Origin of the sequence: Cryobacterium inferilacus (assembly GCF_019599185.1) — a bacterium.
Taxonomy (GTDB): Bacteria; Actinomycetota; Actinomycetes; order Actinomycetales; family Microbacteriaceae; genus Cryobacterium; species Cryobacterium inferilacus.
Genome location: NZ_JAIEUL010000013.1, coordinates 1 through 53,650, shown reverse-complemented (window position 1 = coordinate 53,650; position 53,650 = coordinate 1). Strand labels below are relative to the sequence as shown.

Genomic DNA, 53,650 nt, shown 5'->3' with positions numbered 1-53,650 from the left:
TGCGCCGAACTACGCGCCCAACTCGCTCGGCGGCCCCGTCGCCGATGAGGCCCTCGCGGGCGACGGCACCTGGGAGAGCGACGGTGCGCTCGTGCGCAGCGCCGCCACCCTCCGCAGCGAGGACGACGACTTCGGCCAGGCCGGAACGCTCTACCGCGACGTCTTCGACGACGCGGCCAAGGCTCGCTTCCTGGAGACCATCACCGGCGCCGTCGGCGGCGTCACCCGCCCCGAGGTCAAGGAACGCGCCATCCAGTACTGGACGAACGTGGACGCCGCCCTCGGCGCGAGCCTCCGGCTGAACCTGGCCGACGGCACCGCGGAGGCCACCTCGGCCAACGTGTCCGCCGAGCCCGTCGGCGTCGGCGAGTAACACCGCACGACAGCACCACCAGCATCACCCGATCGCGCGGCCGGCCCGGCCGGCCGCGCGATCCACCCCAGCACCACCCCCAGCACGCGTCCAATGAAGCTCTGCGTCGACCGGAAGTACCCCCGACAGGAGCATCATGAACTCGTACATCAGCACCCCAGGAACCACCCGCGACCGCAGCGCGGAGCCCGCCGGCTACGTCAGCACCGGTCAGCCCGCCGCCAGCCCGGCCGGCTACATCAGCCCCGCCAGCCACCGCGGCGCCGGCAGCTACGTCGCCACCGAATGGGTCACCGCCGCCTGACGGCCGCCCCGCGCTGCGGCACTGCGGCACACATCGGGGACTCAGCCAATTCCCCGGGTGCAATGAAGGTTAGGCATGCCATACTAAGGACATGCTTACTTCGACAGTCGCTTCCGCGCCGGCCCCCGCACGTGTGCGGGCCCCGCGCCCCAGCTACCGCCCGTTCGCTGTCTCGGTCTCCCGGGTGCAACGACTGTCGACCAACTTCACCCGGGTCACCTTCACCGGACCCGACCTGAACGAGTTCGGCACCGCCGGCCTGGACCAGCGGATCAAGCTCGTTCTCCCGCTGCCCGGCGTCGGTGTCTCCTCCTTTCCGCAGAGCGATTCCTGGTACGAGACCTGGCGTGACCTGCCCGACGAGCGCCGCAACCCCCTGCGCACCTACACGGTGCGGCACGCCCGCCCGGAGCACCGCGAGGTGGACATCGACTTCGTCACCCACGGTGACGCCGGTCCGGCCTCCCGCTGGGTTCGCGCCGCGATCGTGGGCGACGAGGTCGCCATCGTGGGACCCGTCGCCGACGGCGACAACCCGGTGGTCGGCATCGAGTGGGCCCCAGGCAACGCCAACACCGTGCTGATCGCCGGTGACGAGACCGCCGCCCCGGCCATCTGCGCCATCCTCGCCGGCCTGCCCCGCACCGCCCGCGGCTGCGCGTACATCGAGGTGCCCGAGTCCGGTGACGCCCACGAGACCAACGCTCCCGACGGTGTCACCGTGACCTGGCTGCCCCGCAACGGCGCCGCCCACGGCTCAAGGCTCGAAGCCGCCGCGCGGAGCTGGACTGCCCGGTTCATCACCGCCCACCACAGCGACACCGTGCTGCCCGAGATCGACGTTGACGAGTCCATCCTCTGGGAAGTACCGGACGGATCCGCCCTGGACGGCGAGCTCTACGCCTGGCTGGCCGGTGAGGCCAGCGTGATCAAGCGACTGCGCCGGTTCCTCGTCACCGACGTCGGCATCGACCGCCGTCAGGTCGCGTTCATGGGGTACTGGCGCGACGGTCGCGCGGAGCACGCGTAACCGCACGCTTCTTCCGCAAGTAGCCGCCCTTCGCCAGGCCGGCCTCGATCTCGAACCGGTTCTGCAACGGGTCACGCCCTGCCCGGAAATACAGCAGCGGGAACAGCATGCCGTAGCGCTGCCACTGGTCCTTGTGCACGGCCTCGTGCTCGAGCACATCCGCCGTCACGTTCTGATTGGTGAGGTACACCGCGCCCACGCAGGAGCCGCCGCGGCCGAACGCCCAGGCCGGCAGGCCCCGGAACACGACCAGGCCGTTCCGGCGCTCGACGCGGCCGGTGCTCCAGATCGCGCCCCAGACCAGGCCCACCGCGGTGGCGTAGAGGTAGCCGGCCCGGCTGACGGGGGAGTCGATCAGGAGCCGGCGCATCAGAAGCCCCTGTCGGTCTCCGCCGCCGGGCGGCCATAGGCCTCGAGCAGGCGCAGCCAGACCTCGCTGAGGGTGGGGTAGCTCGGCACCGCGTGCCAGAGCCGGCTGATCGGCACCTCACCGACCACCGCGATGGTGGCCGCGTGCAGCAGCTCGCCCACACCCGCGCCCACGAAGGTCACCCCGAGCAGCACCTCGGCGTCGAGGTCCACGACGGCCCTGGCCTGGCCGGTATAGCCGTCGGCCAGCACGCTCGCCCCGGCGACTCCGGCGAGATCGTAGTCGAGCACCCGGATGCGGAAACCGGCCTTCTCCGCCGCCGCGGCGGTGAGGCCCACCGAGGCCACCTCGGGGTCGGTGAAGGTGACCTGCGGCACCGCGGCGTGGTCGGCCGTGGCCACGTGGGTGCCCCACGGGGCGTCGTCGATGACCGCGCCGGCGGCGCGCGCGGCGATGACATCGCCGGCGGCGCGGGCCTGGTACTTGCCCTGGTGGGTGAGCAGCGCGCGGTGGTTGATGTCGCCGGTGGCGTACAGCCAGTCTCCGGCCAGCGCGGCCGAGTCCCCGGTGACGAGCATGGTGTCGTCCACGTCCACCCAGTCACCCGGGGTGAGCCCGACGGTCTCCAGACCCAGGTCGGTGCTGCGCGGACTGCGCCCCGCGGCCACGAGCACCTCATCGGCCGTGACGGTGCGGCCGTCGGCGGTGAGCACCACGACCTGGCCGTCGTCGGTGCGGCGGGCCGCGGTGGGGCTGGCGTCGGTGAGTACGGTGACGCCGGACTCGGTGAGCGCGGCGCCCACCAGCTCGCCGGCGAACGGCTCCTGGTCGCGCAGTAGGGAACTGCGCACGAGCAGGGTGACCTCCGCGCCGAGCGACCGGTAGGCGGCGGCCATTTCCACCGCCACGACCCCGCCGCCGATGATGGCGAGGTGACCGGGCACGTGGGCGACCGAGGTGGCGTCCCTGCTGGTCCACGGCGACACGTCGGCCAGCCCGTCGATGTCGGGCAGCAGCGCGGCCGAGCCCGTGCTGAGCACCACGGCGTGGGTGGCGGTGACGACGACCGGGCCATCCGTCGTCTCAACGGTCACCTGCTTGACGCCGCTGAGCCTGGCGTGGCCGCGGAGCAGGTCGATGCCGGCGGAGGCCAACCAGTCCGCCTGGCTGTCGTCGTTCCAGTCGTGGGTGAACGAGGTGCGGCGCTTGAGCACCGCCGCCACGTCGAGCTGCCCGGTGACGGCCTCGGCGGCGCCGGCCACCCGCCGGGCCGCGGTGAGGGCGGCGCCGCTGCGCAGCAGCACCTTGGAGGGCATGCACGCCCAGTACGAGCACTCACCCCCGACGAGTTCGGCCTCGATGACGAGGGTGCTCAGGCCCCCCTGCACGGTGCGGTCGGCCACGTTCTCACCGACGGCGCCGGCGCCGATCACGATGACGTCGTAGGTGCGGGCGGATGCTGCTGATGCGTCGCTCATCGTCGCAGCCTACCCACCGTGCCCGGCACAAATCCACAGTGTCCGCGGGAAGCATAACTCCGGTAATTCCTGCCCCGGTCAGCGGCCCTGGAACTCGGCGGGAGTGCGGGAGAGGAAGGCTTCCATGCCGATGCGGGCATCCGTCGTGGCGGCCAGCCGGGCCAGGGCGGGCTGCAGCTCGGCCTCGGCCGCCGCCGGGCCCTCCCGCAGGGCGAGCCTGGCGTTGGCGAGGGTGGCCTGCACCGCAAGCGGAGCCTGCGCGGCAATGCGCTCGGCCAGTTCGATGGCGCGGTGCAACTCGCGGCCGTTGGGCACGATCTCCTGCACCAGGCCCATCCGGTGCGCCTCGCGGGCGTCGAACAGGTCGCCGGTGAGCAACCAGCGCATGGCGTTTCCCCAACCGGCCGCGCGGGGGAACCGCAGGGTGGCGCCGCCGAACGGCAGGATGCCCCGGCCCACCTCGATCTGGCCGAACCGGGTGGACTCCGCGGCGACGACGATGTCGCTGGCCAGCATCAGCTCGATGCCCAGGGTGAGGCAGGTGCCCTGCACCGCGATCACGACCGGTTTGCTCAGCGCGCTGCCGTCGACCTGCCAGGGGTTGATGCCGCCCTCCGGCACGATGTCGATGCCCTGGGGCCCCAGCCGCGGGCCAACATCGGCCAGGTCGAGGCCGGCGGTGAAGTGCTCACCGATCGCGTGCACCACGCCCACCCGCAGCTCGGGGTCACGCTCCAGCTCGCCGTAGGCCAGCGCCAGCTGCTGCAGCATGGCGAAGTCCGCCGCGTTGCGCTTCTCCGGCCGGTTGAGGCCGATCAGCAGCAGGTGCCCCCGGCGTTCGGTCACGATGCGCGGTTCATCCGTCATAGGGGTGATCTCCTTCGATCAGCAGGGGTTGGCCGGCGAGCGGACCGATCAGCGGGTGAGGGCGCCGATGATGCGCAGGATGCTGGGCAGGTCGTCGTTCGCGGCCTCGGGGGAGGACGGCGCGAAACCGGCGATGGTGGCTCCGGCCAGGTTGAACTCGGCCCGCAACGCGGTGATGGCGCCGGTCAGGGCCTCCACGGCCAGCCCGAACGGGTAGATGTTCGACAGCCCGACGATGGTGGCGGGGTCGAGCACGTCCAGGTCGATGTGCAGGTAGACGTGCCTGGCGCCGGTGCGGCGCACGGCGGCGACGAGGGCGTCCGGGCTGGTCAGGTTCTCCACCGGCACCAGAGGCATCGACTGCTCGGTGATGTAGACGTCCTCGGCCGGGTCGATGTCCCGCACCCCGGCCAGCACCACCCGGTCGGGCGCGATGCGGGCATCCGGGTCGAGGGCCAGCCCATCGACACCGTCACCGAGGATGGCGCGCAGCACCATGCCGCCGAAGCCGCCGGACTGCGAAGACTCGCTGGTGTGCAGGTCGGGGTGGGCGTCGAACCAGACCAGCGCGATGTCGCCGGGGTGCCGGCGGGAGGCGTGCTCGACGGCGCCGAAGCTCACCCCGCAGTCACCGCCGATGGTGAGCACGGGCTCCGTGCTGGTGCGCAGCACGGTCAGCTGCCGGTCGCGCACGGTCAGCAGCGACGAGAACCGGTGGATGCCGGTATCCAGCGCATCACCGGCCTCTGCGGGCACCTCGACGGGGAAGGTGACCGACGAGGGCAGGTCGCCCCGGATCGCCTCCGCCCCATCGACGAGGCGCATGGCGCGCGGGGAGACGGAACCTTGCCACTGCGGGACGACCACGTAGTTGGGGGACACCCCCTCAGTATGCTCCTGTGCCACCGCCCGGCGCATCCGCCAATTCGGGTTGAAACCCTCAGACGGCCTGCGGCATGTCCCGGTAGCGGATGGCCGCGCTGACGGCCTCGCGCAGCTCGAACGCGTCCATGCGCGGGCCGTAGCCCGGGGTGTCGCGCTGGATGCGCCAGCCCTCGTTCAGCGGGCCGAGGTCGACGGTGTCGAAGCCGAAGTCGTCCAGCAGGGCGGTGACCGTCTCGCGGGCGTCGGGGTCGTTTCCGGCGATGACCAGGGCGCGGCGGTTCTCGGCGCCGGCTGGCAGGCCATCGGTGCTGAGGTCGGCGGCGTAGATGTGGTTGAACGCCTTCACCACCCTCGACTCGGTCAGCAGGTCCTGCAGCAGCTCGGCGGTGGTGGTGGTCTCCTCGTCGAGGGCGGCGATCTCACCGTCACGCTCCGGGTAGTAGTTGTTGGTGTCGATCACGAGCTTGCCGGCCAGTTCGGGCAGCGGCAGGGCGTCGATGGCGTGCAGCGGGATGGTCACGATGACCAGGTCGCCTGCCGCGGCGGCCTCGGCCGGCAGGGCTGCCCTGGCGCGCGGGCCGAGCTCCTCGATGAGGGTGTCGAGGGTGGCCGGGCCGCGCGAATTGCTCAGCACGACGTCGTATCCGTTGGCCACGCCGAGGCGGGCGAGCTGGCTGCCGATCTGACCGGCACCGATGATTCCGAGAGTAGTCATGGGGGTGACAATACAGAACGGCCCCGGGGTATTCCCGTGGCCGTTCCGGATTCACGCTGCGTGACGCGGTGCGCTACTGCTCGATCGAGGAGGGCGAGCCGGCCTTGAGCGCGGCCAGGCGGGCATCCACCTCGGTCAGTTCACCGAGGTCGTCGAGGCTCTCGAACTGCGCGTCGAGGCTGGAGGCGGCGAGCTCGCTCGCACCGCGCACCTTGGCTTCTTCGCGGCGGATCTTGTCTTCGAACCGGCTGACCTCACTGGTCGGGTCCATCATGTCGATGCTCTTCACGGCGTCCATCACCTGCGACTGCGCGGCCGCGGTCTTGGAGCGGGCGATGAGCTCGCTGCGCTTGCTGGTGAGCTGGCCGAGCTTGGTCTTCATGGTGTTCAGGCCGGTCTTGAGCTGTTCCACCACGGCGGTCTGGCTCGCGATCTGCGGTTCGGCGTCCTTCGCCTCATTCTCGGACTGCAGCTGGCGGCCGAGGGCCACCTTGGCGAGGTTGTCGAACTTGTCGGCGTCGACGGCGTTGCCTGCCGTGCGCAGTTCGTCGGCCTTGCGGCTGGCGGCGAGGGCCTTGCGGCCCCACTCGCCGGCGGCCTGCACGTCTTCGCGGTGGTCGTCTTCGAGCATGCGCAGGTTGCCGATGGTCTCGGCAATGGCGCTTTCGGCGTCGGCGATGCTGTTGGTGAAGTCCCGCACCATCTGGTCGAGCATCTTCTCGGGGTCTTCGGCGGAGTCAAGGAGGGCGTTGATGTTCGCCCGGGTGAGCTGGGCAATGCGACCGAAGATCGACTGCTTGGTCATGTGAGTGTCCTTTCGAAGGGGTGTCAACGCTTATGAAACTAGCGCGTTCGGCTCCACATCCGCCCGATTCCTCGGCAGCCGGGCCGCAATGGATAGGGTGTTTGTCATGCCCACCACCCTGAGCCTGACCATCGTGCCTGGCATTGACGACTCCCTCGACAAGCACTGGCAGTCCCGCTGGCAGGCGACGCAGACGGATGCCGTGCGCATCCGCCCGGCCTCGTGGGACGAGCCCGACCTGGAGGACTGGATCGCCGCCGTGGACGCGGCCGTCACCGGCCCGGACACGATCATCGTGGCGCACAGCCTCGGCTGCATCGCCGCCGCGGCCTGGTTGGCCGAGAACCCCGGCCGGGTGCGCGGCGCCCTGCTGGTAGCGCCGCCCGACCGGTTCGGACCCGCTTTTCCGGCCGACGCGCCCACCTTCCGTGCCGTGGAACCCACCGTGCTCGGCACCCCGGCCCTGGTGATCGCCAGCTCCGACGACCCGTACTGCGCCCTTGGCACCGCGCGCACCCTGGCAAACGCGTGGGGCGCCGGGTTCGTCGAGGTGGGCGCTGCCGGGCATATCAACGCGGCCAGCAAGCTCGGCGCCTGGCCGGCCGGCCGGGCCATTCTGGATGAGTTCGCCCTGAGCCTGGGCGGGATGGTGCGCTGATGACCGACCCGGATGTGCTCACCCGCCAGACCGTCGACCTGCTGCGCGACCTCATCCGCAACGCCTGCGTGAACGACGGCACGGCAGACTCCGGCGGCGAGATCCGCAGTGTGCGCACGCTGGAGGGGTTCTTCGCCGGCTCCGGGCTCGACCTCGAGGTGGTCGAGCCGCACCCGGGCCGGGCGTCGCTGATCGCGCGCATCCGCGGCACCGATGCCACCGCGCCGTCGCTCGCGCTGGTGGGCCACATCGACGTGGTGCCCGTGGACCGGGACGGCTGGAGCCGCGACCCGTTCGGCGCCGAACTCATCGATGGCGAGATCTGGGGCCGCGGCGCCCTCGACATGCTCTACCTCACGGCCAGCTACGCCGTCGTGATCCGTGACCTCGCCACCGGGCCGTTCCGGCCGCGCGGCGACCTGATCTTCGCCGCCGTCGCCGACGAGGAGAGCGGCAGCCGGTTCGGGGTGGGCTGGATGACCGAGCACCGGCTCGACCTCATCGACGCCTCGTTCGTGCTCACCGAATCCGGCGGGGCGCCCGTGGGCGTGCGGCCGTCGATCACCACCACGGTGGGGGAGAAGGGCATCGCCGGCCGCCGCCTGGTGGTGCACGGCACACCCGGGCACGGCTCGGCCCCGTGGGGCGCCCGCAACGCCGCCGTGACCGCGGCGGTGGCGGTGAGTCGGCTGGCCCGGTTCGAGGCGCCCGTGCAGATCACCGACGACTGGCGGCACTACGTGTCCGTTCTTGGGCTGCCCGCCGAACTTGCGGCCCGGCTCACCGACCCGGCCCGCATTGACGGCGCCGTGCACGAGCTGGGCACCCTGGCCGGGTTCGCGCACGCCTCCAGCCACACCACCATCTCACCCAACATCGTGCGCGCCGGCGAGAAGGAGAACGTCATCCCGTCGCTGGCCACCGTCGACCTCGACATCCGGGTGCTGCCAGGCGTCGACGCCGGGCAGGTGGATGCCTACCTGCGGCACGCCCTCGGCGAACTGATGGTGGACATCGACATCGTCGGTGACCGGTTCGAGGCCGCCACCCGCTCGCCCGTGGACACCCCGCTGTTCGCCGCGCTCAGCAGCGCCGTCGCCCGCGCCTACCCCAACGCCGACCTGCTGCCGGTGCTCAGCGTCGGCGGGTCCGACGCCAGGTTCTACCGCCGCCGGGGAATCCCCGCCTACGGTTTCGGGCTGCTCAGCCCCCGCTGGGACTACGGCACCTTCCGGATGCTGTTCCACGGCAACGACGAACGCATCGACGTGGCCTCGATCGCGCTCACCGTCGCGGCCCTGGACTTCACCGTGCGCGAGGTGCTCGGATGACCACCCGCGTCGACACTCTCGTGCTCGGCGGCGGGGCGATGGGCTCCGCGGCCGCGTGGGAGCTCGCCCGCCGGGGCCGCGAGGTCACCCTGCTCGAGCGGTTCACCCCCGGGCACACCAACGGCGCCTCGCACGGGGAATCCCGCAACTTCAACCTCAGCTACTCCGACCCCACCTACGTGGCCATGCTCGTGGAGGCGCTGCGACTGTGGCGGGAGCTCGAGGACGAGACCGACACCCGGCTGCTCGAGCAGGTGGGCCTGGTCAACCACGGCCAGGGGCAACCGTTCGCGGCCGTGCGCGCGGCGCTGGGCGCGGTGGGGTTCGACCCCGAGGTGCTGGTGCCGGACGCCGCGCGGGAACGCTGGCCGGGCATCCGCTTCGACACCGAAGTGCTCTACACACCGGAGGCCGGCCGGCTGAACGCGAACGCCGCTGTGGCCGCGCTGCAGCGCGCAGCGGCGGCCCACGGTGCCCGCGTCGAGCACGGTATGCCCGCCACCGGCATCACCGTGCGGGGCGACGACAGTGTGCTGGTGCACACCGACACCGAACAGTTCGACGCGCGCCGGGTGATCGTCACCCTCGGTGCCTGGACCGACTCGCTGCTCGCCGGCCTGCTGCCGCTGCCGCGCCTGGTGGTCACCCAGGAGCAGCCGGCGCACTTCGCCGTGCTCGACACCGGTTTCACCTGGCCGGGCTTCAACCACGGCTACCTGCCCGGCACCCCCGGCTACGAGTACTGGCGCTCGCCGGTGTACGGCATGCACACCCCGGGCGAGGGCATCAAGGCCGGCTGGCACGGTGTGGGCCCGGTCGTCGACCCCGACCGGCGCGACTTCACCGCCGAGCCCGAGCAGCTGCTGGACCTGCGCCGGTACGCCCGCGAGTGGCTGCCCGGCGCCGACCCGGACAGCTTCAGCGCCATCAGCTGCACCTACACGACCACACCGGACTCGAACTTCGTGCTCGACCGGCGCGGCCCGCTCATCGTCGGCGCCGGTTTCTCCGGCCACGGCTTCAAGTTCACCCCCACCGTCGGCCGCATCCTCGCCGACCTCACGGTCGACGTCCCCGCCCCGCCGCTGTTCGCGATGGGCCGGTAGCCCGCGTCGCATTGAGGCAGCCCGCGAGAGGGCACTTTGAGGCCAGTGGATGCGTCTGCAACTGCCCGAAACTGCCCTCTCGCGGAGCGGGCGGACGGCGAGAGGGCAGTTGAGGCCAGTGCGGGCGTCACCAACTGGCCTCAACTGTCGTCTCGTGGAGCGACCTCGGTGGGCAGGCGGACGGGTCAGAACCGGCCGCCGCCGCTCCGCCGGCCGCGGGTGCCGCTGCCGCCGAAGCTTCCGGCCCTGCGGCCGCCCCCGCCGAAGCCGCCCCCGCTGCTTCGCCGGCTGCCGCCACTGCTGCGCCGACCGCCGCCGCGGCTCCCGCCGCTGCTGGTCTGCCAACCGCTGCTCTGCCAGCCACTGCTCTGCCAGCCGCCACCGCCGCCACCGCCGCCCAGCACCTGGCCGATCAGGATGCCGCCGAGCACCGCCCCGATCGACCCGTTGCCGCCGCCGCGCCTGCTGGTGCCACCGCCGCTGAACAAATCACCGAAGTCGTCATCGGTCGAGAAGCCGTCCACGTCGCGGCGGGCCATTGCCGTCGCTTCCCCGGCCAGGGCCGCCGCCCGCTGGGACACGGCCAGCGCCGCGGCCGGGTCGCTCGGCACCAGGGACTCGGCCTGGCCGGTCAACCGGGCGGCCTCGGCCAGTCGGGTACGCGCCTCGGCGCCGACCGCACCGCGCCGGGCGGTGATGAAGTCCTCCGCCGCGGAGACCTGACCGCGCGCGGCCTGCAGGCTCTGCGTCAGCGCGGTCTGCAGGCGTTGCGCCTGCACCTGGGCGTCCCGCACGCCCTGCAGCGCCGCATCCATCGTCGAGTTCGCGGCCTCGAGCATCTGCAGCAGCTCGATCGGGTTGATCGGCGGGGCGGCCAGCCGGGACCGCACCTCGACCAGCGTCTGCTCGGTAGCGCTGATCACGCCGGGCACCGCCGCGGAGGCATCACCAGCGGCGGGCAGCGCCCTGGCCGTGACGAGGTCGGTGTCCAGGTCGGCGAGCATGGCCGGGATGCCGGCCTCCGCCCGCTGCAGATCGGCCGCCAGCCGGTCGACGGCGTCGACGAGTAACTGGGCCTGGTCCACGGCTTCCTCTGCGGCCTGGATGTTCACGGCGGCGTCGCCGGATTCGCCGGCGGTCAGCCCGGCGCGGGCTTCGGCCAGCGCGTTGGTGGCGAAGGTGAGCCGGTCGGCGGCCTGGTCGGGATTGTCGTTGACGGTGGCGATCGCGGCGGCCGTGTACCGGCCCGCGAGCTCGGCCACCCGCAGCTCGGCCTGGTCGAGGCGGGCATCGGTCGCGGCCAGCTCGGCATCCAGGGCGGCGACCGCGGCGGGGGCGTTCGCCTCCAATTGCCGCAGCTCGTCAAAGCGCTCAGCCTGCTCGTCGAGGGCGTGGTTGGCCTCGGCGCACAGCGCGATGATCTGCCGGTACCAGGCGCGCACCTGCTCGTCGGTGTCGGGCTCGGCGTCGTCGAGTCGCTGCTGCAGGGTGAAGGCCTCGCTCAGCTTGCCGGCCGCGGTGCTCACCGCGTCCTGGAACGGTGCCGCCGCCGCGGCTCCGTACTGGGCGACGGCGAAGCCGACCTCCTGACCGCTGGTCTTGATCGCGTCGTCGGTTTCGATCAGCGCGCTGGATGCTTCGCGCTTCAGGTCCGCGGTGGGCACCTCCGGCGCGCCGGTCTTGGCCCCCGCCGCCGAGGACGTGCCGCGGCGACGCAGCAGCACCAGCACGACCACCACGACCGCGCCCAGCACCACCACCGCCAGCAGCACTCCCAGCCAGCCGGGCACGCCGCCTGAACCGGTGTCTGGGTCGCCGGGGGTGATTTGCGGGGCGGTGAGGGGTTCGCCGTCGATGCTCTGCTGCAGGGCGGTGGCCCCGTTGATCGCGGCGCCGGCCCAGTCGTTCTCCCGCAGCGCGGGTTCGATCGCCGTGCTCCGCACTTCGTCCAGCTGCGTCTCGTCGAGCACGAAGTCGCTCGCCACCGAGAGCTGGTACTGCCGGCCCTCCGTCGCCACGGCCAGCAGCACGTCATTGTCGCCGAACCCGTTGTCGATCGCGGTCTGGTCGGCCCAGGTCGAGAGGTCGTCGACGCCGTCGAAGGTCGATACGTAGGCGACGAACAGGTCCACCTGGGTGTCGGCGTAGAGGTCGTCCAATGCGTCGACGACCTCGTCCTCCCTGTCGCCCAGGGCGTCGACGTTGTCGACGATGTGGCTTTCGTCGAAGGTCACCGGGTCCTCCGCGCGCGCCGGCAGGGCGGTGTACAGGCCGGCGGCGACCAGCCCGGCGGTGGCCAGTGCGATGCCCGCCGCCAGCGGGCGGAGAGACAGTCGACGAGACAGGGGGCCTGGCTGCATGGGGTCCACTTCCTTGGGCTGCTGACACGTGCGGCAGATACCCATCGAGCATAGAACCCCCGGCCAGGACCGGCTAGGAAGCCGTACTGTTGCGCTCTGTTACCCCCGCAGGGGCGCCGGCAAGCGGGCTCCGGCACACTGGAACCCGCAGCATCCAGCGCACACCCCGATCCCGTCAGGAAAGGCGAGTCATGACAACCACACCGCTCGCCACCATGACCGCCCGGCCCACTCTCGCCGTGATCGAGGTCACCCGCAGTCGGCCAGACCGGCCCGAATACCACGCCAAGGTGCAGACCCTCAACGCCACCGTGGTGGATGCCGGCACCGCCGGCGGCTGGACCGTCGTGCGCCTGGCTGCCGCCGACCTCGAGCCCGCCGCCCTGCTGGACCTCACCGACTCGGCCGACGCCGTCGTGATCGTCGGTGGCGAAGACATCGACCCGAGCTTCTACGGCGCCGAGGCCGGCTACGAGGGTGAGACGCCGCACTTCCTCGACGCCGACGCCGGCCAGATCGCCCTGGTGCAGCGCGCCGCCGACCGCGGCACCCCGGTGCTGGGCATCTGCCGCGGCCTGCAGATCATCAACGTCGCCCTCGGCGGAGACCTGGTGCAACACATCGACGACGGCATCCACCGCAACATCGGCGTGCCCATCGACGAGATCCTCTCCACCCACGCCGTGGTCCTGCGCTCCACCAGCACCCTCGCCGCGGCGCTGGGCGACACCCGGATCTCGGTGCAGAGCGCCCACCACCAGAGCGTCGGCCGGCTCGGCGCCGGCCTCACCTCGGTGGCCACCGCACCAGACGGGCTCGTCGAGGCCGTCGAGCACCGCTCCCTGCCGATCACCGGTGTGCAGTGGCACCCTGAGGCCCCGGATTCTCCGGCCGCCCAGCTGCCCCTGCTCCTGGCCTCGCTGTACCGCGCGGTCGAAACCCCCGAGTTCACCCAGGCGGCCTAGGCGCCCGTCCCCGGGGAGAGGCGGGCGAGGAAGGCGGGGATGTCCAGCTCGTGCGCGAAGGGCTCACCGATGGTGGTGGCGTCGTAGTACAGGCCGTCGGTCAGGAGCATGGTCGCCCGGGCCAGGGCAGGGTCGTGCAGGTCGTCGTTGAGGATGTCGAAGTATGCCTGGCGGAGCTGAACGATCAGGGCGCGGGCGCGCGGGTTGTGCCTGGCGAGTGACCCGCCGGCCAGGGTGGCCCGGTCCAGCGGGCTGTTGAGGTACTCGGCCAGGCTCACGTAGTACGCGGCGGCACCGTTCGGTGCCGTGCGCATCCGGTCGAATTCGGGTGCGGCCAGGGCCTCGAGCCGCTCGATCAGCGCGGTCTCCAGGCCGTCGCGGGAACCGAAGTGATAGAGCAGGCCGCCCTTGGTGACGCCGGCGGCCCGCGCCACCGCGTCGAGGGAGGCGCCGGAGCCGCTCGTCTCGATGAGCAGTTCCTGAAACGCGGTGAGGATGCTCTCCCGCGCGCTGTCGCGATGTTGGGCCATACGCGGCAGTTTACTGTACTTGATGGTATAGTCGATTTCTGCTGTACCAAGTGGTGCAGTAAAACTCGCCGTTCCTTTCGGAACCCCGTTCGTCAGCCAGGTTGACATGAGCACGACAGACAGCATCCGCACCCACGTTTCAGCGACCCGGCCCGGCACCGATGTGCCCCGCGCCGGTCGCCGGGAATGGCTCGGCCTGGTGCTGCTCATGCTGCCGGTGCTGCTGATCTCGGTGGACAACACCGTGCTCAGTTTCGCCCTGCCGGCGATCAGTCTCGACCTGCGGCCGAGCAGCACGACCCTGCTTTGGATCGTCGACGTCTACCCGCTCGTGCTCGCCGGCCTGTTGGTGGCGATGGGTACCCTGGGCGACCGGGTCGGCCGCCGCCGCCTGCTGCTGGTCGGCGCCACCGGATTCGGGGTGGTCTCTGTGCTCGCGGCATTCGCGCCCACCGCCGAACTGCTCATCGCCGCCCGCGCCGTGATGGGGTTCTTCGGCGCCATGATCATGCCGTCCACCCTCTCGTTGCTGCGCAGCCTGTTCCAGGATGCCCGCCAGCGCACGCTGGCCATCGCGGTGTGGGCTGGCGCATTCGCGGCCGGTTCCAGCCTCGGTCCGATCGTCGGCGGGGTGGTGCTGCAGCACTTCAACTGGGGCGCGGTCTTCCTGATCGCGGTGCCGTTCCTGCTGCCGCTGCTGGTGTTCGCGCCTCTCCTCGTGCCCGAGTCCAAGGACCCGGCACCGCTCCGCATCGACCTGCCGAGTGTGGCCCTCTCGCTGGCCACCCTCACGCCGTTGGTGTTCGCCATCAAGACCCTCACCCACGACGGCGTCGGCGTGCTCGGCGTCGGAGCGCTCGTGGTCGGCCTCGCCGCCGGCGCCCTGTTCCTGCGTCGGCAGCTACGGATCGACAACCCGCTGCTCGACCTGAGCCTGTTCCGGAACGCCCCGTTCGCCGGGTCGGTGCTGGCCAACTTCCTCTCGGTGTTCAGCCTGGTCGGCTTCCTGTTCTTCGTTTCGCAGCACCTGCAGCTGGTGCTCGGCCTCGACCCGCTGCACGCCGGGCTGTTGCTGCTGCCCGGAGCGGTGCTCTCCGTCGCCGCCGGCCTGGCCGCCGCCTACGTGGTGCGCCGAGTGCCGCCGCGGCTGGTGATCGTGGCCGGCATCCTGCTCTCCGCCGCCGGCTTCGCCCTGATCGTGCTGCTGCGCGAGAACCTCACCGCCGGTGTGGTGGCGCTGGCGTTCGGCATCCTCTCAATCGGTGTCGGGTCGGCGGAGACCATCTCCAACGACACCATCCTCAGTTCGGTCCCGGCCGACAAGGCCGGGGCAGCTGCCGGTGTCTCCGAGACCGCCTACGAGCTCGGCGCGGTGCTCGGTACGGCGGTGCTCGGCGCGATCCTCGCCGCCTCCTACCGGGCCGCGGTGGTGCTGCCAGACGGACTCGGCGCCGCCGCGACGGGCCAGGCCGGCGAGACCCTGGGCGGGGCGCTCGGGGTGGCCGAGGGGCTGCCCGGTGCCCAGGCCGCCGCACTGGCCGAGTCGGCCAGGGCCGCCTTCGACAGCGGGGTGGGCGTGACCTCGCTGATCGCCGTGGTGCTCATGGTCGTGGCCGCCGCCGGCGTGCAGCTGAGCATGCGGCCCCGCCGCTAGCCAGCTGCCGCAAGCCGGCCGGCCGGGCCTCGCGCAATCGCCGGGTGCGGGCGATACTGGACGTAGGTCGTCCCCGCATCGACCGTCCATCCGCGCCCGGCCGAACACCGGCGCGAGCCGATGCGGGGAGGGCTCTATTCGGCGGTGGCGCGGAAGCCGCGCAGGCGCAGGCTGTTGCTCACCACGAACACCGACGACAGCGCCATCGCCGCGCCCGCGATCAGCGGGTTGAGCAGGCCGAGCGCCGCCAGCGGTATCGCGGCCACGTTGTAGGCGAAGGCCCAGAACAGGTTGGCCTTGATGGTGCCCAGGGTGCGACGCGACAACCGGATGGCGTCGACGGCGGCAAGCAGGTCCGCCCGCACCAGGGTGATGTCGCTGGCCTCGATCGCCACATCGGTGCCGGTGCCCATGGCGATGCCGAGGTCGGCGGCGGCCAGCGCTGCGGCGTCATTGACCCCGTCGCCCACCATCGCCACAACGTGCCCGGCGGCCTGCAGGGCACGTACCCGGTCGACCTTGTCGGCCGGCAGCACGCCAGCGAACACCTCGCGGATGCCGACCTGGTCGGCCACGGCGCCGGCGGCGGTGGGGTTGTCGCCGGTGAGCAACACCGGGGTGAGGCCGAGGTCGACGAGCTGCGCCACGGCGGTGGCGCTCGTGGGCTTGACCTCGTCGGCGACGGCCAGGATTCCCCTGGCCGACCCGTCCCAGGCCACCGCGACGGCGGTCTGACCCGTCGATTCGACGCCGGCGAGTGTCTCGGCCAGGTCGGCGGGCAGGTCAACCTGCCATTCGTCGGCCAGCCAGCGCGGCCGGCCCACCAGCACGAGGTGCCCGTCGACGACGGCCTGCACCCCGAACCCCTGTGCGGAGGCGAAGTCGGTGGCGGCCGGCAGCGTGCCGAGGCGAGCCGTCGCCCCGGTGACCACGGCCACACCGATCGGATGCTCAGAACCGGCCTCCGCCGCGCCCGCCAGCCACAGCAGCTCGGCCTCGTCCGAGCCGGGGCCGGGGTGCACGCCGAGCAGCGTCATCCGACCGGTCGTGACGGTGCCGGTCTTGTCGAGCACGATGGTGTCCACCTGCCGGGTGGACTCCAGGATCTGCGGGCCGCGAATGAGGATGCCGAGCTGAGCGCCGCGCCCGGTGCCGACCAGCAACGCGGTGGGGGTGGCCAGGCCCAGTGCGCACGGACAGGCGATGATCAGAGTGGCCACGGCGGCGGTGAACGCCTGCTCTGGGCCCGCGCCGAGGGCCAGCCAGGTGGCCAGGGTGCCGAGGGCGATCACGAAGACGATCGGCACGAACACCGCAGATACCCGGTCGGCGAGGCGCTGCACCGGCGCCTTGCCGGTCTGGGCCTGCTCAACCAACCGGCCGATGCGGGCCAGTTCGGTGTCTGCGCCCACCCGGCTGGCCCGCACACTGAGGCGCCCGCCGGCGTTGACGGTGGCGCCCACGACGGTGTCGCCAGGCCCCACCTCCACCGGCACGGCCTCGCCGGTGAGCAGGCTGGTGTCCACGGCAGAGGAACCGTCGACAACGACGCCGTCTGTGGCCACCTTCTCACCAGGCCGCACGACGAAGACCTCACCCACCAGCAACTCGCTGATCGGGATGCGTCGTTCGACACCATCGCGCAGCACCGCGACATCCTTGGCGCCCAGGTTCACCAGCGCGGTGAGGGCCGCACCGGAGCGGGACTTGGCGCGGGCCTCGAAGTAGCGCCCGGCGAGGATGAACACGGTGACTGCGGCGGCGACCTCGAGGTAGATCTCGGTGGACCCCCCGGCGGTCATGCTGAAGCTCAGCTCCATGGTCATGCCGGTCATGCCGGCGTCGCCGAGGAAGAGGGCGTAGAGGGACCAACCGAATGCGGCGAGCACTCCCACGCTGATCAGGGTGTCCATGCTGGCGGCGCCGTGCCTGGCGTTGACCCAGGCGGCGCGGTGGAACGGCCAGGCGCCCCAGACGGCCACGGGCGCGGCGAGCATGAGGGCGAGCCACTGCCAGTTGTCGAATTGCAGCGCCGGCACCATCGAGAGCAGCGTCACCGGAATCGCCAGGGCGGTGGAGACCAGCAGGCGTTGTCGAAGCGCCAGGGTGTCGGCATCCGACTCGGCGGCGGGCCCGGTTTCAACCGTCGGCGGGGGAGCCGGCAGCCTGGCGGTGTAGCCGGTGGCCACGATGGTGGCGATGGCATCGTCGATGCTCGTGCCCTGCGGCAGGCGCACGGTGGCCTTGTCGGTGGCGTAGTTCACGGTGGCCTCGACCCCGGGCAGGCGGTTGAGCTTCTTCTCGATGCGGGCGGCGCAGGAGGCGCAGGTCATACCGCCGACCACGAGGTCGACGGGCTCACTCACGCGGCGGCGCCCTGGAGTTCGTAGCCGGCTTCGTCGATGGCGGCACGGATGCCCGCGGCATCGGGAGCCGTGGCGCTCGTGACGTGCACGGTGCTGGCGGCGCCGACGACGAGGTCGACGGTCACCTCGCGCACGCCGGGCACCAGGGAAACCTCCTCGATGACGCTGGCGACGCAGTGCCCGCAGGTCATGCCGGTCACGAGGTAGTCGGTGCGGGTGTCTGTCTCTGCCATGGTGCAAACCTTCTCTGTCTCGGGATACCCCCAGAGGGTACTCTAGCGCATTGTCGTGATACCGTGAGGGGGTATAGGGTTCGCCGACAACCAGGAGCACACCATGACGACAGCCCCCGCCGAGCACGCCCCAGCCGATCACAGCCACGACGGCCCGCACGGTTACATCTCCAACAAGGACGACTACCTCAAGCGCCTGCGCCGCATCGAGGGTCAGGCCAGGGGCCTGCAGGGCATGGTCACCGACGACAAGTACTGCATCGACATCCTCACCCAGGTGTCTGCCATGACCAGCGCGCTGCAGTCGGTGGCCCTCGGCCTGCTCAACGACCACCTCAGCCACTGCGTCGTCGACGCCGTCGCCACCGGCGGCGACGAAGCGCAACTCAAGCTCAAGGAAGCCGGCGACGCGATCGCACGGTTGGTGCGCTCCTAGCGCCCACGCTGGCAATCGCCCCCGAAAGCAGGCGGGAAACACGGAGGTCGCCCAGTCAACCTCGGTAGCATCAGCCTGATGTCAACCGTTCACGCCACAGCCAGGATCGCCGGTCGGTCTTCCGTCGTCGTCGCCATGCTGGCGCTTGCCCTGAGCGGATGCTCCGCCGTCGGTGACGAGGACCGCGCCTCGGCGACGGCCCAGTTCGGCGACACGGGAGCCCCGGTCACCGACGCCCCCGCCGAGTCCACGGCGGAGCCAGCGGGCTGCCCGGCGACGACCGAGACCGCTCCGGCCGGCGCGGTCACCGCCGAAATCGCCGACGTCGACGGTGACGGCGAGAACGACATCCAGTGGTACTCAGAGGCCACTGTCCCGTTCACCTACGGCATCACCACGGCCTCCGGCGCCACCATCAGCCTCACCGACCGGCTGGCCGGCCCCAACACGCACAGCGGTTGGACCGCACAGCTACACAATGGCGTGGTCGTGACCGTGCTCGACGACGGCCGCGGCGCAGCCCTGCACGCGCTGGTCGACTGCGCGTTCGTCACCCCGATCGGCGTCGACGCCCGGCCGTACACCTTCGACATGCAGAACCTGCGCGGGTTCGGCACCGGAGTGGGCTGCCTCGAGGTCGAGGGTGGCCTCGAGCTCAACGGCCTCCAGGTCAGCGAGGACCGCGAGGACAGCTACTCCCTCCTCGCCACCGGCATCAGCGTCTCCGACGACGGCCTCACCGCCATGAACGGCTACACGGCGGTGGAGCACTCCCTCAAGGCCGACGACCGCCGGGTCGCCCAGGCCCAGGACTCCACCTGCGCCGACACGCCCGTGGTCAGCACCAGCGGGCGTTAGTCCGCGGCGGCAGAGCTCTCGGCCAGTGCCGCGTCCAGACCGTAGGCCCCGGTGTCGAACTCCGATCGGGTGTCGAAACGCATCGCCCCGTGCGGATGGGCCGCCGCCACAGGCCAGGCCGCATCACCGGCGCTGATGAACCGAACCCAAGCGGCGTGCATGGTGTCCGCCAGCCCCTGCGGCAGGCCGTCACCGACGGACGCGGACACACCGGGGGCGTGCAGGAGGTCCCACGCGAACGGCAGGTCGATGCAGTGCCCCGACAGTGTGGTGGCCGGTGCCCGGTAGGTGAAGTCGTACAGCCAGGTGTTCTCCCCGGCACCGCTGGCCACCCGTCGTTCGGCGGTGGCGAGCGTCGGCTGCCGGAACAGTGCCGTCGTGGTGAGCTGGCCGCGGCCGAACTCGGCACCGATGCTCGCCACCGCCGAGCGGAACCGGGCCACGGCCGCAGTGGGCACGCCGGCACGCTCCAGCGCGACCGTGACGTCATCGAGCCCCTCGGTTGACGGGAATGTGAACTCGTGCGCCGTGCTGCCGATCAACAGGGGCAGCTGTGCGTTCTGTCCGGCCTCGATCGCCGGCCCCAACGGCAGCACGACGTCGCCGTCCACCACCGGGGCGAACGGGATGCCGGTGATGTCGGCATCCGGATCATGGGCGGCGCGGATCAGGGCGTCGAGCGGCATGGTGGGATCGAGGGTCCCTGGTCCGCCGTGCGTGGCGGTCGCTTCGGTGTCGAGGATCGCATCCGCCGACACGGTCCGCCAAGCGGCGAGGTCCGGTGTGATGCCGTGCCGGGCCGCGAACCTGCGGCCGATGTCCTCGGCGGCCGCGACGGTGAGTCCGTAGGCGGGGGCGGATTGGGCGATCACACCGTGGAACAGACCGACCGCCCGCCGTGACGACAGCAGCGCCAGCGCGCTGCCCGCGCCGGCCGACTGACCGCCGACGGTCACCCGCTGCGGGTCGCCCCCGAACGCGCGGATGTTGTCCCGCACCCATTCCAGGGCGGCGATCTGGTCGAGAATGCCGCGGTTCAGCGGAGCGCCGTCGATCCAGCCGAACCCTTCGAAGCCCAGGCGGTAGGCGATCGTCACGACCACCACCCCGTCCCGGTTGAATGCCGCACCGTCGTACCAGGGGCTCGCCGGTGACCCGGCCCCGTAGCCGCCGCCGTGGATCCACACCAGCACCGGTAGGCCGGGCCCGACCGCTCGGGACGGCGCCGGAGTGAAGACGTTCAGGCAGAGGATGCCGTCGCCGGGCACCGAGGGCTCCGGGATCGTGGTCACGGTCGGGGACTCCCTCCGTTGCGGGGTGGGGCCGTAGCGGAGGGCGTCGCGCACCCCGGTCCAGGGGAGAACGGGCGTGGGTGCCAGGAACCTCAGCTCACCCACCGGGGGTTCAGCGAAGGGAACTCCGAGATACACCGCGGAGGTGCCGTGCCGGAATCCGCGCACGCGACCGGCGCCGGTCACAGCCACGGGGCCATCGAGGTCGGCGTCGGTGGGCTCGGTCAGGTCTCTCGCGTCGGTCATGGCTGCATCGTACCGAGCCGTATCGCACCGACCCGAACCGTCCGCCAAATTGCATTGCCGGCATTCACCTGAAATCGTAAGAGCGGGGGGCGTCGATGACGGGGTCCGACGGGCACTAGGGGAGCGAGCGATCATGCAGTACCAGCCGCCGTGGGGACGGGGCGATTTTGGGCCGGGCAACGGTCGGGTCGTGCGGCTATTCCCCGACTATGCCGGCTCGGTGCTCTGGTTCCCGCATCCGGTCGACTACACGGTCAGCTGCCTGGACGGCGGCCTGGTGACGGACCTGATCCGCTGGGAGATCGACTATTACGACGCGCTGGATGCCGACTTCCAGTGGCGCACCCCCGCCCACGCGGCCGATTTCACCGCCGCTGGCGTGGCCCTGGCGCTCAGGCTGGCCCTGCAACTGGGCTCCGGCTTCGACGTCGAGTTCGCCTCCTACGAGCCCGGGGTGACCACGCGCCGGTTCCGCAGCGAGTTGGCGCCGGACAACCCCCGCGCCGCCGCCGCGTTCACCGCCCTGGCCGAGTTGCCCGCCGCAGCCCACACCGCGCCGCTCGACCGTATCGAGCTGTGACGCCCGCCTGAGCTCAGGAACGCTCAGCTGACGGATCCTCCTGGGTGATCTGCCCGTCACCGCTCAGGGCCAGCCGGAGGGTGAGGCCGAGCCGGTCGAGGAAGGCATCGTCGTGACTGACGACGAGCAGGCCGCCACGATAGGAACCGAGAGCTTCGACCAACTGGTCCAGACTCTGCCGGTCGAGGTTGTTCGTCGGCTCGTCCAGCACCAGCAGCTGGGCGGGTGGGTCGGCAACGAGCAGACACGCCAACGACACCCGGAACCGCTCACCGCCGGACAGGCTCCGCACGGGCCGGTTGACCGCGTCACCGCGTAGTTGGAACCGGGCCAGAGCGCTGCGAAGAACGCCTGGCGCGATGGCAGGGGCGGCCAGTTGAAGGTTCTCGAGTGTGCTCGCCGCCTCGACGAGCCCGTTCAGGCGTTGGTCGAGGAAGCCGATCCGGGTGGTGAATGCGGTCGCGGTAGCCAGGCCGGGGCGTGCCGTCTGCGGCCGCACGAGGGCGTTGAGCAGGCTGGTCTTGCCCACGCCGTTGGGGCCGACCAGCGCCACCCGCGCCGGTCCGTGCAGCAAGAAACTACGGTTCACCCCGTGCAGCTCGGCCAGGCGCTTGCCGGCTGGCACGTTGGGGTCGGGCAGGTCGACGTGAATGCTCTCGTCCGATCGCACCCGGGCGGATGCCTCGGCGGCGGCCGCGCGGGCATCCTGCACCTTGCCGTCGACCTCGGTGCGCAGCTTGCCTGCCGACACCTGAGCGGCGGACTTGCGCAGTCCCATCACGATCTTGGGCACGCTCTTGTTCTCGTACTCCGTGCGGGCGAATCGGCCGCGGCGGGCGAGCTTCGTTTCGGCCTCGATCCGCTGCCGTTTCTCCTTCTTCACCGCCTGGTCGGCGGTGCGTTGCGCCTGCACCGCGGCGATCTGCTCTCGGTCCCTCTGTTCGAGGAACGCGCTGTACGGGCCGCCGAACACGGTGAGCGCCCCATCGTGCAACTCGGCGGTGTCGTCCATGAGCTCGAGCAGCTCGGGGTCATGACTGACCACGACCAGGGTGCCCGGCCAGGACCGCACCATCATCGACAGTCGTTGCCTGGCCGCTCGGTCGAGGTTGTTGGTGGGCTCGTCGAGCACCGAGATCGGGGCGGCACCCAGGCGCAACCCGGCGATAGCGACCAGGATCGCCTCTCCGCCGGACATCGCCCCGACGGGTCGATCAAGGTCGGCTTCGGTGAGGCCGGCCGAACGCAGCGCCACTCCGCATCTGCTGGTCAGATCCCAGTCGTCGCCGAGTACGTCGAAATGGACTTCGCTCACGGCGCCGGCCTCGATGGCCCGCAGCGCGTCGAGTTTCGCCGCGCAACCGAGCAGATCGGCCGCGGTCGCGCCCACGTCAAGGGTGAGGGTCTGCGGTAGGTAGGCCACGTCGGCCGACTCCACCACGCTGCCCGTCGTGGGGCGCAGCTCACCGGCGATCACGCGCAGCAGGGTGGACTTGCCCGATCCGTTGGCGCCGACCAGTCCGGTTCGCCCCCGGCCGAATGCGGCGGTGATGCCGGTCAGGGCTACGGTTCCGTCCGGCCAGGTGAGGCCGACATCCGTGAGCAGAATCGTTGCAGGGTGGGCAGATGAAGTTCGTGCAGTGGCCATGGAGGCTCCCCGTCGTCAGTGAATGCACTGACCCCGGCTGCCGTGGCGCGGCGAAGCTGCGGGTGTCAGCGCGTGAGCGCGAAAACGGCGAAGAACTTCACTGGCTGAGCCTGACTCTGAGGGACGGGAAGGATTTAGTCTGGCACAGTTCAGTCGACGATGAACAGGCGGGCGCCCGTCTCGGTGCTCGCTCGGTGCGCAGGATGCCCTCGAGCACGAGCAGCACATGGCCGCGGGAGCACCAGTGGTCGGCCAGGTAGCTCAAGGATAGGGACCCGGTGCCGACTGTAAGGCCTGCGCGCTAACCTGAGCGCCAACGGCGTCAAGAGAATGCGGGGCAGGGCTTGTTCGAATCGGTATGGGCGTGGATCGTTCTGGGTCTCGTTGCGTTCGTCTTCGCCGTCTCGGTCGGCTTTGCAACGCGGTCTCTGCTCGGCACCAACGTGGGCTGGTTGCGCACCGCCCTGGTCGCGGCACTGGTGTTCCTGGCCAGCTGGCCGTTCGCCTACTTCGTGGCCAGCCAGGCCAGGGTGATCGGCGAAGACGGCTCACCGCAGGCGCCCCTCCTGGTGGTGGTGCTGTTCATCGCGCTCGCGTTCGGCTGGGTGTTCGCCATCGCGATCGCCCTGTTGGTCGCCACAGAGGCCCTCTTCCCCACCACCGCCTCCAACCCGCTCGACGCGATCCGCGCCGCCCTGCACCGGCGGCGCCGCACCAAACGGTACCTGCAGATTCTCACCCTGCTCTCCCGCTATGGGATCGGCTGGATCCTGCACGAACGCCCGGGCTGGCCACAGCGCGGCCGCGGCGGCCGCGGCGGTACCCCCGCCGCGCTGGTGGCGGCGATCAACGAGGCCGGCGTCACCTTCGTCAAACTCGGCCAGCTGCTCTCCACCCGCCGTGACCTGCTGCCGCGCAGCTACACCGTGGCCCTCGCCTCGCTGCAATCCAGCGCCACCACGCTGCCGTGGCCGGCCATTCGCACCGTGATCGAGGCCGAGATCGGGGCCCCCTTGAACACCGTGTTCGCCAGCGTCGACGAGACGCCGCTGGCGGCGGCATCCGTGGCCCAGGTGCACACCGGCACGCTGCTGGACGGCACCCAGGTGGTGCTCAAGGTGCAGCGGCCCGGCGCCGGCGCGCAGGTGGCCGCCGACGTGGACATCATCGTGCGCCTCGCTCAGCGCATCGAGAACCAGACCAGTTGGGGGCGCGACTTCGGGGTGGTGAACCTGGCCGAGGGCTTCGCCAGGTCGTTGCGCGACGAGCTGGACTACCGCATCGAGTTCTCCAGCACCGAGCAGATCGGCAACGTGGTCGCCGCGTCGGGGTCGTCCGACATCCTGGTGGTGCCGCGGGTGTACGCGGAGGCGAGCTCACGCCGACTACTCACCATGGACCTCATCGACGGGGTGCCACTGAACGCCGCGGCCGAGCGGCTCGACCAGCTCTGGCCGGAGGAACGGGCGGCGCTCGCCGACGCGCTGCTGGACGCCGTGCTCGAACAGGTCATCGTCACCGGCATCTTCCACGGCGACCTGCACCCGGGCAACCTCATGCTGCGCCAGGACGGCCGGCTCGGCCTGATCGACTTCGGCAATGTCGGCGTGCTCGAGCGCAGCATGCGAGAGGGGCTGGTGACGCTGCTGCTGGCGGCGTCGGCCGACGACGACATCGCCACGACGGATGCGCTGCTGCTGGTGGTGAACGCGCCGACGGATGCCGACATCGCCGCGCTGCAACGCGACCTGGGCCGCATCCTCACCCTCACCCGCTACAGCAGGGCCGAGGGGTCGATCTTCTCGGCGATGCTCGACACCATTCGGGAACACCACCTCGCCATCCCGACGTCGCTGGGTATGGCGTTCCGCACCCTGGCCACGTTGGAGAGCAGCCTGGCGATCCTGGACCCCGACTTCGACATGGTGGAAAAGGCCCTGGACCGGGTGCCGCACTACCTGCGACGCCTGGTGACTCCGCGTTCGCTGCTCGGGTCGGTGCAGGCTCAGGGCGCCGTGCTGCGGGCCACCGCCCGGCGGATTCCCCGGCGCCTGGAGTCCATCAGTTCCGGGCTGGCGGACGGCACCTTCAGCGTGCGGATCCGCGCCTTCGCCGAACCGGACGACCGCTGGTGGCTGGGTTCAATCGTGATCGAGGCGGTGGGCGCGCTGATCGGCATCGCCGCGGCCACCCTGGGCATCGTGCTGGTGGTCTCCGACACCGGGCCTGAACTGGTCGACGGGGTGCGGTTGTTCGCCTTCCTCGGCGCGACGATCGGGCTGGTCGGGTTCGTGCTGCTCATTCGCTCGCTGCGGCAGGTGTTCCTGCGCCATACGGGCTGAGTTCGGCGGCCCGCTGCCGGAACGCGATCATGTTCATCCGGTTGCCGCAGCGGATGCTGCAGAATCGTTTGGAGCCGTTGCGGGAGAGGTCCACCAGGATGCCGGCGCAGTCATCCGCCGCGCAGGCGCGCAACCGGCCGTTCTCGTCGGTGCGGATCACGTCGACCAGGGCCAGGGCCACCTCCACCCGGATGCGTTCGGCCAGCGGCGCCTGGGGATCGGTGGCGTGCAGGTGCCAGTCCATCCCGTCGTGACGCATCAGCCGGGGCAGAGCCCTGGCGCTCTGCAGCAGGGCGTTCACCGCTACCGCCGCGTCGTCACGGTTCAGGGTCCAGATCCGCCGCAGGAGATCACGGGTGTCCCGCACCTCGGCGAGTTCGGCGTCGTCGCGATCGAGCCGCCCGGAGAACTGGTGCGTCTCGAACAGGGTGGTCAGGTCGGCGGGTGTCACCAGCTCGTCGAGGCCGCTTTTCGTCGCGCCGGCGACGGTATTGGCGAGGTCGACGGTGAAGGCCAGACTCGCCTCGGTGTCAGGGGCAAAATGCAAATTGACTCCTTACTCGGGATCACACTATCTTCGGGATGAATCACCCCACAACCCCGGCGCCACCTCTTTCCCCTGGAGCACGCATGAACCGCTCGACCACCACGCTCGGCCTTGTCATCGCGGTCATCGCCGCGGCCACGTTCGGCCTCTCTGGCGCCCTGGCCAAGCCGGTGCTCGAGAGCGGCTGGAGCCCGGCCGCCGCCGTCACCGTGCGGGTGCTGATCGGTGGCCTGGTTCTGGCGCCGGTGGCGATCCTCTCGCTGCGCGGCAACTGGGCGGCGCTCTGGCGCGCCCGCTGGCGGGTCTTCGCGATGGCCCTGATCGGTGTGGCCGGTACGCAGCTGGCCTATTTCGCGGCGATCGAGCGCATCCCGGTGGGCTCGGCCGTGCTCATCGAATACATGGCCCCGCTGTTGCTCGTGGCCATCGCGTGGGTGCGCACCCGCCGCAGCCCCAAGGCGGTGGTGTTGATCGGGTCCGTGGTGGCGCTGGGCGGGCTGGTGCTGGTGGTGTCTCCGGGCGGCTCGGCTGCGTTCGACCTGTTCGGGTATGCGCTCGCCATGGCCGCGATGGTGGGCTGTGCGATCTACTACCTCGTGGCCGCGCAGCCGAGCAACGGGCTCCCCGCCGTGGCGCTGGCCGGCTTCGGCCTGCTGCTCGGTGGTGTGCTGCTGGGCCTGGTCGGGTTGACCGGTCTGGTGCCCTTCGAGACCTCCACCGCCGACGTGCCGATGTTCGGCGCCGAGCTGCCCTGGTGGCTGCCGCTGCTGATCATCGGCGTGGTGGCCACCGCCATCGCCTATTCCACCAGCATCGCCGCCAGCGAGATGCTCGGCTCCCGGCTGGCCTCGTTCGTGGGCCTGCTCGAGGTGGTGGCCGCCACCTTCTACGCCTGGTTGCTGCTGGGCGAGCAGCTCACCGTTCCGCAGCTCCTCGGCGGGCTGCTGATCCTGATTGGCATCGCCTTCGTGCGCTCCGAGAGAACGGATGCCGCCATCGAGCCGGCGTCCCTGCCGCCGGTCGAGGCCGCTGCCCAGCTGTCCCGGCCGCCCCAGCCCGCCCAGCCGCCCGGCCCCGGTGCATAACTCCTGCAAGTGTTCCCGCCGGGCCCAGCGGATGCCGAAATCACGCGGGTGCGCACCTCTGCCGGGAAGGATCTGCAGGAGTTGTGCTCCGCCCGGCGCGGTAAGGTTGCGCCACCGGCCTCGTAGCCGGCGGAGTTCCATCTCGACGAAGAGAGCGTGTCATGTCCGGCAAGTATGAATTGACTGCAGACCGATCCGGTGGCTATGTCTTCAAGCTCAAGACCCACAGCGGCCAGGTGCTGATGACCTCGGAGAGCTACCAGACCAAGGCGGACGCCCTCAAGGGCATCGAGGTCGTCAAGGCTGATGCCAAGGGCCGCGTCGTCGATCTGACCGAACCCAAGTAGCCCCTCCGGGTAGAGGCCCCGCTAGAGTTCGGCGTCGGCCACGGCGAAGGTGTCGCAGGCCTCGGCACCGCCGGTGTACCCGGTCTGGAACCACTTCTGGCGCATCTCGCTCGAGCCGTGCGTCCAGCTCTCCGGGTTCACCTGCCCCTGGGTCTTCTCCTGGATGCGGTCGTCGCCGATGGCGGACGCCGCGTTGAGGGCATCCGCGATCTGCGCGTCGGTGATCGGGTCGAGAAGCGGCACGCCGTCGGCATCCGTCGTCTCGGTGGCGGAGCCGAGCCAGGCGCCGGCGAAGCAGTCGGCCTGCACCTCGAGGCGCACGGCGTCGGAGGTCGGGCCGGACTGGGTCAGGTCGGCATTGGCGAAGGTGCCCGCCCGGTTCTGGATGTGGTGGCCCCACTCGTGCCCCACCACGTACAGCTGCGCCAGCGGCCCCGCCGACGCGTCGAACTGGGTGCGCAGGGTGTCGTAGAACGCGGTGTCCAGGTAGATCTGCTGGTCGGCCGGGCAGTAGAACGGACCGACCGCGCTCGTGGCCGAGCCGCAGCCGGTGTCGACGCCGTCGACGAACAGGTTGACGGTGGTGGTGGCGTAGTCGATGCCCAGGGCGGGCGCCTGCTCGGCCCAGTAGGCCTCGAGAGAATCCCGGGTGAAGCCCACCCGGCACTCCACGTCGGTGTCGGCGTCGTCGCCGGTGTAACAGTTCTCCAGCGCGGTGCCCTCACTCTGGCTGCTGCCGCCGGTGCTGCCGCCGCCGAGCAGACCGCTCAGATCGACCCCGAGCAGCTGGGAGAGCAACACGATGGCGACGAGGCCGATGCCGCCGCCACCCACGGCGAGGCCGGTGCGGCGGCCCGATTTGCGCACGCCCTGGCCGGAGTACTTGGCGTCGTCGTTAAAAGTCATTCCTCGACAATAAGGGATCCTCGCTTTCGGTCTGGCACACTTCGTTCATGAGAACTCGAGTCCTGGTGATTCTGGCGGCCACGACCGCCGGCCTGCTGGCCCTGAGCGGATGCGCCAACGGCACGCCCGGCAGCGCGCCAGGCAGCGCCGCCGCTCCGGGGGAGTTTCCCCGCCCCGCCGCCACCGGTGAGGTGCTCGCCCAGGGCACCGTGCTGCAGAAAGACGGCGAAGACCCCCAGCTCTGCCTGGGCAGCGTGGCCGATTCGTACCCGCCCCAGTGCGGCGGACCGCCCATCCTCGGCTGGGACTGGACGAGCGTGGAGCAGGCCGAGAGCGCATCCGGCGTCACCTGGGGCAGCTACGCCATCACCGGCACCTGGGACGCCGCGGCGTTCACCGTGACCCAGCCGCCCGTCCCGCTGTCGCTCTACGACCCGATCGCCCAGATCGATCCCCGGCTCGACCCGGCCACCCCCGGCCCGAGCGAGGAGAGCGCCCTGCGCGCCCTGCAGGAGGAACTGCACGCCGCCGACTACTACCCGGCCCAGTACACCGACTGGTCCGAGGCGGCGATCCTGGGCGATGGACAGCAGAACGGCTACCTCGTGATCGATGTGATCTACGACGACGGCTCCATCCAGCAGTTCTTCGACGACCAATGGGGTGACGGTCTCGTGATCGTGCGCTCCGCGCTCCGGCCAACCGGCTGATCAGGCGACGCCCGTAGGATCGGAGGCATGGCCCTCCTCTACTCAGCCGAAATCACGCCCACGAAGATCGAGCTCCTCACCGAGTGGGCGCCCACCCAGCCCTGGTTCGTCGGCGACGCCGATCAGCCGGTCACCAACGTCGGCGCCTACCGGTTCGACGACCCCGAGGGGCAGGTCGGCATCGAAACGATCCTGATCACGGCCGGTTCCGGCCCGGTATTGCAGGTGCCCGTCACCTACCGGGATGCCCCGCTGGCCGGCGCTGAGGACTACCTCATCACCACCATGCAGCACTCGGTGCTGGGGGAGCGGTGGGTGTACGACGCCACCGGTGACCCCGCCTACCTCGCGGCCGTCGCGACCGCCGCACTGACGGGTGGCCGTCAGGCCGAACTGCAGGTTGAGATCGACGGCCAGATGACCGTGCGTGAGCCCACCGCCGTGGTGGCCGGCAGCGGCACTCCGGGTGGCGCCGCCGTCACCCCGCCCGCTGTTGCCGACATCGGCATCCAGCAGGAACCGGCCGTCACGGTCGTGACCGCGGGGTCGCTGCGGATCCTCGTGGCACGGGTGCTCGGTGACGACGAGGTGCTGGCGGCCCAGGCTGCCGACTCGGTCACCCATGAGGTGCTCGCCGGTACCTGGTCGGGCCAGCCGACCTTGGGCGCCCTGGTGCTGGTCGAGGTTCAGCAGTAACCGCACTGATGGACGACGATCACCTCGACGAGCCGGGCCCACCGTGCCCGGCCTGCGGCACCGAGATGACCCCCGACGGCATCGACACCGCGGAGGGGCTCGAGTCCTGCCATCGCTGCCCGCGCTGCAAACTCGCGATCGTCGTGCCCGGCTACTGACCAGCGTCGCCGAGCAGTTGGTGGGTCAGTGTGTTGCGGGAATCTAGCAGGGCAGCCACAGCGGCCCGCAGGTCGTCGTCCGTGACCGGGCGGGCCTGTTCGGCCGCGAGCAGAACAGTGCGCCGCATGAGCTCCTTGGCGAAGGCACCGGAGACACCGTCGGCCGCATCGGCCGCCTCGGCCACCGCACCCGCCGAGAGCGGTAGCCCCCGGGCGTACAACTCGAACAGGTGATGCCTGGCCGTGAGGTCGGGCAGGGGGATCTCGACGGCGAGGTCGATCCGGCCCGGTCGGTCGGCCAGGGCATGCTCAAGCACCTCGACCCGGTTCGTGGTGAGCACGAAAGCCACGTCGGCGTCGCCATCCAGACCGTCCAGGGCGTCGAGCATGGCGAACAGCAGCGGCTGCGGGCCGTGTGACAGATTGCGGTCTTCGGCAATCAGGTCAACATCTTCGAGCACCACGATCGCCGGCTGCATCGCCCGCGCGAGTTCGGCGGCCTCGGTGACAAAACGGATGCTGTTGCCCGCGAGCACCACAGCTGTCGTGTCGGGTGTCGAGCTCAACAGATGCCGCACCGTGAGGGTCTTGCCCGATCCGGGCGGGCCGTACAACAGCACGCCGCGCTTGAGGTGTCGACCGGCGGCACGCAGAGCATCACGGTGCAGGCCGATGCCCACGACGTGTCGCACGATGTCGCTCAGGACGCCGTCTGGCAGCACCACATCGGCAGCCGAGACCTGGGGGCGAGGCAGGAAGTCCACCCCGGCCGCGCCGGGCCCGTAGTCGTTGCCGCTGAAGGAAATCACTTGGCCCCGAAGCACACTGCGCTCGAGCATCAGGCGGCGCAGGGCGCTGAGCAGCGCCACGGCACCGGCGTCCTCCGCCGCGACTATCTCCAGTCGGGCGCTGTTGCGGCCGAATTCCGGGTGGGCGTTGCGTTGCAGAACCGCGACCCGGTGCCCGTCCACGGTGAGCAGTCGAACACCGACGGCGACGACCCGGCGTTCGGTCGTCGGCGAGGTGGCAACCGAGATGTAGTCCACCGGCCCGGGGGCGAAGCGCGCGAAGGCGTTGCTGAGCAGCTCCGGAAACGACGAATGGTCCCGCTGCTGGCCGCCGGTCACCCCGACGGCGGTGGGTTCGGCATCCAGTTCGGCCAGAGCCAGGTCTGCGTCGACGAGTCGGTGTGACGGGATGTCCTCCGTGACCAGCGGCAGCGCGGTGACGTCGGCCTGGAGAAAGTCCTGAACCAGTTCGCCCAACGGGGTGAGGGTCTCGGCCTGTGGCCGGGGAATCAAGATGAGCTCGTCCATGAACCGACGAACCGTCTCCAGGAATGCTGTCTGCTGATCGTCCACGTGTTCCGCCCCCGCATCGTCGATGGTGCTCAGGCTAGCGAATGCGAGGCTCCGATGGGGGCTACTCCTGGGAGGTGCCCTGACAGGGCCTCCCACGTGCATCCGCCCCGCCCTAGCGTCGAGGTGTCGCCGCAACAGCGACAGAAGGAGCGAGAGATGGAAATCCAGCCGAAGTCGAACACCGCCACGGGTCCAACCGAGTGGTTCACCGGAGACGTATTCTTCGACGTCTTAGCCGGTGCCCGACCCGAGCCGAGCCGGATGCGGGTCTACACGGTCAGGTTCACGCCCGGCGCCCGCACCGCCTGGCACAGCCACGCCGTGGGCCAGACCCTGCACGTGACCGAGGGCGTCGGTCTGATTCAGGTGCGCGGCGGAGAGATCATCGAGATCCACCCCGGCCAGACGATCTACACGCCGCCGGGGGAGTGGCACTGGCACGGCGCCACCCCCACCGACTTCATGGCGCACCTCGCCATGTGGGAGGCCGTCGCGGACGGCACAGAGACCACCTGGGGCGAGCACGTCACCGAGGAGGAATACGGCGCGCGGTAGGCCCGCGTCAGGTCACGCCTGAGCGGATGCCTCGGCGGCGGCTGCCTTCTGCTCGGCGACCTTGCGGTGCACGTCCTCCATGTCGAGGGCCTTCACCGCGGTGACGACCTGCTCCAGGGCGGCCGGCGGCAGTGCGCCGGGCTGCGAGAACACCAGCACGCCCTCGCGGAAGGCCATAAGGGTGGGGATGGATCGGATGCCGGCGGCCGCGGAGAGCTGCTGCTCGGCCTCGGTGTCCACCTTGGCGAAGGTGACGTCGGGGTGCTGCTCCGAGGAGGCCGCGTAGGTCGGTGCGAACTGCTTGCACGGGCCGCACCAGTCGGCCCAGAAGTCCACCAAGACAATGTCGTTGGACGCCAGGGTGTCAGCGAAGGTGGTGTCGGTCACGTCAATGGTGCTCATGCAGGTCTCCTTGCCTGATCGGTCGAACGGTTCATAGAGTCTGCCAGATACCCCTGGGAGTATGCTCCGAGCGCGCTCAGAGCGACTTTGTCGCCTGGATCGTGTACGACAGCGGCGCCACCCCGGCGAGGGTGCCGAGAGCGAATTCGCCGTCGGCACGTTCCACCATCTGGCCGGGAAGAGCCTCCCACGGAACACTGTCGTGCTCAACCAGCATCGTCAGGGTCAGCCCGGCGCCGAGTAAAGCGGTCACGATCTCGCCGAGTCCGTGGTTCCACTCGTAGGTCTTGGTCGCCGTCATCGGCCGGTCCGTTTTCACGTAGGTGGAGTCGTCGTCCCACGCCAGCGGTTTCTCCTGCTCGAAGTACGAAAAGCGCAGGTGCAGGTCGTCATCGAGGCGTTCGTCCATCGACCAGAGAATCGGATGCCCCTCCCGCAGGTGCAGGCGCCCGCCCGGCGCCAGCAGCCCGGCCACCACTCCCGCCCAGCGGTCGATGCTCGGCAGCCAGCAGAGCGCGCCGATGCCGGTGTAGACCAGGTCGAAGCTGCCCGGTTCGAGCACCGAGAGCGCGGAGTAGACATCCGACTCGACGAAGTCGACGGCGTCGCCGGTTTCGGTCACCAGCGTGCGCGCCTCGGCGACGGACACCGGGGAGAAGTCCAGCCCGGTGACTCGGGCGCCCAGCCGGGCCAGAGACAGGGTGTCGGTGCCGATGTGGCACTGCAGGTGCGCGGTGCGCAGCCCCGCGACGTCGCCCAGCCGGTCGCGGTCGAAGCGCACGACGTCCGACAATAGGGCGCGATCCTCGACGTAGCGTTGCACCTGGTAGCCCAGGCCGGTGCGCGCGGCGTGGGCCGCGGCCCGGTCATCCCAGTTGGCCCGGTTGGTGTCCAGATAGTCCTGCACGGTGTCGTCCTGCACGGTGTCGTTCTGCACGGTGATCCTCATTCTGCCCGGCGTTGGCGAGCCTGCCAGAATACCCGATCAGAGGCCCAGGAGGTAGCCGTCCGCGTGATTGACGCCGACGCCGTCCTCGTAACTGACCCCGCCCCAGACCAGGATGCTGTCCAACCCGGTGATCACCGTTGCCTCGATGCGCGGGGCCCAGGTCGGCTCGGGGAGTTCGGTGAAGGTCAGCGCCATCGGGTCGAGCAGTAGCCTCCCGCCGATCAGCACCTCGTGTCCGATGACCTGCGGCGGCCGACCGTGCGCGTACTCGTCGAGTTCGGTGCCCGCGGGCAGCTCCGGAAGGTCTTTCCAGGTGTTGTCGGCCGGATTGAAGATGCCGCCGTTGGCGTAGGGGCGGTCCCAGGTGTTCACTTCGCCGCCGTTTTGGGTGCCATAGAACGGGAACACCACCCGATCGCCGGCGGCCACAGCGCCGGTTCCGATGATGTCGCTGTCCGGTTGCGAGAACCAGCTGCTGAGGTTGCTGTCCAAGGTGGCTATGCGCACCACGGCGGGGCCGTCCGCGCCCGTGCTGGCCAGGGACTTCGCGCTGAGCTTCAGCGTGCCGTGCAGCCATACGCCCGTGCGGTCGTAGCTGGGGCCGAGCGGGTCGTCTGGCAGCGGCGCCCACACGCCGGAGTCGGGGAAGAACACCGAATCGACGACGGCACCGTTCTCATCGGACCCGGGGATGGCGAACACCCGGTCACCGGCCGCGACGAGAGTGCCGGCGTCGGGTGGGGACGGCAGGGTGCTCCAGGCATCCGTCGTGATGTTGTACTGCAGGAAGGTGGGGGTGCTGCTGCCGGCGAAGACGTCGCTGGTCAGGACATACAGGTTGTCCTGGAACACGGCGATATTGTTCCCGCTCACCGGCATGGGCGCCTCGGCGATCGGCGCCCACTCGCCGGAAACCGGATCGTAGCTGGCACCGGTGCGCTGGGCTGATTCGCCGACGGCACAGTCCGCGGTTGCGGGGCAGGGTTGGTCCGACCAGCCGCCCACAATCACGACCCGGTCGCGCACCCAGGCGCCGACGCTGTCCCGCCGGGCCGACAGGGGGCTCTCCGGCAGCTCACCCCAGGCCTCATCGGTCGGAAAGTCCGGTGGACCGATCGGATCCGGAATCTCCTCCTGAACACTGCCCACGAGAACGGGAGAGTTCTCGCCACAGAGCTCCCGCACCTCATCGGGGAGAACCACGTCGTGCAACTGACCGCCACCGGCCGCCATCTTGTCACCCACCTGGTACTCCAGGCCGTCCACCGTCAGGGTGGTGCCGTCCCAGCTGGTGAGATCGGCGGGAAAGAGATACGGATCACCGCCGACCAGCAGGCAGCCGTTCTCGAAGGTGAGGGTGCCCACGAAGAGGGCTGTGAACGAGAAGTAGCCGCCGCCGGGCTGCTCCACCCGTTCGTAGGTGAGCACCCCGTCGGTGAAGATCGGGAACTCCGCATCGGTCGGGCTCGGCGCGGCCGCCGGAGGGGCTGAGCACCCCGAGAGCAGCAGCGCCAGCAGCCCGACGATGCTGATTGTGCGGCTGATCCGTTTCATCGTGACCCCTCAGACACTCGGTAACCAGGAATGTCCGATGCGGCCCGACCGGTTCCCTCAGCCGCCCACGTATGCGGCGAGATGCTCACCGGTGAGGGTGGACCGGTCCGCGATGAGCGCCGCCGGGGTGCCCTCGAACACGATCAGCCCACCGTCGCGGCCCGCGCCGGGGCCGAGGTCGATGATCCAGTCGGCGTGCGCCATCACCGCCTGATGGTGTTCGACCACGATCACCGACTTGCCGGAGTCCACCAGCCGGTCGAGCAGGCCGAGCAGATTTTCCACGTCGGCCAGGTGTAGACCGGTGGTGGGCTCATCCAGCACGTAGATGTCGCCCTGCTCGGCCATCTGGTTGGCCAGTTTCAACCGCTGGCGCTCGCCGCCGGAGAGGGTCGTGAGCGGCTGGCCCAGGCTGAGGTAGCCCAGTCCCACGTCCACCATCCGGGTGAGGATCGCGTGCGCGGCCGGGGTGCGGGCCTCGCCGGTGCCGAAGTACTCGGCGGCGTCGGTCACCGACAGGCCGAGCACCTCGCTGATATCGCGGCCGCCGAGCTTGTATTCCAGCACGGATGCGTCGAATCGCTTGCCCTCACACACCTCGCAGGTGGTCGACACGGTTGCCATCGGGCCGAGGTCGGTGAAGATCACGCCGGCGCCGTTGCAGTTGGGGCAGGCGCCCTCGGAGTTCGAGCTGAACAGGGCCGGCTTCACCCCGTTGGCCTTGGCGAAGGCCTTGCGGATCGGTTCGAGCATGCCCGTATAGGTGGCCGGGTTGCTGCGCCGGGAGCCGCGGATGGCGCCCTGGTCGATGGACACCACCCCCGCGCCGGCGGGAATCGAACCGTGCACGAGGGAACTCTTGCCCGAGCCGGCGACACCGGTGATCACGGTCAGGACGCCGAGCGGGATGTCGACGTCGACATCCTGCAGGTTGTGCTCCGTGGCACCGCGGATCTCGAGCGCGCCGGTGGCCGTGCGCACGGTGTCTTTCACCCGGGCCCGGTAGTCGAGGTGCCGGCCGGTGAGGGTGTCGCTGGCGCGCAGGCCCGCCAGGGTGCCCTCGTAACAGACCGAGCCGCCGGCCGTTCCGGCGCCGGGGCCGAGGTCGATGACGTGATCGGCGATGGCGATCATCTCCGGCTTGTGCTCCACCACCAGCACGGTGTTGCCCTTGTCGCGCAGGCGCAGCAGCAGCTCGTTCATGCGCTGGATGTCGTGCGGGTGCAGGCCGATGGTGGGTTCGTCGAAGACATAGGTGACGTCGGTGAGGGAGGAGCCGAGGTGCCGGATCAGTTTGGTGCGCTGCGCCTCACCGCCGGAGAGGGTGCCGGCCGGGCGGTCGAGTGACAGGTAGCCCAGTCCGATCTCGGTGAACGAGTCGAACAGGTGCTGCAGGGCGGCCAGCAGCGGGGCCACGGACGGGTCGTCGATGCTGCGCACCCAGGCGGCGAGGTCGCTGATCTGCATGGCGCAGGCATCGCCGATGTTGACCCCGTCGATGCGGGAGGAGCGGGCGCCCTCGCTCAGCCGGGTGCCGCCGCAGTCGGGGCAGGTGGCGAAGGTGACGGCGCGGTCCACGAATGCGCGGATGTGCGGCTGCATCGCCTCACGGTCTTTGGAGAGCATCGACTTCTGCACCTTGGGCACCAGGCCCTCGTAGGTCATGTTGATGTCGCCGACCTTCACCTTGACCGGCTCCTTGTAGAGGAAGTCGTGCTGTTCCCGCTTGGTGTAGTCGCGGATCGGCTTGTCGGCGTCGAGGAAGCCGGAGCCGGTGAAGATCTTCACGCCCCAGCCATCCGCGGTGTAGCCGGGAATGGTGAGCGCGCCCTGGTTCAGCGACTTCGAGTCGTCGTACAGCTGACTGAGGTCGATGTCGTTGATCTTGCCCATGCCCTCGCAGCGGGGGCACATGCCGCCGGTGACGCTGAAGCTGCGGCGCTCCTTGGTGGTGACACCGCCCTTCTCCATGGTCACCGCGCCGGCGCCCGAGATCGAGGCGACGTTGAACGAGAACGCCTGCGGTCCGCCGAGATAGGGCTGGCCGAGCCGGCTGAACAGGATGCGCAGCAGCGCGTTGGCGTCGGTGGCCGTGCCCACCGTGGAGCGTGAATTGGCGCCCATCCGCTCCTGGTCCACGATGATCGCCGTGGTCAGGCCGCTGAGCAGGTCGACGTCCGGCCGGGCCAGCGACGGCATGAAGCCCTGCAGGAAGGCGCTGTAGGTCTCGTTGATCATCCGCTGTGATTCCGCGGCGATGGTGCTGAACACCAGCGAACTCTTGCCCGAACCGGAGACCCCGGTGAACACCGTCAGGCGGCGTTTGGGGATGTCGACGCTGATGTCCTTGAGATTGTTCTCCCTGGCGCCCTGCACCCGGATCAGGTCGTGGCTGTCGGCGACCTGCGGTGGCGCCTGTTGCGTGTCGGTGCTCGTGCTCGTGGCCATAGTCGTCCTTCGCTTGCGGGTGGAGCGGCCACGGTCACGTCAACCGGCGCGCGGCCTGGCTCGATCTAACCAGTTCCGAGCATACGTCGGGTTCGCCGGCCGTGCGTCAGCCCAAAAACGGATGCGTCGGGTCGGCGGCCACGGTCTAGTCTCGTTTCATCGGGGGAGGACGACAGATGGACGAGAACAAGAAGCAGACCGGCTGGGCCGCCTACGCTCCGCTGTCCGGGGCCGTGTTCTCCGGTAGCCACGAGCCCGTGCTGACCCGCGAACAGTTTGCGGCGCTGCACGGTGCGGCCGTGCCGGTGTTTGACCGGGCCGCGAGCAGTGCCCGCCCGGAGGGGACTCCCGACGAGGAGGCGCCACCGCCGGCCGGCACGCCGGTGTGGCTCACCGAGTGGCAGGTCGCCGAGGTGCGGCTCGACGTCGGTGTGGGTGACCGAGTCGACTGGCGACTCGTGGCCATGGATGCGCCGTGGCTGACCCGCCTCTTCGGCGACCGGCGTGCGGTGCAGCTGCAACTCGATCTCTATGCCGAAGCCCTCGAGCAGAACCCCGTGCTTGCAACGGTGGCCGGAACTGTCGTGGGCATCGAGGTGGTGCACTGCCCGCTGCAGCAGTCGACCGACCCCGAGGAGCGCGGCGGCTGGGTGCCGGCTTCAGGTCAGGCCTGGACCACCCGGATCGAGCGCACCGTCGATCTGCCGCCGATGGGCGAGGACAACGTCTCCGGCTTCATCGTGTACCTGCGCGAGGACTGATGAGTACGAACACTGGGACCGGTGAGAGCGCGGCTGATCCACTGTGGGACATCCCGAGCGCAACCCTCGCCCACCTGCGTGCAGCCGAAGATCAACTCCGCAGGTACGACCCGCTCGTCGATCCGCTCGCGGTGTCGGTACCGGCGTGGAACGCTCTGCAAACCCGGTGGAACCGGGCCGCGGATGCGGTCATCCACGATGCCGAGCTAATGGCGGAGCTGCGGCGGGCCCTCCCGCGGGTGGTGAACGCACGAGACCGGCGGATGCTCGCCCAGCTGCTCCTCGTGCCGCTCGACGAGCTTCCGCCCGAGGCAGAGGCAATCCTCTCTGACCCGCGCGTGTCGCTCACCGCAGACCAGGTCGAGGTTGTTCCCGCGATCTACCTCGTGGACCATGACGGAGATCCCGATAGTGTTTCGCTCTACGCCGCGGATGACACGCACCCCGACGAGTCGGAGCACGATCTGACGCGAATGGGCGGGCTGCCGACCGCAGGGCCGTGGGACCGGCCCGACACGGTGTTCCTTCTCCAGATCGACCTCAGCACGCTGTGCCAGGCCACCGCCGTGCACGCGTTCATTGCCACGACAGTCATGCCGACCGAGGGGCTGCTGCAGGTGTTCCACACCACCACCGGAGACTCCCGTACCGATTCTCATATCCCTGGCGGCGGGGCGACCGTTCTCTACGTTCCTGAAGCGCTTCTGGCCCAACGAAGTCGAGCTGACGGCGAGGCGCTGTTTCCGGTCAGGAGAATCTCGATGGAGGTCCTCCCGGCGTTCCGCTTCGGTCCTGCCGCGACGACTGATGAAGCCTTCGCTCAAGTCATCGCGTTGCAGACGCGGGCGGACACGATCGCACGCGAGGCCACCTGGTATCGAGAAGGCGACGCCAGGCCAGACCCCTTCGACGAAGCCCTACCCACCTCGAGCCGCATGCTGGGCAGCCAATGGTTCGACTTCGACGCCTCGGCGGAGACCCGGAACGTGCTGGACGCAGACTTGCCGCTGCGCTCGCCGAGGGACCGCCACATCCTCTTGTTCGATGTCAGCGGCGATACTGCCTTTGATGGGGTCTTCGGAGACGACGCACGGCTCGAAATCTGGATACGCGAGAGTGATCTGGCCGCTCGTGATTTCGGTCAGGTCGTGAGCTTCATCCGCGGCACCTGAGCTGCCCCGACAGCGGCGCAGCCACCCCAGCACCTCACCCGATTTACTTGGCGACCTCGCCGCTGGCATAGAAGATCTCGTCGGTCAGACACTCCTCGGGAACCTCTAGAGCCTTACTCTTGGCATCATCGGGCGAGCTGGATCCTCCGCCCAGCCCGACCTCGTCGCCCGCCCGGATGTGGAATCCGTTGGGCAGCACGATCTCGTCGTTGTCGTCGATTGTCGTGCCTTTCGGGAACACGATGAGGTGCGCTCCCAAGGTGGTGGTCATGCAGCCTGCATCACCCCAGGCCAGGGACCCCTCGAACAGAGCCTGTTGGCCGCCGCCGCTGCCGCCGTCCTCGGAGACCACGACGATGTGGCCGTCGGAGGATTCCAGAAATGGTGACGTCGCCGTGGAGCAGGACGAAAGGATGGCGGTGGCGGCGGCAGCGAATGCCACGCAGGTGAGGCGCGGGAGTATGGTCACGGCTACCATTATGCCGGGACTCCTCAGCGCAGCCGACGTGCGCGCACCACCATATCCGCGGTGTGGTGCGAGCCTGCGCCCGTGGCCACGTGCCGCGGGCGGGTCTCGTTCACCTCGAGAAGCCAGTTTTCGCCCAACAGCGCAGCGACTCCGGCCGGGCTCACGTAGTCGTCGGGATTGAACCCGTGTGCACTCGCCTCCGCGGTGGTGGGGGTGGGGTGATGCACGATCAGCAGCACGCCACCGACGGCGACGGCGTCGAGCAGCGCGTGCTCGGCCCTGTTCTCAGCCGTGCGTAGCAGCGCCGGGTACTGCGCCGAGACCAATTCGAAGGATGCCGGTGGCAGCGCCGCCTCGACGAGTCCGGCGTGCACCCAGCGCAGCTGCACGCCCCGCTGGTCGGCCTCGTGCGCGGCACGGTCCAGCGCCACCCGCGACACGTCCAGTGCGGTCACGTCCCAGCCCTGTTCGGCCAGCCAGAGTGCGTCGGCGCCCTCGCCGCAGCCCACGTCGAGAACCCGACCCGGGGTCAGCCCGCGGGTCTCAGCCAAGAGCACTCCGTTGGGCTGGCCGCTCCAGAGCTTCTCCATCTCGGAGTAGCGCTGGTCCCACTGCGCCTGATTCTCCCCGGGATTTCGGGGCGGGCGGTGGTCTGCGGCGTCGTGAGTGTGATCCATGACAGCAGCCTGTAGCGTTCCGGCGGTAGCGCCCAATCGGGTTGCCGAACCGGCAACCCGGGCCCTCGCCAATGCGTCAGCGGCCCGAGTCGCTCTTCGGGCGGTAGCGGATCAGCCGCTGCGAGCCGTCTTCGGCCAGCTCGGCCACGTCGCTGCGTGACGAGAGGAAGTCGGTGAACGAGCGGAAGCCGAGCGGCTTCTCGTTGAACGAGGGGTCCATCCGGCGCATCTGGTTCTTGACCGTGCCGGTGTTCAACCACTCGTCGTCGTCGCCCTTGGCGTGGCCGATCTGCAGCGCCCGCACCAGCAGCTCGGTCGCGACAGTCTGCGGGTCGATGTCGTCCGCCGGTTCCTGCTCGTCGAAGGAGGCGTCATCCGTGTGCGAAAACATCGGGATGGTGGTGAACTTGCGGGCAGCGCTCGCGGGCGGGGTGGGCTCCGCCTCGGCCTCCACCTCTAGGGGCTCAGCGGCGCGACGGCCGCCCTTGCGCTTGTCGGTGCGGGTCGACTCGGCCTCGGGAGAGGGGGCGACCTTTTCGATGCCGGGCAGCGAGTCGTAGTCTTCGAACTCGTCGCAGGCGGCGGCGAGCGACGTGCTGGTGGAGCCGGCGACGCCGATGCCCACGACAAAACGACCGAGGCGCTTGGACTTCTGGGCCAGGGCGATGTAGTCGGAGTCGCCGGCGATGATGATCACGTGGGTGAGGTCGGGCAGGCGAAAGAGGTCTTCGACCACGTCGACGGCCAGGCGGATGTCTGCACCGTTCTTGGTGCCGCGAGTAGTGGTGGTGAACAGCTGGGTAAGGTCCACCGCGCGGCTCATCAGCTGGCGCTGATAGCTCGCGTTCACGGGCACCGACCAGTCGGCGTAGGCGCGGTTGACCACGAGAGTGCCGAAGGAGGCGGCGAAGTCGATGATGGCGTTGAAGTCCACCGTCGCGGCGGAGAGGCGGGCGGCGACTTCGGGGTCGGCATCCCGGCTGGTCTTGTCGAAGTTGCGGATGCCGTCGCGCTGGAAGGCGTTGCGGCCGTGCAGCTGCTGATAGCGCGAGATGACGATGTTGTCGAAGTCGATGTAGAGGCCGACACGTGCGTCGTTCGGTTCAGTCATGGTGAGCTCCTTAGCCACAGGCGGAAGACTCAATAGCGATCCGTGCTTCCAGTCTGCCGCCCGCGGCGCGGCGAGGGCAACTTGACCTTCGCTTACTGAGGTCAGGCGCGCTCGGTACCATTGCGTCATGATCGAGCCCCGCATCCCCAGAGTTCTGTTCGTCTGCCAGAAGAACGGCGGCAAGTCACAGATGGCCGCAGCCTTGCTGAGAGCCACGGCGGGGGACACGGTCGAGGTGTTGTCGGCGGGTACGAAGCCCGGGGCGGCCCTGAATGCGCAGTCGGTGGAGTCCTTGACCGAGCTGGCGATCAGTATCGGTGACGAACACCCGAAGGCGATCACCGCCCAGATGGTGGCAGACGCCGACGTCGTCGTGATCCTCGGGTCGGAGGCGCAAGTCGACGAGGTGCCAGGAACGAGTTTCGAGACCTGGATCACCGACGAGCCGTCCGAGCGCGGCATTGAAGGCATGGAGCGGATGCGCCTGGTGCGCGATGACATTCGCACCCGGGTCGAGGAGCTCCGCACCCGACTGTAGAGCGCCCGTCGGTAGAGCACTGAGCGGAAACCGCACGCCACGTCGCCCCGATGTCACGACCGTCGAGCTTGGCCATCAAGACGCGAGCCAGGGCGGCCGGCTTGCGCTAACCCGAGCTCGAATGTGTCATTTGAGTGATACATGTGTGTATTGTTTGAGTGATACAAATGGGAGGGGGTTGTACCGATGGCGTGGTTGTATCTCATTGTTCTAGGTCCCGCTGCTGCGGGCCTTGTTCTCGCGACGGTGTGGTGGCTGGTTCGGGGGCGCCGAAACGGGCTGCCCCGCGGTCGCCTGGGCGCATTCTCGTTGGCCGCGGGCCTGACATTCGTGTTCGTGGGGCTGGCGGAGCGGCTGATATCGGGGCCGCTTGCTCTGCAGCTCGACCTCCCGGGTGACCTGTGGCGCTGGTACGCCGACCACCGGTTCGCGATTCCGCTCTGGCTCGGCATTGTCGGCCTGGTGCTGCTGGCATTCCCGATCCGCACCCGCAGCGGGCGCGGCGCCGCGGACCTCACGCCCCGCACGGCGGTGAGTTTCGCCCGCGGCTGGTGGTTCATCACCCCGGCGGCGGTCCTCGCGCTCATTCTCGCTCTCACCGTGGCGGCCGGCGCCGCCTCGGAACGAGACGAGGTGACCGGCCAGTACACCATGTATTCCGTTGACCTCGGTGGCGAACGAGGCATGGGCACCAGCATCTACGGCTGGTTCTACTCCGTACCCGCGCTCGTCTACCTGACGCTCATGATTGCGCTGGTCATCCTCGACCTGATCCTCATCTCCCGGCCCGCCCTCGACCGTGGCCGGGAGCAGGATGTGCGCATCCGTACCGTTCGCACCCGGAACGTGCTGCTGATCGCGACGGGTGCTCTGCTTGTGCACCTCGGACTCATCTTCGGGTCACTCGCCGGAACAGCCTCGGTCCGCTCCACGTTCTCCACCTCGGAGGGAGCGGTCGTGTTCTGGACCGACTTCGCCGCCCTGCAACCGGCGCTCAACTGGGCGTCCAGCGTCGCCGCGGCGCTCGGCTTCGCGCTGTGGGCGGCGGTCGCCCTGTCCGGGATTCCGTCGAGGCGGCCGGCGCCGATCCTTTCCAGATCATGATCATCACCCTGTCCGGTTCGGCTCCTCCCACGGAGCAGATCCGCGATCAAATCCGCGGGCTGATCGCATCCGGCCTGCTCGCCGCCGACGAACGGCTGCCCTCGGTTCGTCAGCTCGCGAAGGACCTCGACGTGGCTCCGGGCACGGTGGCGAAAGCGTACAAAGCGCTGGAAGCGGAGGGCTACCTCACGGCCCGCACCGGGGGAGGAACCCGGGTTAGCCGCAGCGCGGCGACGACACCGCGACCGGTACTGGACGCCGCCCGCCACCTCGCCGCGACCAGCACCCGCGCCGGTACCGGGCTGGACGACACCATCCGCATTATTCGGGCGATCTGGCCGGAGGACGACCCGCGCCGATAGTGCGTTGCTACGGTTGCGAGATGGCCCTCAGAGAACTCACCGACCATGACCGGCCGCTCCTTCGACAGGCCACCCTCGCCAATATGAATTGGAACGCGTCGCGGTTCACGTTCGACGACGTAGACGGCATGCCGGACATCGCGCACTACTACACGGCCTTTCCCGCCGAGCGGGACTTCGGCCTGGTGGACGACGACGCCGGCACCGTCCGGGCGGTCGCCTGGCTTGTCTTCCTGCCCGAGGACGAGCCCGGCTACGGGTTCGTCGACGCGGACACCCCGGAGCTGAGCATCACAACCTTCGAAGGATTCCGGGGGAGGGGGATCGGCGGGGCGCTGCTCGCGCAGCTGATCGCCCTGGCCCAGTCACGGGGCCTCGAGCGGCTCAGCCTCAGCGTCGAAGACGGCAACAACGCCCGGCACCTCTACGAACGCGCGGGTTTCCGCGTCGTGGGACGCAACGGCGGGTCGGATACGATGCTCCTCAAGCTCGGCTGACGCAGCCGTCCTTGACGGAGGGGGTGAGGTCATGGAGGCAGCAAGAGAGGCTGCGTCCGCAGCGATCTCCGATGTGATGGCGCTCTTTCCGGATGATTTCTCCTACTCCGATTACACGGAGCACGGCTTCATGGTTGCGTTCGCCGCTCAGGCGCCGCCTGACGCGCTTAGTCGCTTGAAGGCGCCGGGCCTCCCCGTGGAAGTTGTCGAGCACGTAGGGCATCCGCTCAACGAGGCGATGGCAGAGACTGCGGCGATGGCCAGGCAGGTGAAGGAACTGACTGGCGGCAAGGTCGGGTTCAGCGTTGCCCCCATTCCCAGGAGGGGAATTCTGGAGGTCATGTTGTCTGAGGGAAACGACGCGGTGGCGCTGGAGCGATGGGTACACACGCTCTCTGCTCTGCGGTCGCCATCCGGACTCCGAGTGGTTGTGGACGTGGTGGCCGGCAGCCCCCGAGCGCTCGCTGACACAATTTTCGACTGACGCCTCAGCCGCGACGCGCTACGCCCAGCGCTATCGCCACCGCAGCGAAGGCTAACGCTGCCGCCCCCGCGCACCAGGCCACCGTGAAGGGCCACTGCGGTCCGCTCCCGTCCAGGCTGCTCACCTTGAGCCCCAGGCCCTGCCCCGCTACCAACAGGTAGAGCAGCACCGCACCCAGAACAACCGCGCTGATGATGCTCAGCCAGATAGAAACGGATGTTGCTGCCGTCAGGGTCCTCATCCTGCATGGTACCGAGCGCGAGTCGGTATGGTCGGGGCATGAGCACCAAGCTGCGCACCGCATCCGCCGACGACTGGCGGCTCTGGCGCGCTGTAAGGCTCGCTGCGCTCACAGACTCACCCGGTGCCTTCGGTTCTCGGCTCGACGAGTGGGCGGACGCATCGGAAGATCGCTGGCGGAATCGATTGTCGATTCCGGGAGCGATCGATCTGCTGGCCGTCGACGTCGACAGTGGCTCCGCGGTCGGCATGGCCACCGGCACGCCGGCGACCGATTCGTCCGGGCGCGCCGAGCTGATCTCGATGTGGGTGCACCCTTCGGCTCGAGAGAAGGGCGTCGCCAGCGCTCTCATCGCCGAGATCGCGTACTGGGCGGCAGAAAACGGTGCGGCCACGCTCGTTCTGTCTGTGATGAATGACAACCTCGCGGCCCGTCGAGCCTACGAGCGCAATGGATTCGTCGAGCTGCCGAAGCCCGGCAATGGAGTGCCGGACGGCGACCGGGAGCTTGTCATGCTCCGCGATCTCCGTTCCGAGGTCAGTCAGATTCCTGACTCACGGTGATTGCTCAGGGCTTGCCCAGTCAACCAGGCGGTTCGCCGCGATCGGGCGCAGTACGCCCGGAACTATATCGGGCTTCGAAGTCTTTGAGCATTCAGGCGGCTAGCGAGCGCGGAGCCGGCGAGGTGAGGGCGTAGCCGAACCGGTGGCGCGACGCCTGGCGTGCTGAGCTTCAGTCGACGACGCGCCATTCGCGCACGAACTCATCGACGGTCTTGGTTTCGAGGTCGCGGCGCACGGTCTCCAAAAGCAGATGGGGGTCGCCGAGGTCAGCGGCTGTGCGGAGAATCTCGGCTCCGCTCGCGCGCCGACGGATGACCAGGTCGGCGTCGATCTCGACGTCGCCCCATGATGCACGAACCAGCGCCCACGCCCGACGAAGTAGGCGACGAGTGCGCGTGCCCGATGGCTCCTCGAGCCCTGCGATCAGGTGATTTGACGCGCGATCCATTCCCATATCTTGTCGTACAACGACGCGAGGGACGTGCTGGTGCAGCTTCTCGGCGCCCTGGGAGAGAGCGCCGAAGTGAAGCCGCCGTTGTCGGTGGATTACGGGGAGAACACCTTCATCGGTGCAGGCACGTTTGTGAACTTCAACTTGACCGCGTTGGACGTGGCGCGCATCACGATCGGCGAGGACTGCCAGATCGGTCCCAACGTGCAACTCCTGACCGGAAACCCTGCCCGCGTCATCCGAGCTGTGTCGTGAAGCAGGCCCCCGTTCGCCGACCCGACCCGGACCGCCGCGGCCGACTCATCGATGTTGCTCTCGACATCATCGCTGATGTGGGGGTGGCGGGAGTGTCTCACCGCAAGATTGCGACCGCAGCGGATGTTCCGCTTGGGTCTATGACGTACCACTTCGATGGCATGGACGATGTGCTGACCGCGGCGTTCACCCGCTTCGCAGACCACGTGGCCGATGAGTTCGAGGCGGTCATGTGCAGAGCCGCCGACCGAGACGCCGCAGTGGCCGCGCTGGTTGGGTTGATCACTGAACTCTTCGACAGCGATCGCAACCTGGTTCTCACCATCGAGTTTTACGCCCTCGCGGCCCGCGACGTGAAGTTTCGTTCGCTCACCAGTGCGTGGATGGGGCGGTCTCGTGCGGCGCTCGAACGCCATTTCGATCCGCTCACCGCACGACTGTTGGACGCGCTGATTGAGGGTCTGTCCCTACATCTCGCGCTCGAAAGAGATCGCTCCGACCGGGCCGTCGAGGTGCGGACCGCGATCGAGCGCATCACCACCATTTGATGCACTCTTCGTTGCTAATCCAACGCGGACGTGGTGCACTGAGCAGATACACAGCTGATCGGGGGACACAGATGTCCGATGCCATTCTTATCGTCGCTCTCGGCGTCGCTCTTGCGTTGGTGATCGTCGTCAGGGGAGTTCGCCGCCGGCGCTTGCGTGAAGCAGCAGCCCCGGTCGGTGCCGCAGCGAGTGTGCTCCGCGACGTGTATTCGGGAAACGGAACTCACCCGCGGACCGCTGCGGAGTTCGACCCGGCACCGTCGACATCGATCACTCTTGACGGAGAAGACCCACTCCGTACGTACGGTTTGGAACCGGCCGACATAGCTTCGCGCGATTGAGCGCGGGCAGCGCTTCTGAGCAGCCACCCGATCAGCTGCGGTGCCGGCGTTTTGTGTCAGAGGGGGTTGCTCCTGCCGTAACGTCATGTGGTCTGCTGGAAGCCCGTCCCGTCCCAATCCGAGAGGTTGCCATGCACCCGTTCCCGACCCCGCCCCGAGAGGTCCTGATCGGTGACGCCGCGGCGTTCGTCGGCATCACTCCCCGGGCGATTCGTCACTACCACCAGGTCGGCGTGCTGCCCGAGCGGGAGCGGGGCAGCGACGGCCGCCGCCGGTACGGCTACGCGGAGATCATCCGGCTGCTCTGGATCCGCCGCATGGCCGACGCCGGGATCGCCCTCGACGACATCCGTGATGCCTTCGACGGCACCGCCCCGAGCGGCGCCGACGGCGAGGACGAGATCGCAGGCGTCCTCGCGCGACTGGAGGACACCCTCGCCGCGCAGGAGGCCGAGCTGCAGCGGAAGCGGGCCTCGGTGCAGCGCATGCGGACCCTCGGCAGCCGGCTGGGACTGCTCGACGATCTTGTTTCCGGCCGCCTCGAGGGCGCGCCCGAGGGCTCGCTGCGGCAGGACGACCTGGACGTCTTGCTGGTCACCGAGCGGATTTTCGGGCCGCTCGGCGCCGTCATGCAGGCCGGCCGCTTCCTCGCTCTGGCCCTCGATCCCGAGCTGCGCGCCGAGTCCGACCGCGTCGACGCCGCCGAGGAGGCCCTGGACGACACGGTCGCCGTCGACGACCCCCGGGTGGCGGAGGTGGCGGCCGAGCGGCACGCCTTCGAGACCGAGCTGATGCGCGTCATCGAGGAATCCGGTCAGCTGGAGGAGGACGACGCTATCTTCGACGCCTGGGACGAGCTGCACCCGCCCGAGGACGCTGACCTGGCGCCAGATCCCAACCCGGCGGAGGGCTCCCGAGTGAGGAGCGCGGCGGAGATCATCCGGAGCATGCCCTATGACTTCTCCCCGGCCCGCCTGCGAAGCATGGAGCTGGCGGTTCAACTCGGCGCGGCGGCGCCGCCGCCCTAATCACACCGCGCTCGGGGAGGTAACCGTCGATCCCAACAAGGAGGTCAAGTGAAAGTCGAATGGGATGAGTCCTTTTTTGATGCGCACCAGGAAGAGGCGTCTGTCTACTGGGTCTGCTTCTGGACTGGCGACGATATCGAACAACCTGCGCGACACGATCCGCAACGGATTACGGGTGCCACCTCAATCGAAGAAGTCCTAACTTGGCTGCACACGACCAAGGGCGAACGGCTGTTCGAGCTGTTCGTGGAGATCGCCGACCATAATGCGACGAGCGACGTCCGTCTGGCTGGCGACTTCCGGCCCGGGGGAACCTCGTTCACGATAAGCCTCACCCGGCCCGAATCAGATCCGGGCTGATTCGTGACGTGCTCGCGAGCTCTGGTCAATTCAGGTCAGTCGACGCGATTCATTTTCTTGGTCCGAAACAACCGAATGCCGAAGTAGACCAGGGTCGCAGCTAATACGACGCCTATGCCGCCAAGCGCATAGCCGACAGTGGCCACACCTCCGGTTAGGTCTGCTTGCAGAACTGTAAGTGTCAGCATGGCAGCCACGGTAGTGCACACGCGTTTCACCGGGCCAAAGGCTGGCGGCGCGGAAGTTGGGTGGAATTCTCAGATCACGTCGTCTCGTATCCCATGGGTTTTGAGTCATTGAGGTTACGAGACACCTCGCACGTGAATCGGACCGCGACAGGCGAGCTAAGCGGCGCCTAGATCTCAGGCTTATCGAAGGCGGAACCCCTTGCGGGCGCCGGCGACCAGGCGCCCCACTCTTGCCGCGCTGCAGCAACGACCACTCGTACCGCGGCATGGGGTTTGCGGACTGCCGGTACCGTGGTGTTCGTTGTAATGCTACGTTGATACAGAACGCAAACAATGGAGCGGCAATGGACTTCACCCTCACCCTGACATGGCTCATTATCGGAGTGCTCGCCTTGCTCGCTGGCGTCACGCTTTTCATGCTGCAGACCGATAGGTACCAACAGAAACTCTTCTTCAGATTCTGGCAGGCGGTCGGTCTACCCGTACAAGCCGACAACGTAGCTGCGGCCGCCCGGCGTCGGATCCGGACCCGGACGTCAGCGATGTTCGTTGGTGAGTTGGCCGGCCTATTCCTGGTCGCTCTAGTTCTCTTCGTCAACCCATCCCTTGCGTCGTCATCGTTTATCTGGCTGTTCGTGGTTCCCGCGGTAATGACGACAATGACTACGCTCGACGTCGGTGTCGCCCTGCATTACTCGCTGTTCCGGCGACGTGCTGACGCGCCCCGCCTCGCGAGGGCAACAGCCACCACAATGCGCGACTACGTGAGCCCGTGGCGGTTGCGAGTGGCCCCTGCCCTTGTCGTCACTGCTGTTCTGCTCAATGTGGGTGGAGCAGTGTTGAGTTGGGTGGGGGTGATCGATCCGGCGACCTTCGTCCGGAGCAGCACACTTCCACTCCTGACAGCGGCAGTGATCGTCTTTGCAGTGGGTAAGTTTGTCGAACGAAGAATCCTGCAACAGACCCAGCCGGCTGCGGACGAGCTCGAACTCGCGTGGGATGACGCGTTTCGCGCCGAGACTTTTCGGGCATTGCTCCTGCTCGAGACAATCGTCGCCTGGCTCGCTGTGGGCGCAGCCGGGATCGCGATATTGGAAGGAATTGACGCGATTGCTGGAACGGGCTGGGGCACCGGTGCGGGTATGCAGTTGTTCACGTTGGGCTTCTTCGTTGTCCTCGCCATTTTCAGCTTTGGCGCCGCGCAGACGCATTTCCGCCACCGGCTCTGGCCGAACCTGGTCGCGCCGCATCCCCATTCAGGGTTGGGCAGTAACTGATGCTCGTCGTAGACCCTCGTTCCGCCGTACCGCCCTTCGAACAAATACGGGTCCAAATCCTGGACTTGGTGCGAAGCGGGGACCTTCCGCCGCAGACACGGCTTCCCACCGTACGCAAGCTGGCGAGCGACCTGGGTTTGGCACCGAACACGGTGGCGAGGGCATTCCGCGAGCTCGAACGTCAAGGCGTTGTCGAGACCCGGGGACGGCATGGCACATTCGTTTCCACGCACGGCGATGCCGTGCAGCGAAGAGCACAACTAGCAGCTGCGATATTCGCGGAACAAATGCGGACGCTGCGACTTAGCAACGAGGAGGCGATCGTCCTGGCGCTAGCAGCCCTTGGCGCTGACCGAGCACCTGAGAACCCCCTCAACAGCACCGATCAGTGAGCCCACCGCGATGCGTTGCCTCGCGGCGTAAGTCTGTGGCTGGCGGCCAGCTAACGTGGCCGCCCACAAGCCGGACCTTCATTGGACAGTGTCTTGGAAGTCGGCGGTTCGGACGCTGCCAAATTGCCGACACCCACCCGTGACTGTCCCGAAATTGAGCCGGACGACGGGGCGTCATGCGCTCCAACACGCTATCCAGTTGTCGCGTAACCCTAGGGATGCGAGACAGGGCAGGAAACGAGACAAGTTACCTGCCGCTCGTCGCGTGAATAGGCGATCTCCTCCGTCTCCTATCCCATGGGTTACGAGGCAGTTAGGTTTCGAGACATCTCGCGAACGATTTGGTGACGTGAGTCGCGGCGCTAGGGCACTCGAGCGGGATGGTTTCATCCTTCAGCGACGTGGATATGCAGCAATTTGCTTGCGCCAGATAACCGCGGCGCTGGCAGCAGCCGCGAGGGTGACCTGCATTTCAGCCAAGATTGGGTCTGCGGCTTCGGCTACTCGCTCAAAATAATCTGGTGGGAGGGACTCCGCTGAGAAGTGAACTCGAATAACGGCTGTGTCCTGACCGTAGCGGAGCACGCTGAAGGCGAGGTTCGGCTCAACGAATGCAAGCGACGCATCGACGGTCCCGATCGGATCTGACTTGGTGGGTGCCTCGACCCGAGTTGCAACCCGCTCAAGCCAATTCGCGATCTCAACTGCCTCGTCGACCAGAAGAGAGGGCTCTTGAAAAGACCATTCATGTCCTTCGCATGCGACCTCACCGGCGATGACTAGCCAGTTGTCATCCCAAACGTTGCCGATGGCATTCTCGAACTCGTAGCTCACCGGATGAAGAACGAGCCGGGCTGCTCCCGACATGTCGATGAGTTCCATTCCACGATCATCCCATCGTGAACGGCGCACGTCCGCTAGATCTATCGCGGGCCGGCGGCAGCAGGTCGCATCATCGGTGCTTCACATCCCATGGGTTACGAGGCGATCAGGTTACGAGACAAATGCTCTTGGGTGGTGGCCCGTGACAGTCTCGATGAAGTTCGGGACCCGGGGCATGTAAGTCTGGCGAGGAAATGAGATGCAAGAGCTGCGCTCAACATCAGGGCAGCTCCTCGCGCGGTGTCGCGCGCGGCGAGAGGCGTGCCGCTGCGCCTGAGGGCGGCGCGGGAGATCCGGGCCCCTGGCAGCATTACGAATGGTGCGGTAACCAGTCCGGCGGTGTATCGCTTGAGAACAACGGAGGCCAGGACGTGGGTGGCCACATGCGCTTCTAAGCCCGCTGTGACAGCGCGATACAGTCGTGATTTGCCGTTGGTCTGTATACCCCGAACGCACGCCCCTCCGACGAGCAAGCCCATTAAAGCAATGGCGATCACGGACTGGGCCGGAGTTACCAGAATGCGGGAGGATCCCAACCGCGCGGCGATGATCCTTGATGTAGCCGGGAACGTGACCGCTTCCTCTGCATCGTGTATCAGCCACGCAATGAAGAGCGATGCTGCGGAGGTTCGCATGCCAACGGGTGTTGTCTTCACGGGGGAATCGTACTGCGCGACAGGAGCAACCCGAGGACGAACGATTCTGGCTTGCCGAGCCAATCAGCGACGATTCAGGCGGTTTCTGGTGCCGCATATCCCATGGGTTATGAGGCGCGCAGGTTACGAGACACTCCTTCGGGTGATGAGGGTTAGTTCCAGCGCTAGCCGATACGTTCGGTCCCGAAAGCTGAACCTCGTGCGGGCGAGTTCGTGTCATGGCCGAGAAAACCCGACTCGTCCAGGATTGTCTAGACGCGCCGTTCATGGCGGCGCGGCTTGAGGCGGTCTGGTGCGTCGGATGCTGGGACGAAGTCGCAGGTGAATTCGCCTTCGTAACCGAAGAGGAACCCGAAGAAATCGTTTCGCACTTCGAGTCGAATTCGGTAGACGTTCTTTGCGTCATCGAAGGACTCGTGCAGCTCGGCTCGACCGCTGAAGAGCAGGGGGAATCTAAACGCAACAGGACCCTCGTAGAAGCGTTGGGCATCAGAGCGCAAGCGCAGCGACCCGTCGCGTTCGACCGACAGGTCCAGGTCGACGGCCAGATGCTGGTGGGTGCCCAGGTAATCGAGTACCTTGCCGTCACTCAGGATCATGGTTGCATCGAACCGACTTGGCCTGCGGCGGACGCGGTATTCGCGCACGAAGGTGATCGTTTCCCGGCCGAACGGGTCGCGGTATGGATAGTTCTCGATGGTGAACGGTACGTTTGTGCCCAGATCGGGGATGAGGATGTTGCGGATTTTCCCAACGCGGAGGAACGGGATCGTCCACCAGGGTCCGCGCTTGATGTGCGCCATGGTGCCGCGACCGATGCACCCGTAGCCGGCATCGAGTCCGACCCCGAAACGACGCTGCAGCATGGGGTGCAACCGGTCGAAGTCAGCTCCCATCGCACGCTGAAATATTGACGTCACGGTTCCGCCAAGGTTTGCAGGGTCGCTGGGGCCTGAGTCATTGCGTTTCCAAAGTCCGGGGTCCGCTGGCATCGTGAGGCTTGGGGCCGGTCCGACCGCCAGAACGTGAGCACGGATGCCACTGGCCACCGCTCCGGTGGAGTGCCCGTTTCAGCCCAGATGCGTAGACGGTCAAAGCTCCACGCTGTCATCCAACCGATGAGGCGGCGCATGACTAGCCTGTCGATCAGTCGCCCCCACCCGGGCTCATAGTTGAAGCCGGTGATGAAGGTCGTCCCGTTGGCCGTGGGAATGTAACGCCAGTAACCCCGACCTGCCCGGAGCGGCGAGAGCCTGTCACTGGTCGTAAACCGAAGCGCGGAGGTGCGTGTTCCGTCTGGTCGTTGTAGTTCCCCCAGAGAGGTACCTGTTCCCGTGATCGTATGGAGCAGCGTGCGCCGCTGGTAGATGAATCGGTTTCCGCCGGCCGGAAGGTTGGCGACGGGTGTGATGCTGCTGAATCGGAGATCCCAGCGCGGATGCTGACCTGGGTCTTGTGTCAGTTGCCAAACTCCGTCGACGTCGGCTTTGATGTCGATCTCGACATAGATCGCTTTGTCCCCCATGAGGCCAGCTTGCTATACCGAGCGGCACTTCCCCGGCCCTGAGTGGCGTGTCCTAAATGCGGCTCGGGCAGTGTCGCTCTCGGAACCCCTTCTCGGAAGTTTTGCGGTCGGGCCCAGTCGTCGAAGCTGCCCCGCGGCTGGGCGCCAGGTCATCAAAGCTCCATCGTGGAAGCCCCTGAGTTCGGCGATCTCAAACTAGACGTTTTCACTCACAGGATGACGGACGAGAGACTGGTCGCAAGATGCGAGACCAGTACCTGCCGTAGTCGCGTGGCAGGGCGACCTGCTATCGCATATCCCATGGGTTTCGAGGCACTTAGGTTATGAGACACCGGAACGCTCGAGGAGTGCCATGCGGGTGCCCGCAAGACGATCCTTCAACGGGCACTTGGTTCTGCCCAACTCCGTTGATGCCCGTATGACCACCGTCTTACGGGCGGTCGGATTGACAAAAAAGCATCGTAAAGATACGGGACAACGGTTCTACGCCTTTGCTGCTCAGAAATATGGCCGGCCGTCATGGCGCCCCTTTCGTTCTCCGGTCAGATTCAGGTTTCGATCCGGGAGGTCTGAAGGGACATAGTGTCGTCATCCGATAGCGGAGTGCAGCTTTGGCGG

Annotated in this window: 60 protein-coding genes and 1 pseudogene (1 of these 61 cut by a window edge); 32 read left to right on the top strand and 29 right to left on the bottom strand. The window is 68.6% G+C overall.

Annotation, left to right across the window (positions count from 1 at the left end):
- The 3 genes from K2F54_RS12545 to K2F54_RS12535 all read left to right on the top strand — a co-directional run.
- Positions 1–373, top strand: the end of a protein-coding gene (locus K2F54_RS12545) for a catalase (protein ID WP_220606206.1). It extends 1,133 nt beyond the left edge of the window; the window shows 373 of its 1,506 coding nt (coding positions 1,134–1,506); its start codon lies off the left edge, out of view; it ends in the stop codon at positions 371–373.
- A gap of 136 nt (positions 374–509) precedes the next feature.
- Positions 510–677, top strand: a complete 168-nt coding sequence (locus K2F54_RS12540; RefSeq protein WP_220606205.1) for a hypothetical protein — start codon at positions 510–512, stop codon at positions 675–677.
- Between the two features lie 91 nt (positions 678–768).
- Positions 769–1,707: a siderophore-interacting protein gene (locus K2F54_RS12535; protein WP_220606204.1), complete on the top strand. Its 939-nt coding sequence runs from the start codon at positions 769–771 to the stop codon at positions 1,705–1,707.
- On the opposite strand, the gene K2F54_RS12530 is transcribed toward K2F54_RS12535, so the two are convergent.
- From K2F54_RS12530 to K2F54_RS12505, 6 genes are all read right to left on the bottom strand, one after another.
- Positions 1,667–2,077, bottom strand: a complete 411-nt coding sequence (locus tag K2F54_RS12530) for a Fe-S oxidoreductase (RefSeq protein WP_220606203.1) — start codon at positions 2,075–2,077, stop codon at positions 1,667–1,669. The genes K2F54_RS12535 and K2F54_RS12530 overlap by 41 nt on opposite strands.
- Positions 2,077–3,555 carry a dihydrolipoyl dehydrogenase family protein gene (locus tag K2F54_RS12525; protein WP_220606202.1) on the bottom strand — a complete coding sequence of 493 codons (1,479 nt, stop codon included), beginning with the start codon at positions 3,553–3,555 and terminating at the stop codon, positions 2,077–2,079. Before K2F54_RS12525 ends, K2F54_RS12530 begins: the two co-directional genes overlap by 1 nt.
- Before the next feature lie 78 nt (positions 3,556–3,633).
- Positions 3,634–4,422, bottom strand: coding sequence for a crotonase/enoyl-CoA hydratase family protein (locus K2F54_RS12520; protein WP_220606201.1), 789 nt, complete (start codon positions 4,420–4,422; stop codon positions 3,634–3,636).
- Positions 4,423–4,470: 48 nt separating this feature from the next.
- Positions 4,471–5,304, bottom strand: a complete 834-nt coding sequence (locus K2F54_RS12515; RefSeq protein WP_308287641.1) for an arginase family protein — start codon at positions 5,302–5,304, stop codon at positions 4,471–4,473.
- Between the two features lie 58 nt (positions 5,305–5,362).
- Positions 5,363–6,022: an NADPH-dependent F420 reductase gene (locus K2F54_RS12510; protein WP_220606199.1), complete on the bottom strand. Its 660-nt coding sequence runs from the start codon at positions 6,020–6,022 to the stop codon at positions 5,363–5,365.
- Between the two features lie 73 nt (positions 6,023–6,095).
- On the bottom strand, positions 6,096–6,827 hold the full coding sequence (locus tag K2F54_RS12505; protein ID WP_220606198.1) for a PspA/IM30 family protein: 732 nt from the start codon (positions 6,825–6,827) through the stop codon (positions 6,096–6,098).
- Between the two features lie 106 nt (positions 6,828–6,933).
- On the opposite strand from K2F54_RS12505, the gene K2F54_RS12500 reads away from it, so the two are divergent.
- Genes K2F54_RS12500 through K2F54_RS12490 form a run of 3 tightly spaced genes read left to right on the top strand, consistent with a single transcriptional unit; the run spans position 6,934 to position 9,922 of the window.
- Positions 6,934–7,485, top strand: a complete 552-nt coding sequence (locus K2F54_RS12500; RefSeq protein ID WP_220606197.1) for an RBBP9/YdeN family alpha/beta hydrolase — start codon at positions 6,934–6,936, stop codon at positions 7,483–7,485.
- Positions 7,485–8,816 (top strand): M20/M25/M40 family metallo-hydrolase, encoded by a 1,332-nt coding sequence (locus tag K2F54_RS12495; RefSeq protein WP_220606196.1) that lies wholly within the window; start codon positions 7,485–7,487, stop codon positions 8,814–8,816. Before K2F54_RS12500 ends, K2F54_RS12495 begins: the two co-directional genes overlap by 1 nt.
- On the top strand, positions 8,813–9,922 hold the full coding sequence (locus K2F54_RS12490; RefSeq protein ID WP_220606195.1) for an FAD-dependent oxidoreductase: 1,110 nt from the start codon (positions 8,813–8,815) through the stop codon (positions 9,920–9,922). The genes K2F54_RS12495 and K2F54_RS12490 overlap by 4 nt, the downstream gene beginning before the upstream one ends.
- A 185-nt stretch (positions 9,923–10,107) precedes the next feature.
- Here K2F54_RS12490 and K2F54_RS12485 read toward each other — a convergent pair whose 3' ends face one another.
- Positions 10,108–12,282 (bottom strand): TPM domain-containing protein, encoded by a 2,175-nt coding sequence (locus K2F54_RS12485; RefSeq protein ID WP_220606194.1) that lies wholly within the window; start codon positions 12,280–12,282, stop codon positions 10,108–10,110.
- Positions 12,283–12,473: 191 nt separating this feature from the next.
- Between K2F54_RS12485 and K2F54_RS12480 the strand changes: the two genes are divergently transcribed.
- Positions 12,474–13,247 carry a gamma-glutamyl-gamma-aminobutyrate hydrolase family protein gene (locus tag K2F54_RS12480; RefSeq protein WP_255577065.1) on the top strand — a complete coding sequence of 258 codons (774 nt, stop codon included), beginning with the start codon at positions 12,474–12,476 and terminating at the stop codon, positions 13,245–13,247.
- Here the strand turns inward: K2F54_RS12480 and K2F54_RS12475 are convergent.
- Entirely contained in the window at positions 13,244–13,777 is a 534-nt protein-coding gene (locus K2F54_RS12475; protein ID WP_220606193.1) for a TetR/AcrR family transcriptional regulator, read from the bottom strand. The genes K2F54_RS12480 and K2F54_RS12475 overlap by 4 nt on opposite strands.
- A gap of 106 nt (positions 13,778–13,883) precedes the next feature.
- Here K2F54_RS12475 and K2F54_RS12470 point away from each other — a divergent pair, with 106 nt between their 5' ends.
- On the top strand, positions 13,884–15,431 hold the full coding sequence (locus K2F54_RS12470; RefSeq protein WP_220606192.1) for an MFS transporter: 1,548 nt from the start codon (positions 13,884–13,886) through the stop codon (positions 15,429–15,431).
- Positions 15,432–15,565: 134 nt separating this feature from the next.
- Here K2F54_RS12470 and K2F54_RS12465 read toward each other — a convergent pair whose 3' ends face one another.
- Positions 15,566–17,764, bottom strand: a complete 2,199-nt coding sequence (locus K2F54_RS12465) for a heavy metal translocating P-type ATPase (RefSeq protein WP_220606266.1) — start codon at positions 17,762–17,764, stop codon at positions 15,566–15,568.
- 29 nt (positions 17,765–17,793) lie between these two features.
- Positions 17,794–18,030, bottom strand: coding sequence for a heavy-metal-associated domain-containing protein (locus K2F54_RS12460; protein WP_220606191.1), 237 nt, complete (start codon positions 18,028–18,030; stop codon positions 17,794–17,796).
- A gap of 103 nt (positions 18,031–18,133) precedes the next feature.
- Here K2F54_RS12460 and K2F54_RS12455 point away from each other — a divergent pair, with 103 nt between their 5' ends.
- Both K2F54_RS12455 and K2F54_RS12450 read left to right on the top strand, forming a co-directional pair.
- Positions 18,134–18,466 (top strand): metal-sensitive transcriptional regulator, encoded by a 333-nt coding sequence (locus K2F54_RS12455; protein ID WP_220606190.1) that lies wholly within the window; start codon positions 18,134–18,136, stop codon positions 18,464–18,466.
- A 78-nt stretch (positions 18,467–18,544) separates the two neighbouring features.
- On the top strand, positions 18,545–19,324 hold the full coding sequence (locus K2F54_RS12450; RefSeq protein ID WP_220606189.1) for a hypothetical protein: 780 nt from the start codon (positions 18,545–18,547) through the stop codon (positions 19,322–19,324).
- Here the strand turns inward: K2F54_RS12450 and K2F54_RS12445 are convergent.
- Positions 19,321–20,862, bottom strand: a complete 1,542-nt coding sequence (locus K2F54_RS12445; protein ID WP_220606188.1) for a carboxylesterase/lipase family protein — start codon at positions 20,860–20,862, stop codon at positions 19,321–19,323. The two genes, K2F54_RS12450 and K2F54_RS12445, sit on opposite strands and share 4 nt — an antisense overlap.
- Before the next feature lie 133 nt (positions 20,863–20,995).
- Here K2F54_RS12445 and K2F54_RS12440 point away from each other — a divergent pair, with 133 nt between their 5' ends.
- The gene (locus K2F54_RS12440; RefSeq protein ID WP_220606187.1) at positions 20,996–21,442 is read left to right on the top strand and encodes a hypothetical protein; all 447 of its coding nucleotides are present in this window, start codon (positions 20,996–20,998) and stop codon (positions 21,440–21,442) included.
- A gap of 13 nt (positions 21,443–21,455) precedes the next feature.
- Here the strand turns inward: K2F54_RS12440 and K2F54_RS12435 are convergent, their stop codons facing one another.
- Positions 21,456–23,090 carry an ABC-F family ATP-binding cassette domain-containing protein gene (locus K2F54_RS12435; RefSeq protein ID WP_220606186.1) on the bottom strand — a complete coding sequence of 545 codons (1,635 nt, stop codon included), beginning with the start codon at positions 23,088–23,090 and terminating at the stop codon, positions 21,456–21,458.
- A 344-nt stretch (positions 23,091–23,434) separates the two neighbouring features.
- Between K2F54_RS12435 and K2F54_RS12430 the strand changes: the two genes are divergently transcribed.
- On the top strand, positions 23,435–25,432 hold the full coding sequence (locus K2F54_RS12430) for an ABC1 kinase family protein (RefSeq protein ID WP_220606185.1): 1,998 nt from the start codon (positions 23,435–23,437) through the stop codon (positions 25,430–25,432).
- Here K2F54_RS12430 and K2F54_RS12425 read toward each other — a convergent pair.
- Positions 25,389–25,979, bottom strand: coding sequence for a CGNR zinc finger domain-containing protein (locus K2F54_RS12425; protein ID WP_220606184.1), 591 nt, complete (start codon positions 25,977–25,979; stop codon positions 25,389–25,391). The two genes, K2F54_RS12430 and K2F54_RS12425, sit on opposite strands and share 44 nt — an antisense overlap.
- A gap of 83 nt (positions 25,980–26,062) precedes the next feature.
- Here K2F54_RS12425 and K2F54_RS12420 point away from each other — a divergent pair, with 83 nt between their 5' ends.
- On the top strand, positions 26,063–27,064 hold the full coding sequence (locus K2F54_RS12420; protein WP_220606183.1) for an EamA family transporter: 1,002 nt from the start codon (positions 26,063–26,065) through the stop codon (positions 27,062–27,064).
- Between the two features lie 161 nt (positions 27,065–27,225).
- Positions 27,226–27,411, top strand: coding sequence for a YegP family protein (locus K2F54_RS12415; RefSeq protein WP_220606182.1), 186 nt, complete (start codon positions 27,226–27,228; stop codon positions 27,409–27,411).
- A 21-nt stretch (positions 27,412–27,432) separates the two neighbouring features.
- On the opposite strand, the gene ypfJ is transcribed toward K2F54_RS12415, so the two are convergent.
- Positions 27,433–28,317 carry a KPN_02809 family neutral zinc metallopeptidase gene (gene ypfJ, locus K2F54_RS12410; RefSeq protein ID WP_220606181.1) on the bottom strand — a complete coding sequence of 295 codons (885 nt, stop codon included), beginning with the start codon at positions 28,315–28,317 and terminating at the stop codon, positions 27,433–27,435.
- Positions 28,318–28,364: 47 nt separating this feature from the next.
- Here ypfJ and K2F54_RS12405 point away from each other — a divergent pair, with 47 nt between their 5' ends.
- The 3 genes from K2F54_RS12405 to K2F54_RS12395 are packed head-to-tail and all read left to right on the top strand — an operon-like array spanning position 28,365 to position 29,881.
- Positions 28,365–29,027, top strand: a complete 663-nt coding sequence (locus K2F54_RS12405) for a hypothetical protein (RefSeq protein ID WP_220606180.1) — start codon at positions 28,365–28,367, stop codon at positions 29,025–29,027.
- Positions 29,028–29,054: 27 nt separating this feature from the next.
- The gene (locus K2F54_RS12400) at positions 29,055–29,723 is read left to right on the top strand and encodes a CG0192-related protein (protein WP_220606179.1); all 669 of its coding nucleotides are present in this window, start codon (positions 29,055–29,057) and stop codon (positions 29,721–29,723) included.
- Between the two features lie 8 nt (positions 29,724–29,731).
- The gene (locus K2F54_RS12395) at positions 29,732–29,881 is read left to right on the top strand and encodes a hypothetical protein (RefSeq protein WP_220606178.1); all 150 of its coding nucleotides are present in this window, start codon (positions 29,732–29,734) and stop codon (positions 29,879–29,881) included.
- Here the strand turns inward: K2F54_RS12395 and K2F54_RS12390 are convergent.
- On the bottom strand, positions 29,875–31,197 hold the full coding sequence (locus K2F54_RS12390; RefSeq protein WP_220606177.1) for an AAA family ATPase: 1,323 nt from the start codon (positions 31,195–31,197) through the stop codon (positions 29,875–29,877). The two genes, K2F54_RS12395 and K2F54_RS12390, sit on opposite strands and share 7 nt — an antisense overlap.
- 201 nt (positions 31,198–31,398) lie before the next feature.
- Between K2F54_RS12390 and K2F54_RS12385 the strand changes: the two genes are divergently transcribed.
- The gene (locus tag K2F54_RS12385; RefSeq protein WP_220606176.1) at positions 31,399–31,797 is read left to right on the top strand and encodes a (R)-mandelonitrile lyase; all 399 of its coding nucleotides are present in this window, start codon (positions 31,399–31,401) and stop codon (positions 31,795–31,797) included.
- 12 nt (positions 31,798–31,809) lie between these two features.
- Here the strand turns inward: K2F54_RS12385 and trxA are convergent, their stop codons facing one another.
- The 4 genes from trxA to K2F54_RS12365 form a co-directional block, all read right to left on the bottom strand.
- Positions 31,810–32,199 carry a thioredoxin gene (trxA, locus tag K2F54_RS12380; protein ID WP_220606175.1) on the bottom strand — a complete coding sequence of 130 codons (390 nt, stop codon included), beginning with the start codon at positions 32,197–32,199 and terminating at the stop codon, positions 31,810–31,812.
- A 76-nt stretch (positions 32,200–32,275) separates the two neighbouring features.
- Positions 32,276–33,148, bottom strand: coding sequence for a class I SAM-dependent methyltransferase (locus tag K2F54_RS12375; RefSeq protein ID WP_220606174.1), 873 nt, complete (start codon positions 33,146–33,148; stop codon positions 32,276–32,278).
- A gap of 36 nt (positions 33,149–33,184) precedes the next feature.
- The gene (locus K2F54_RS12370; RefSeq protein WP_220606173.1) at positions 33,185–34,702 is read right to left on the bottom strand and encodes a Kelch repeat-containing protein; all 1,518 of its coding nucleotides are present in this window, start codon (positions 34,700–34,702) and stop codon (positions 33,185–33,187) included.
- 57 nt (positions 34,703–34,759) lie between these two features.
- Positions 34,760–37,150, bottom strand: a complete 2,391-nt coding sequence (locus K2F54_RS12365) for an ATP-binding cassette domain-containing protein (RefSeq protein ID WP_220606172.1) — start codon at positions 37,148–37,150, stop codon at positions 34,760–34,762.
- A 176-nt stretch (positions 37,151–37,326) separates the two neighbouring features.
- On the opposite strand from K2F54_RS12365, the gene K2F54_RS12360 reads away from it, so the two are divergent.
- Together K2F54_RS12360 and K2F54_RS12355 are read left to right on the top strand one after the other, a co-directional pair.
- Positions 37,327–37,911 (top strand): DUF6578 domain-containing protein, encoded by a 585-nt coding sequence (locus tag K2F54_RS12360; protein WP_220606171.1) that lies wholly within the window; start codon positions 37,327–37,329, stop codon positions 37,909–37,911.
- Positions 37,912–38,174: 263 nt separating this feature from the next.
- Entirely contained in the window at positions 38,175–39,083 is a 909-nt protein-coding gene (locus tag K2F54_RS12355) for a DUF1963 domain-containing protein (protein WP_220606170.1), read from the top strand.
- A gap of 43 nt (positions 39,084–39,126) precedes the next feature.
- Here K2F54_RS12355 and K2F54_RS12350 read toward each other — a convergent pair whose 3' ends face one another.
- From K2F54_RS12350 to K2F54_RS12340, 3 genes are all read right to left on the bottom strand, one after another.
- Positions 39,127–39,552 carry a hypothetical protein gene (locus K2F54_RS12350; protein ID WP_220606169.1) on the bottom strand — a complete coding sequence of 142 codons (426 nt, stop codon included), beginning with the start codon at positions 39,550–39,552 and terminating at the stop codon, positions 39,127–39,129.
- A gap of 23 nt (positions 39,553–39,575) precedes the next feature.
- Positions 39,576–40,229: a class I SAM-dependent methyltransferase gene (locus tag K2F54_RS12345; protein WP_220606168.1), complete on the bottom strand. Its 654-nt coding sequence runs from the start codon at positions 40,227–40,229 to the stop codon at positions 39,576–39,578.
- Between the two features lie 76 nt (positions 40,230–40,305).
- A complete protein-coding gene (locus K2F54_RS12340; RefSeq protein WP_220606167.1) occupies positions 40,306–41,340 on the bottom strand; it encodes an NYN domain-containing protein in 1,035 nt (344 codons plus the stop codon).
- Positions 41,341–41,467: 127 nt separating this feature from the next.
- Here K2F54_RS12340 and K2F54_RS12335 point away from each other — a divergent pair, with 127 nt between their 5' ends.
- The 5 genes from K2F54_RS12335 (at position 41,468) to K2F54_RS12315 (ending at position 44,325) form a co-directional block, all read left to right on the top strand.
- Positions 41,468–41,878, top strand: coding sequence for an arsenate-mycothiol transferase ArsC (locus K2F54_RS12335; RefSeq protein ID WP_220606166.1), 411 nt, complete (start codon positions 41,468–41,470; stop codon positions 41,876–41,878).
- A gap of 186 nt (positions 41,879–42,064) precedes the next feature.
- Positions 42,065–42,982, top strand: a complete 918-nt coding sequence (locus K2F54_RS12330) for a hypothetical protein (RefSeq protein WP_220606165.1) — start codon at positions 42,065–42,067, stop codon at positions 42,980–42,982.
- Positions 42,979–43,344, top strand: a complete 366-nt coding sequence (locus K2F54_RS12325; RefSeq protein WP_220606164.1) for a GntR family transcriptional regulator — start codon at positions 42,979–42,981, stop codon at positions 43,342–43,344. The genes K2F54_RS12330 and K2F54_RS12325 overlap by 4 nt, the downstream gene beginning before the upstream one ends.
- A gap of 20 nt (positions 43,345–43,364) precedes the next feature.
- A complete protein-coding gene (locus tag K2F54_RS12320; RefSeq protein ID WP_220606163.1) occupies positions 43,365–43,841 on the top strand; it encodes a GNAT family N-acetyltransferase in 477 nt (158 codons plus the stop codon).
- 31 nt (positions 43,842–43,872) lie between these two features.
- Positions 43,873–44,325: a hypothetical protein gene (locus K2F54_RS12315; protein WP_220606162.1), complete on the top strand. Its 453-nt coding sequence runs from the start codon at positions 43,873–43,875 to the stop codon at positions 44,323–44,325.
- 4 nt (positions 44,326–44,329) lie between these two features.
- Here the strand turns inward: K2F54_RS12315 and K2F54_RS12310 are convergent, their stop codons facing one another.
- Positions 44,330–44,566, bottom strand: a complete 237-nt coding sequence (locus K2F54_RS12310) for a hypothetical protein (protein WP_220606161.1) — start codon at positions 44,564–44,566, stop codon at positions 44,330–44,332.
- A gap of 38 nt (positions 44,567–44,604) precedes the next feature.
- On the opposite strand from K2F54_RS12310, the gene K2F54_RS12305 reads away from it, so the two are divergent.
- Positions 44,605–45,129 (top strand): GNAT family N-acetyltransferase, encoded by a 525-nt coding sequence (locus K2F54_RS12305; protein ID WP_220606160.1) that lies wholly within the window; start codon positions 44,605–44,607, stop codon positions 45,127–45,129.
- Positions 45,130–45,298: 169 nt separating this feature from the next.
- On the opposite strand, the gene K2F54_RS12300 is transcribed toward K2F54_RS12305, so the two are convergent.
- Positions 45,299–45,577 carry a hypothetical protein gene (locus tag K2F54_RS12300; RefSeq protein WP_255577064.1) on the bottom strand — a complete coding sequence of 93 codons (279 nt, stop codon included), beginning with the start codon at positions 45,575–45,577 and terminating at the stop codon, positions 45,299–45,301.
- Here K2F54_RS12300 and K2F54_RS19230 point away from each other — a divergent pair.
- The 4 genes and pseudogenes from K2F54_RS19230 to K2F54_RS12285 form a co-directional block, all read left to right on the top strand.
- Positions 45,572–45,799 (top strand): annotated as a pseudogene (locus K2F54_RS19230) (LbetaH domain-containing protein); the annotation flags it as partial. The gene K2F54_RS12300 and the pseudogene K2F54_RS19230 sit on opposite strands and share 6 nt — an antisense overlap.
- 32 nt (positions 45,800–45,831) lie before the next feature.
- Complete coding sequence (locus K2F54_RS19225) at positions 45,832–46,383, top strand: TetR/AcrR family transcriptional regulator (protein ID WP_308287640.1); 552 nt, start codon at positions 45,832–45,834, stop codon at positions 46,381–46,383.
- Between the two features lie 472 nt (positions 46,384–46,855).
- Entirely contained in the window at positions 46,856–47,752 is an 897-nt protein-coding gene (locus K2F54_RS12290) for a MerR family transcriptional regulator (protein WP_220606157.1), read from the top strand.
- A gap of 48 nt (positions 47,753–47,800) precedes the next feature.
- On the top strand, positions 47,801–48,112 hold the full coding sequence (locus K2F54_RS12285) for a hypothetical protein (protein WP_220606156.1): 312 nt from the start codon (positions 47,801–47,803) through the stop codon (positions 48,110–48,112).
- Between the two features lie 35 nt (positions 48,113–48,147).
- Here K2F54_RS12285 and K2F54_RS12280 read toward each other — a convergent pair whose 3' ends face one another.
- Positions 48,148–48,300: a hypothetical protein gene (locus K2F54_RS12280; RefSeq protein ID WP_220606155.1), complete on the bottom strand. Its 153-nt coding sequence runs from the start codon at positions 48,298–48,300 to the stop codon at positions 48,148–48,150.
- 344 nt (positions 48,301–48,644) lie between these two features.
- Here K2F54_RS12280 and K2F54_RS12275 point away from each other — a divergent pair, with 344 nt between their 5' ends.
- Both K2F54_RS12275 and K2F54_RS12270 read left to right on the top strand, forming a co-directional pair.
- Positions 48,645–49,577: a hypothetical protein gene (locus tag K2F54_RS12275; RefSeq protein WP_220606154.1), complete on the top strand. Its 933-nt coding sequence runs from the start codon at positions 48,645–48,647 to the stop codon at positions 49,575–49,577.
- Positions 49,577–49,969, top strand: coding sequence for a GntR family transcriptional regulator (locus tag K2F54_RS12270; protein WP_220606153.1), 393 nt, complete (start codon positions 49,577–49,579; stop codon positions 49,967–49,969). Before K2F54_RS12275 ends, K2F54_RS12270 begins: the two co-directional genes overlap by 1 nt.
- Positions 49,970–50,362: 393 nt before the next feature.
- Here the strand turns inward: K2F54_RS12270 and K2F54_RS12265 are convergent, their stop codons facing one another.
- The 4 genes from K2F54_RS12265 to K2F54_RS12250 all read right to left on the bottom strand — a co-directional run bounded on the left by K2F54_RS12265 (position 50,363) and on the right by K2F54_RS12250 (position 53,032).
- Entirely contained in the window at positions 50,363–50,851 is a 489-nt protein-coding gene (locus K2F54_RS12265; protein WP_220606152.1) for a WapI family immunity protein, read from the bottom strand.
- Positions 50,852–50,946: 95 nt separating this feature from the next.
- Positions 50,947–51,486 (bottom strand): HXXEE domain-containing protein, encoded by a 540-nt coding sequence (locus K2F54_RS19705; protein ID WP_374107294.1) that lies wholly within the window; start codon positions 51,484–51,486, stop codon positions 50,947–50,949.
- Positions 51,487–51,758: 272 nt separating this feature from the next.
- The gene (locus K2F54_RS12255; protein ID WP_255577069.1) at positions 51,759–52,373 is read right to left on the bottom strand and encodes a DUF4166 domain-containing protein; all 615 of its coding nucleotides are present in this window, start codon (positions 52,371–52,373) and stop codon (positions 51,759–51,761) included.
- A 50-nt stretch (positions 52,374–52,423) separates the two neighbouring features.
- Complete coding sequence (locus tag K2F54_RS12250) at positions 52,424–53,032, bottom strand: SRPBCC family protein (protein WP_220606149.1); 609 nt, start codon at positions 53,030–53,032, stop codon at positions 52,424–52,426.
- Between the last annotated feature and the right edge of the window lie 618 nt (positions 53,033–53,650).

Coding starts and splice junctions, on each gene's coding strand:
- K2F54_RS12540 (WP_220606205.1), top strand. CDS start 510: ATGAACTCGTACATCAGCACCCCAGGAACCACCCGCGACCGCAGCGCG.
- K2F54_RS12535 (WP_220606204.1), top strand. CDS start 769: ATGCTTACTTCGACAGTCGCTTCCGCGCCGGCCCCCGCACGTGTGCGG.
- K2F54_RS12530 (WP_220606203.1), bottom strand. CDS start 2,077: ATGCGCCGGCTCCTGATCGACTCCCCCGTCAGCCGGGCCGGCTACCTC.
- K2F54_RS12525 (WP_220606202.1), bottom strand. CDS start 3,555: ATGAGCGACGCATCAGCAGCATCCGCCCGCACCTACGACGTCATCGTG.
- K2F54_RS12520 (WP_220606201.1), bottom strand. CDS start 4,422: ATGACGGATGAACCGCGCATCGTGACCGAACGCCGGGGGCACCTGCTG.
- K2F54_RS12510 (WP_220606199.1), bottom strand. CDS start 6,022: ATGACTACTCTCGGAATCATCGGTGCCGGTCAGATCGGCAGCCAGCTC.
- K2F54_RS12505 (WP_220606198.1), bottom strand. CDS start 6,827: ATGACCAAGCAGTCGATCTTCGGTCGCATTGCCCAGCTCACCCGGGCG.
- K2F54_RS12500 (WP_220606197.1), top strand. CDS start 6,934: ATGCCCACCACCCTGAGCCTGACCATCGTGCCTGGCATTGACGACTCC.
- K2F54_RS12495 (WP_220606196.1), top strand. CDS start 7,485: ATGACCGACCCGGATGTGCTCACCCGCCAGACCGTCGACCTGCTGCGC.
- K2F54_RS12490 (WP_220606195.1), top strand. CDS start 8,813: ATGACCACCCGCGTCGACACTCTCGTGCTCGGCGGCGGGGCGATGGGC.
- K2F54_RS12485 (WP_220606194.1), bottom strand. CDS start 12,282: ATGCAGCCAGGCCCCCTGTCTCGTCGACTGTCTCTCCGCCCGCTGGCG.
- K2F54_RS12480 (WP_255577065.1), top strand. CDS start 12,474: ATGACAACCACACCGCTCGCCACCATGACCGCCCGGCCCACTCTCGCC.
- K2F54_RS12475 (WP_220606193.1), bottom strand. CDS start 13,777: ATGGCCCAACATCGCGACAGCGCGCGGGAGAGCATCCTCACCGCGTTT.
- K2F54_RS12470 (WP_220606192.1), top strand. CDS start 13,884: ATGAGCACGACAGACAGCATCCGCACCCACGTTTCAGCGACCCGGCCC.
- K2F54_RS12465 (WP_220606266.1), bottom strand. CDS start 17,764: ATGACCTGCGCCTCCTGCGCCGCCCGCATCGAGAAGAAGCTCAACCGC.
- K2F54_RS12460 (WP_220606191.1), bottom strand. CDS start 18,030: ATGGCAGAGACAGACACCCGCACCGACTACCTCGTGACCGGCATGACC.
- K2F54_RS12455 (WP_220606190.1), top strand. CDS start 18,134: ATGACGACAGCCCCCGCCGAGCACGCCCCAGCCGATCACAGCCACGAC.
- K2F54_RS12450 (WP_220606189.1), top strand. CDS start 18,545: ATGTCAACCGTTCACGCCACAGCCAGGATCGCCGGTCGGTCTTCCGTC.
- K2F54_RS12445 (WP_220606188.1), bottom strand. CDS start 20,862: ATGACCGACGCGAGAGACCTGACCGAGCCCACCGACGCCGACCTCGAT.
- K2F54_RS12440 (WP_220606187.1), top strand. CDS start 20,996: ATGCAGTACCAGCCGCCGTGGGGACGGGGCGATTTTGGGCCGGGCAAC.
- K2F54_RS12435 (WP_220606186.1), bottom strand. CDS start 23,090: ATGGCCACTGCACGAACTTCATCTGCCCACCCTGCAACGATTCTGCTC.
- K2F54_RS12420 (WP_220606183.1), top strand. CDS start 26,063: ATGAACCGCTCGACCACCACGCTCGGCCTTGTCATCGCGGTCATCGCC.
- K2F54_RS12415 (WP_220606182.1), top strand. CDS start 27,226: ATGTCCGGCAAGTATGAATTGACTGCAGACCGATCCGGTGGCTATGTC.
- ypfJ (WP_220606181.1), bottom strand. CDS start 28,317: ATGACTTTTAACGACGACGCCAAGTACTCCGGCCAGGGCGTGCGCAAA.
- K2F54_RS12405 (WP_220606180.1), top strand. CDS start 28,365: ATGAGAACTCGAGTCCTGGTGATTCTGGCGGCCACGACCGCCGGCCTG.
- K2F54_RS12400 (WP_220606179.1), top strand. CDS start 29,055: ATGGCCCTCCTCTACTCAGCCGAAATCACGCCCACGAAGATCGAGCTC.
- K2F54_RS12395 (WP_220606178.1), top strand. CDS start 29,732: ATGGACGACGATCACCTCGACGAGCCGGGCCCACCGTGCCCGGCCTGC.
- K2F54_RS12390 (WP_220606177.1), bottom strand. CDS start 31,197: ATGGACGAGCTCATCTTGATTCCCCGGCCACAGGCCGAGACCCTCACC.
- K2F54_RS12385 (WP_220606176.1), top strand. CDS start 31,399: ATGGAAATCCAGCCGAAGTCGAACACCGCCACGGGTCCAACCGAGTGG.
- trxA (WP_220606175.1), bottom strand. CDS start 32,199: ATGAGCACCATTGACGTGACCGACACCACCTTCGCTGACACCCTGGCG.
- K2F54_RS12375 (WP_220606174.1), bottom strand. CDS start 33,148: ATGAGGATCACCGTGCAGAACGACACCGTGCAGGACGACACCGTGCAG.
- K2F54_RS12370 (WP_220606173.1), bottom strand. CDS start 34,702: ATGAAACGGATCAGCCGCACAATCAGCATCGTCGGGCTGCTGGCGCTG.
- K2F54_RS12365 (WP_220606172.1), bottom strand. CDS start 37,150: ATGGCCACGAGCACGAGCACCGACACGCAACAGGCGCCACCGCAGGTC.
- K2F54_RS12360 (WP_220606171.1), top strand. CDS start 37,327: ATGGACGAGAACAAGAAGCAGACCGGCTGGGCCGCCTACGCTCCGCTG.
- K2F54_RS12355 (WP_220606170.1), top strand. CDS start 38,175: ATGCTCGCCCAGCTGCTCCTCGTGCCGCTCGACGAGCTTCCGCCCGAG.
- K2F54_RS12345 (WP_220606168.1), bottom strand. CDS start 40,229: ATGGATCACACTCACGACGCCGCAGACCACCGCCCGCCCCGAAATCCC.
- K2F54_RS12340 (WP_220606167.1), bottom strand. CDS start 41,340: ATGACTGAACCGAACGACGCACGTGTCGGCCTCTACATCGACTTCGAC.
- K2F54_RS12335 (WP_220606166.1), top strand. CDS start 41,468: ATGATCGAGCCCCGCATCCCCAGAGTTCTGTTCGTCTGCCAGAAGAAC.
- K2F54_RS12330 (WP_220606165.1), top strand. CDS start 42,065: ATGGCGTGGTTGTATCTCATTGTTCTAGGTCCCGCTGCTGCGGGCCTT.
- K2F54_RS12325 (WP_220606164.1), top strand. CDS start 42,979: ATGATCATCACCCTGTCCGGTTCGGCTCCTCCCACGGAGCAGATCCGC.
- K2F54_RS12320 (WP_220606163.1), top strand. CDS start 43,365: ATGGCCCTCAGAGAACTCACCGACCATGACCGGCCGCTCCTTCGACAG.
- K2F54_RS12315 (WP_220606162.1), top strand. CDS start 43,873: ATGGAGGCAGCAAGAGAGGCTGCGTCCGCAGCGATCTCCGATGTGATG.
- K2F54_RS12310 (WP_220606161.1), bottom strand. CDS start 44,566: ATGAGGACCCTGACGGCAGCAACATCCGTTTCTATCTGGCTGAGCATC.
- K2F54_RS12305 (WP_220606160.1), top strand. CDS start 44,605: ATGAGCACCAAGCTGCGCACCGCATCCGCCGACGACTGGCGGCTCTGG.
- K2F54_RS12300 (WP_255577064.1), bottom strand. CDS start 45,577: ATGGATCGCGCGTCAAATCACCTGATCGCAGGGCTCGAGGAGCCATCG.
- K2F54_RS12290 (WP_220606157.1), top strand. CDS start 46,856: ATGCACCCGTTCCCGACCCCGCCCCGAGAGGTCCTGATCGGTGACGCC.
- K2F54_RS12280 (WP_220606155.1), bottom strand. CDS start 48,300: ATGCTGACACTTACAGTTCTGCAAGCAGACCTAACCGGAGGTGTGGCC.
- K2F54_RS12275 (WP_220606154.1), top strand. CDS start 48,645: ATGGACTTCACCCTCACCCTGACATGGCTCATTATCGGAGTGCTCGCC.
- K2F54_RS12270 (WP_220606153.1), top strand. CDS start 49,577: ATGCTCGTCGTAGACCCTCGTTCCGCCGTACCGCCCTTCGAACAAATA.
- K2F54_RS12265 (WP_220606152.1), bottom strand. CDS start 50,851: ATGGAACTCATCGACATGTCGGGAGCAGCCCGGCTCGTTCTTCATCCG.
- K2F54_RS19705 (WP_374107294.1), bottom strand. CDS start 51,486: ATGCGAACCTCCGCAGCATCGCTCTTCATTGCGTGGCTGATACACGAT.
- K2F54_RS12255 (WP_255577069.1), bottom strand. CDS start 52,373: ATGCTGCAGCGTCGTTTCGGGGTCGGACTCGATGCCGGCTACGGGTGC.
- K2F54_RS12250 (WP_220606149.1), bottom strand. CDS start 53,032: ATGGGGGACAAAGCGATCTATGTCGAGATCGACATCAAAGCCGACGTC.